38 protein-coding genes, 1 tRNA gene and 3 pseudogenes are annotated in these 52,944 nt (G+C 72.3%); 18 read left to right on the top strand and 24 right to left on the bottom strand.

Translation table 11 applies throughout. The features are described from left to right. Nucleotides 1–9 precede the first annotated feature (9 nt). The 6 genes and pseudogenes from STRAU_RS40255 to STRAU_RS16260 all read left to right on the top strand — a co-directional run. Nucleotides 10–1,434, top strand: a pseudogene (locus tag STRAU_RS40255) (type I polyketide synthase); the annotation flags it as partial. 247 nt (nt 1,435–1,681) lie between these two features. After that, nucleotides 1,682–5,542, top strand: a complete 3,861-nt coding sequence (locus STRAU_RS39595; protein WP_016641431.1) for an aminotransferase class I/II-fold pyridoxal phosphate-dependent enzyme — start codon at nt 1,682–1,684, stop codon at nt 5,540–5,542. A 46-nt stretch (nt 5,543–5,588) separates the two neighbouring features. Continuing rightward, nucleotides 5,589–6,434 carry a thioesterase II family protein gene (locus STRAU_RS16275; protein ID WP_016641430.1) on the top strand — a complete coding sequence of 282 codons (846 nt, stop codon included), beginning with the start codon at nt 5,589–5,591 and terminating at the stop codon, nt 6,432–6,434. Beyond that, nucleotides 6,422–7,567, top strand: a complete 1,146-nt coding sequence (locus STRAU_RS16270) for an SAM-dependent methyltransferase (RefSeq protein WP_016641428.1) — start codon at nt 6,422–6,424, stop codon at nt 7,565–7,567. The genes STRAU_RS16275 and STRAU_RS16270 overlap by 13 nt, the downstream gene beginning before the upstream one ends. Next, on the top strand, nt 7,564–10,353 hold the full coding sequence (gene redH, locus STRAU_RS16265; RefSeq protein ID WP_016641429.1) for an undecylprodigiosin ligase RedH: 2,790 nt from the start codon (nt 7,564–7,566) through the stop codon (nt 10,351–10,353). Before STRAU_RS16270 ends, redH begins: the two co-directional genes overlap by 4 nt. A gap of 37 nt (nt 10,354–10,390) precedes the next feature. Continuing rightward, a complete protein-coding gene (locus STRAU_RS16260) occupies nt 10,391–11,635 on the top strand; it encodes an aromatic ring-hydroxylating oxygenase subunit alpha (protein WP_016641427.1) in 1,245 nt (414 codons plus the stop codon). A gap of 55 nt (nt 11,636–11,690) precedes the next feature. On the opposite strand, the gene STRAU_RS16255 is transcribed toward STRAU_RS16260, so the two are convergent. Beyond that, a complete protein-coding gene (locus STRAU_RS16255) occupies nt 11,691–12,701 on the bottom strand; it encodes a Ppx/GppA family phosphatase (protein WP_037659812.1) in 1,011 nt (336 codons plus the stop codon). Between the two features lie 144 nt (nt 12,702–12,845). Here STRAU_RS16255 and STRAU_RS16250 point away from each other — a divergent pair, with 144 nt between their 5' ends. After that, nucleotides 12,846–14,423, top strand: a complete 1,578-nt coding sequence (locus tag STRAU_RS16250) for an amidohydrolase family protein (protein WP_078621258.1) — start codon at nt 12,846–12,848, stop codon at nt 14,421–14,423. A 23-nt stretch (nt 14,424–14,446) separates the two neighbouring features. Here the strand turns inward: STRAU_RS16250 and STRAU_RS16245 are convergent, their stop codons facing one another. After that, nucleotides 14,447–16,705 carry an MMPL family transporter gene (locus STRAU_RS16245; RefSeq protein ID WP_052029108.1) on the bottom strand — a complete coding sequence of 753 codons (2,259 nt, stop codon included), beginning with the start codon at nt 16,703–16,705 and terminating at the stop codon, nt 14,447–14,449. A 665-nt stretch (nt 16,706–17,370) separates the two neighbouring features. On the opposite strand from STRAU_RS16245, the pseudogene STRAU_RS16240 reads away from it, so the two are divergent. Further along, a pseudogene (locus STRAU_RS16240) lies at nt 17,371–17,622 on the top strand (hypothetical protein); the annotation flags it as partial. Between the two features lie 528 nt (nt 17,623–18,150). On the opposite strand, the gene STRAU_RS16235 reads toward STRAU_RS16240, so the two are convergent. The 3 genes from STRAU_RS16235 to argJ are packed head-to-tail and all read right to left on the bottom strand — an operon-like array spanning nt 18,151 to nt 21,500. After that, nucleotides 18,151–19,386, bottom strand: a complete 1,236-nt coding sequence (locus STRAU_RS16235; protein ID WP_016641420.1) for an acetylornithine transaminase — start codon at nt 19,384–19,386, stop codon at nt 18,151–18,153. A 51-nt stretch (nt 19,387–19,437) separates the two neighbouring features. Then, nucleotides 19,438–20,349: an acetylglutamate kinase gene (gene argB / locus STRAU_RS16230; RefSeq protein ID WP_016641419.1), complete on the bottom strand. Its 912-nt coding sequence runs from the start codon at nt 20,347–20,349 to the stop codon at nt 19,438–19,440. Beyond that, on the bottom strand, nt 20,346–21,500 hold the full coding sequence (gene argJ, locus STRAU_RS16225) for a bifunctional glutamate N-acetyltransferase/amino-acid acetyltransferase ArgJ (protein WP_016641418.1): 1,155 nt from the start codon (nt 21,498–21,500) through the stop codon (nt 20,346–20,348). The genes argB and argJ overlap by 4 nt, the downstream gene beginning before the upstream one ends. Before the next feature lie 411 nt (nt 21,501–21,911). On the opposite strand from argJ, the gene STRAU_RS16220 reads away from it, so the two are divergent. Then, nucleotides 21,912–22,136 (top strand): MbtH family protein, encoded by a 225-nt coding sequence (locus tag STRAU_RS16220; protein ID WP_016641417.1) that lies wholly within the window; start codon nt 21,912–21,914, stop codon nt 22,134–22,136. Between the two features lie 189 nt (nt 22,137–22,325). On the opposite strand, the gene STRAU_RS16215 is transcribed toward STRAU_RS16220, so the two are convergent. After that, entirely contained in the window at nt 22,326–23,636 is a 1,311-nt protein-coding gene (locus STRAU_RS16215) for a lysine N(6)-hydroxylase/L-ornithine N(5)-oxygenase family protein (protein ID WP_016641416.1), read from the bottom strand. Nucleotides 23,637–24,028: 392 nt separating this feature from the next. On the opposite strand from STRAU_RS16215, the gene STRAU_RS16210 reads away from it, so the two are divergent. Then, on the top strand, nt 24,029–24,673 hold the full coding sequence (locus STRAU_RS16210) for an FMN-binding negative transcriptional regulator (RefSeq protein ID WP_016641415.1): 645 nt from the start codon (nt 24,029–24,031) through the stop codon (nt 24,671–24,673). A 334-nt stretch (nt 24,674–25,007) separates the two neighbouring features. Here the strand turns inward: STRAU_RS16210 and STRAU_RS16205 are convergent, their stop codons facing one another. Next, on the bottom strand, nt 25,008–25,706 hold the full coding sequence (locus STRAU_RS16205) for an LmbU family transcriptional regulator (RefSeq protein WP_016641413.1): 699 nt from the start codon (nt 25,704–25,706) through the stop codon (nt 25,008–25,010). 1,371 nt (nt 25,707–27,077) lie between these two features. On the opposite strand from STRAU_RS16205, the gene STRAU_RS16200 reads away from it, so the two are divergent. Then, nucleotides 27,078–28,268 carry an IS701 family transposase gene (locus tag STRAU_RS16200; protein WP_016641412.1) on the top strand — a complete coding sequence of 397 codons (1,191 nt, stop codon included), beginning with the start codon at nt 27,078–27,080 and terminating at the stop codon, nt 28,266–28,268. A gap of 256 nt (nt 28,269–28,524) precedes the next feature. Here the strand turns inward: STRAU_RS16200 and STRAU_RS16195 are convergent, their stop codons facing one another. After that, nucleotides 28,525–29,079, bottom strand: coding sequence for a hypothetical protein (locus tag STRAU_RS16195; protein WP_016641411.1), 555 nt, complete (start codon nt 29,077–29,079; stop codon nt 28,525–28,527). Nucleotides 29,080–29,320: 241 nt separating this feature from the next. On the opposite strand from STRAU_RS16195, the gene STRAU_RS16190 reads away from it, so the two are divergent. The 3 genes from STRAU_RS16190 to STRAU_RS16180 all read left to right on the top strand — a co-directional run bounded on the left by STRAU_RS16190 (nt 29,321) and on the right by STRAU_RS16180 (nt 33,554). Then, a complete protein-coding gene (locus tag STRAU_RS16190) occupies nt 29,321–29,746 on the top strand; it encodes a nuclear transport factor 2 family protein (protein ID WP_016641410.1) in 426 nt (141 codons plus the stop codon). A 60-nt stretch (nt 29,747–29,806) separates the two neighbouring features. Next, entirely contained in the window at nt 29,807–30,130 is a 324-nt protein-coding gene (locus tag STRAU_RS16185; protein WP_016641409.1) for a hypothetical protein, read from the top strand. Nucleotides 30,131–30,263: 133 nt separating this feature from the next. After that, nucleotides 30,264–33,554: an AfsR/SARP family transcriptional regulator gene (locus tag STRAU_RS16180; protein ID WP_052029107.1), complete on the top strand. Its 3,291-nt coding sequence runs from the start codon at nt 30,264–30,266 to the stop codon at nt 33,552–33,554. On the opposite strand, the gene STRAU_RS16175 is transcribed toward STRAU_RS16180, so the two are convergent. The 7 genes from STRAU_RS16175 to STRAU_RS16145 all read right to left on the bottom strand — a co-directional run bounded on the left by STRAU_RS16175 (nt 33,526) and on the right by STRAU_RS16145 (nt 38,340). Further along, a complete protein-coding gene (locus STRAU_RS16175) occupies nt 33,526–33,843 on the bottom strand; it encodes an AzlD domain-containing protein (protein ID WP_016641407.1) in 318 nt (105 codons plus the stop codon). The two genes, STRAU_RS16180 and STRAU_RS16175, sit on opposite strands and share 29 nt — an antisense overlap. After that, the gene (locus tag STRAU_RS16170; protein ID WP_078621254.1) at nt 33,833–34,573 is read right to left on the bottom strand and encodes an AzlC family ABC transporter permease; all 741 of its coding nucleotides are present in this window, start codon (nt 34,571–34,573) and stop codon (nt 33,833–33,835) included. Before STRAU_RS16170 ends, STRAU_RS16175 begins: the two co-directional genes overlap by 11 nt. Then, nucleotides 34,570–35,511, bottom strand: a complete 942-nt coding sequence (locus tag STRAU_RS16165; protein ID WP_016641405.1) for a branched-chain amino acid transaminase — start codon at nt 35,509–35,511, stop codon at nt 34,570–34,572. Before STRAU_RS16165 ends, STRAU_RS16170 begins: the two co-directional genes overlap by 4 nt. Beyond that, complete coding sequence (locus STRAU_RS16160; RefSeq protein ID WP_016641404.1) at nt 35,508–35,942, bottom strand: nuclear transport factor 2 family protein; 435 nt, start codon at nt 35,940–35,942, stop codon at nt 35,508–35,510. Before STRAU_RS16160 ends, STRAU_RS16165 begins: the two co-directional genes overlap by 4 nt. A 35-nt stretch (nt 35,943–35,977) precedes the next feature. Continuing rightward, nucleotides 35,978–37,252 (bottom strand): DUF6421 family protein, encoded by a 1,275-nt coding sequence (locus STRAU_RS16155; RefSeq protein ID WP_016641403.1) that lies wholly within the window; start codon nt 37,250–37,252, stop codon nt 35,978–35,980. After that, nucleotides 37,249–37,881: a type 2 periplasmic-binding domain-containing protein gene (locus STRAU_RS16150; protein WP_259299919.1), complete on the bottom strand. Its 633-nt coding sequence runs from the start codon at nt 37,879–37,881 to the stop codon at nt 37,249–37,251. The genes STRAU_RS16155 and STRAU_RS16150 overlap by 4 nt, the downstream gene beginning before the upstream one ends. A 382-nt stretch (nt 37,882–38,263) precedes the next feature. Continuing rightward, nucleotides 38,264–38,340 (bottom strand) — tRNA-Pro (locus STRAU_RS16145). A gap of 126 nt (nt 38,341–38,466) precedes the next feature. Between STRAU_RS16145 and STRAU_RS16140 the strand changes: the two genes are divergently transcribed. Further along, nucleotides 38,467–39,168 carry a thiamine pyrophosphate-dependent enzyme gene (locus tag STRAU_RS16140; protein ID WP_016641401.1) on the top strand — a complete coding sequence of 234 codons (702 nt, stop codon included), beginning with the start codon at nt 38,467–38,469 and terminating at the stop codon, nt 39,166–39,168. A gap of 30 nt (nt 39,169–39,198) precedes the next feature. Beyond that, nucleotides 39,199–40,143, top strand: a complete 945-nt coding sequence (locus STRAU_RS43640) for a transketolase family protein (RefSeq protein WP_052029106.1) — start codon at nt 39,199–39,201, stop codon at nt 40,141–40,143. Between the two features lie 26 nt (nt 40,144–40,169). On the opposite strand, the pseudogene STRAU_RS40250 reads toward STRAU_RS43640, so the two are convergent. The 3 genes and pseudogenes from STRAU_RS40250 to STRAU_RS16120 form a co-directional block, all read right to left on the bottom strand. Further along, a pseudogene (locus STRAU_RS40250) lies at nt 40,170–41,396 on the bottom strand (MFS transporter); the annotation flags it as partial. 271 nt (nt 41,397–41,667) lie between these two features. Then, on the bottom strand, nt 41,668–42,024 hold the full coding sequence (locus STRAU_RS16125) for an MmcQ/YjbR family DNA-binding protein (RefSeq protein ID WP_016641399.1): 357 nt from the start codon (nt 42,022–42,024) through the stop codon (nt 41,668–41,670). A gap of 99 nt (nt 42,025–42,123) precedes the next feature. Continuing rightward, nucleotides 42,124–43,137, bottom strand: a complete 1,014-nt coding sequence (locus STRAU_RS16120; RefSeq protein WP_016641398.1) for an alpha/beta fold hydrolase — start codon at nt 43,135–43,137, stop codon at nt 42,124–42,126. Between the two features lie 293 nt (nt 43,138–43,430). On the opposite strand from STRAU_RS16120, the gene STRAU_RS16115 reads away from it, so the two are divergent. Both STRAU_RS16115 and STRAU_RS16110 read left to right on the top strand, forming a co-directional pair. Beyond that, nucleotides 43,431–46,892 carry a ThuA domain-containing protein gene (locus STRAU_RS16115; RefSeq protein WP_016641397.1) on the top strand — a complete coding sequence of 1,154 codons (3,462 nt, stop codon included), beginning with the start codon at nt 43,431–43,433 and terminating at the stop codon, nt 46,890–46,892. Nucleotide 46,893: 1 nt separating this feature from the next. Further along, the gene (locus STRAU_RS16110; RefSeq protein ID WP_016641396.1) at nt 46,894–47,766 is read left to right on the top strand and encodes a sugar phosphate isomerase/epimerase family protein; all 873 of its coding nucleotides are present in this window, start codon (nt 46,894–46,896) and stop codon (nt 47,764–47,766) included. Nucleotides 47,767–47,787: 21 nt separating this feature from the next. Here the strand turns inward: STRAU_RS16110 and STRAU_RS16105 are convergent, their stop codons facing one another. From STRAU_RS16105 to STRAU_RS16080, 6 genes are all read right to left on the bottom strand, one after another. Then, complete coding sequence (locus STRAU_RS16105) at nt 47,788–48,324, bottom strand: GNAT family N-acetyltransferase (RefSeq protein WP_016641395.1); 537 nt, start codon at nt 48,322–48,324, stop codon at nt 47,788–47,790. Next, nucleotides 48,321–48,956: a helix-turn-helix domain-containing protein gene (locus tag STRAU_RS16100; protein WP_016641394.1), complete on the bottom strand. Its 636-nt coding sequence runs from the start codon at nt 48,954–48,956 to the stop codon at nt 48,321–48,323. The genes STRAU_RS16105 and STRAU_RS16100 overlap by 4 nt, the downstream gene beginning before the upstream one ends. Before the next feature lie 56 nt (nt 48,957–49,012). Continuing rightward, nucleotides 49,013–49,891 (bottom strand): ABC transporter ATP-binding protein, encoded by an 879-nt coding sequence (locus STRAU_RS16095; protein WP_016641393.1) that lies wholly within the window; start codon nt 49,889–49,891, stop codon nt 49,013–49,015. A gap of 11 nt (nt 49,892–49,902) precedes the next feature. Further along, nucleotides 49,903–50,940, bottom strand: a complete 1,038-nt coding sequence (locus STRAU_RS16090) for an ABC transporter substrate-binding protein (RefSeq protein ID WP_016641392.1) — start codon at nt 50,938–50,940, stop codon at nt 49,903–49,905. Nucleotides 50,941–50,982: 42 nt separating this feature from the next. Further along, on the bottom strand, nt 50,983–51,849 hold the full coding sequence (locus STRAU_RS16085; protein ID WP_037659814.1) for an ABC transporter permease: 867 nt from the start codon (nt 51,847–51,849) through the stop codon (nt 50,983–50,985). Between the two features lie 150 nt (nt 51,850–51,999). After that, nucleotides 52,000–52,899: a LysR family transcriptional regulator gene (locus tag STRAU_RS16080; RefSeq protein WP_016641390.1), complete on the bottom strand. Its 900-nt coding sequence runs from the start codon at nt 52,897–52,899 to the stop codon at nt 52,000–52,002. Between the last annotated feature and the right edge of the window lie 45 nt (nt 52,900–52,944).

Raw genomic sequence — 52,944 nt, 5'->3', positions numbered from 1 at the left:
GTCGTCGGCATCGGCTGCCGCTTCCCGGGCGCGCCCGACCCGGACAGCTACTGGCGGCTGCTGCGCGACGGCCGTGACGCGATCACCGGGGTGCCGCGCGGCCGCTGGGACGCAGGGCGGGTCGCCGCGCCGGACTTCGGCGGATTCCTCGACGGCGTCGAGGAGTTCGACGCCCGCTTCTTCGGCCTGTCGGCGCGCGAGGCCGCCCGCATGGACCCGCAGCAGCGGCTGCTCCTGGAGACCGCCTGGCAGACCCTGGAGGACGCGGGCAGGGACCCGGCGTCGTTCGCGGGCAGCGCCACCGGCGTGTTCGTCGGCATCAGCAGCCACGACTACACCGAGCTGCAGATGGGCCGCCTGGACACGGTCGACGTGCACGGCGCGACCGGCAACGCGCACGCCATCGCCGCCAACCGGCTGTCCTACGCCCTCGACCTGCGCGGCCCCAGCCTGGCCCTGGACACGGCGTGCTCGTCGTCCCTGACGGCCGTGCACCTGGCCTGCGACAGCCTGCGGCGCGGCGAGTGCGCGACGGCGCTCGCGGGCGGCGTGAACCTGATGCTGACGCCCGGCCTGTCGGTGGCGTTCGCGGACGGCGGGATGCTGTCGGCGGACGGGCGCTGCCGTACGTTCGACGACGCGGCGGGCGGCTATGTACGCGGTGAGGGCGCGGGGTTGGTGTGCCTCAAGCCGCTGTCGGCCGCCCTCGCCGACGGCGACCGCGTGCACGCCGTGATCAGGGGCTCGGCCACGGGGCACGGCGGGCGCAGCAACGGCCTCACCGCGCCGAAGGGCTCCGCCCAGCGCGCCGTCGTCGAACAGGCCCTGGCCCGGGCGGAGTTGAGCGGCAAGGAAGTCGACTACGTCGAGGCGCACGGCACCGGGACGCCGCTCGGCGACCCCGTCGAGTGGGAGGGGCTCGCGGCGGCGTACGGCATGGGCCGCCCCGACGGCGCCCGCTGCCTGGTGGGCTCGGTCAAGACCAACATCGGGCACCTGGAGGCGGCCGCGGGCATCGCGGGCCTGATCAAGGCGGCGTTCGTCGTGCGCGACCGCGAGGTGCCGCCGACGCTCCACCTGACCACGCCCAACCGCCGGCTCGACTGGCACGGCTCGGGCCTCGACGTACCCACGCGGCTGACGGCCCTGCCGGACGAGGGCCCGGTGCGGGCCGCCGTCAGCTCCTTCGGGTTCGGCGGCGCGAACGCGCACGTGGTCCTGGAGTCCCCGCCGGAGCCCGCGCCGCCGGAAACGGCGTCGGAAGCGCCGTTCGCGCGGCCGGTGCACGCCCTGTGCCTGTCCGGCCACACCCCGACCGCCCTGACGACGCTGGCCCGGCGCTGGCGCACCCACTTGGCCGCCCACCCTGAGGCAGCCGTGGGCGACTTGTGCCGGGCCGCCCACACCGGCCGGGCCCGCCTCGCGCACCGCGCGGTCGTCGTCGGCGGGTCGGCCGGCGAGCTCGACGCCGGGCTCGACGCGCTGGCCCGCGGCGAGGCGTCGACGGCCGTCGCCCGCGGCACGGCGGGCCATGGGCCCGAGCCGAAGGTGGCGTTCCTGTTCAGCGGCCAGGGCACGCAGTACACCGGCATGGGCAAGGGGTTGTACGACACGCACGCCCCGTTCGCGCGGACCGTCGACCGGGCGGACGCCGTCGCGGACCGTCGACCGGGCGGACGCCGTGCTGCGCCCGCACCTCGAAGTCCCCCTGACCGAGCTCCTTTTCACGGACGGCGGGACCGAGCGGCTGCGGGCGACGCGGTACTGCCAGCCCGCCCTCGTGGCCCTCGAAGTCGCCCTCGCCGAGCTGTGGCTGTCGCTCGGCGTGCGGCCCGCCGCCGTGCTCGGGCACAGCGTGGGCGCGTACGCCGCCGCGTGCGTGGCCGGGGCGATGAGCTTCGAGGACGCCCTCACGCTTGCCGCGACGCGCGGGCGGCTCATGGACGAACAGCCCGGCGACGGGGCGATGATCGCCTGCCTGGGCGACGCGGAGACGGTGCGCGGCGTGGCATCGGGGTTCACCTCGCTGTCGGTCGCCGCCGTCAACTCGCCCACCCACCTGGTGCTTTCGGGCGAGCGGGCGGAGGTCGAGCAGGCACGCGCGGCGCTGGTGGAGCGGTCGGTCGTCGTCAAGCCGCTGGCCGTGTCCCACGCCTTCCACTCCGCGCTGATGGCGGGCGCCGCCGGGCCGTTGCGCGCTGCGGCCCGCTCGGTGCGCTTCGCCGAACCGGTCGTCCCGTGGGTGTCGGACGCCACCGGCGAGCCGGTCGGCCGCGTCGACGCCGACGCGCTGGTGGACCACCTCCTCGGCACGGTGCGCTTCGCCGACGGCTTCGCGACGCTGCGCCGGCTCGGCTGCACCGCGTTCGTGGAGGCGGGACCGCACCCGACGCTGCTCGGCCTCGGCCGCGCGACGACCCCGGCCGACGCGGGTCCCGCGCTGTGGCTGCCGTCGCTGCGGCGGGGCCGGGCCGGGGCTGTGCCGGGCGCGGCGGGCGACTGGGAGACACTGCTCCAGTCCCTGGGGCGACTGCACTGCGCGGGCGGCACGGTGGACTGGGCGGCGCTCGACGCAGGGCGGCGGGGGCCTCATGTGCCGGTGCCGCACGCGGTGTTCGAGCGGGAGGCGTACTGGTTCACGCCGCCGGAGGGGGCGGCCACCACGGGTGCGGGCGCGCTGCTGGAGGGCGCGGGCTCGGACGCGCTGCCGGAGGGTGCGGCCACGGGCTCGGCCAGGCGCCAGGACGCGGGCGCCCCACGGGACGTACCCCTCACGGAAGCGTCGTCGGAGGCGGGCCGTGCCATCACCCCGGCCCTCGCCCCGCCGACAGCGTCGGCCCAGGCCGTGCCTGCCCCGGCCGGCCGCCAAGAAGTGTTCGCGCAGGTGTCCCTCGTCTGCGGCCACCCCGTCGCGCACATCCCGCAGGACGCCCGGCTGGGCGCGGACCTCGGCTTCGACTCGCTGATGCGTACGGAGCTGGAGCGCGCCCTGACGCGGCGGTTCCCCGGGCAGCTGAACGGCAACCGCGAGCGGCTGCCGGAGGACCCCACGGTGGGGCAGCTCGCCGAACTGCTCGAAGGCGCCGCGCCCGTGGCCGACGGCACGCACTTCGCCGACGTCCTGCCGTCGGCGGCCCACGCCACGCCGTCACCCCCCGCGCCCGGTCCCGCCCCCGAAGACACCCCCGCCCCCGCCGTCCGGCAGGAGCGCGTCTTCGAGGAGTGGCCCGAGTACGCGGAGCTGCAGGGGCGGCTGGCGCAGGCCACCGCCGACGGTGACAACCCCTATGGGCGCACGCACGAGGGGTTCAACGGCGGCCGCTCCACCGTCGACGGCCGACCCGTGCTCAACTTCTCCGCCTTCAACTACCTTGCCCTGTCCCACCATCCCCGCGTCCGCGAGGCCGCGCGCGCCGCCGTCGACCGGTACGGCACGTCCTGCTCGGCGACTCCGCTGCTGTTCGGCGAGACGCCGCTGCACCATCAACTCGACGCGGAGATCGCCTCGTTCCTCGGTACCGAGGCCGCGATCGTCTTCGCGGGCGGGCACGCCACGAACGTCGCGACCATCGGGCACCTCTTCGGCCCCGAGGACCTGATCCTGCACGACGAGTGGATCCACGACAGCGCGGTGCGCGGCAGCGTCCTGTCGGGCGCGCGGCGCAGGTCCTTCCCGCACAACGACTGGCGCGCCCTCGACCGGATGCTCGGCTCCTCGCGGGCGCGGGCGCGCCGGGCCCTCGTCCTGATCGAGGGCGCGTACAGCCAGGATGGCGACCTGCCCGACCTGCCGAAGTTCATCGACGTGAAGAAGCGGCACGGCGCGATGCTCATGGTCGACGAGGCCCACTCGCTCGGCGTGCTGGGGCGCACCGGCCGCGGCATCGGCGAGTACTTCGGCGTCGACCGCGCCGACGTCGACCTGTGGATGGGCACGCTCAGCAAGGCCGTCGGGAGCCTCGGTGGCTATGTCGCGGCGCGCCAACCACTCGTGGAGTACCTGAAGTTCACTGCTCCGCTGCACATCTTCAGCACCGGCATATCGCCCGCCAACACCGCCGCCGCCCTGGAGGCGCTGCGGGTGCTGCGGGGTGAACCGGATCGGGTGGCGCGGCTGCGGCACCTCGCCGAGCACTTCCGCGACTCGGCGCGGGCCCGGGGGCTCGACATCGGCGTGTCGCGCGCCTCGGCGGTGGTCCCGGTCGTCATCGGCGGCTGGGAGGAGACCATGGCGCTCTCCAACGCCCTGCTCCGCCTCGGCGTCAACGTCATGCCGATCGGCTACCCCGCCGTCCCGCGCGACGAGTGCCGCCTGCGCTTCTTCATCAACGCCGACCACACTGAACGCGAACTCGACCGCGCACTGGACCTGTTGGGGCGAGCCATGGCTGAACGCACGACGAACGGAACTCCGCGCACGGGGCCGCCGCAGCCCGAGGCGGCGCGGGAGGCGCCCTCCCCCGCCACCACTCCCTCCCTCGCCGCGACAACCGTCGCCGCGACGGCGCCCGCCGCCCCCGGCTCCGGCCCGTCCGCGCCGGACGTCCTCGTCGCCGGCGCGGGCGGCTTCATCGGCGGGCACCTCACCCGCCGGCTCGCCGAACGCGGCCACCGCGTGCGCGTCCTGGTGCGCGACGGCAGCGACCGCTCCGCCTTCGCGGGCGTCGACGTCGACGTGGCCGTAGGGGACCTCACCGACCCGGACAGCCTGCGCCGCGCGGCCGCCGGGGTGCGGCACGTGTACAACTGCGCGGGCCTGTCCGCGGACTGGGGGCCGTGGGCCGACTTCGAGCGGGTCAACGTCGACGGCGGCCGGAGCCTCGTCGAGGCCGCGGCGCACGCGGGCACGGTCGAGCGGTTCCTGCACGTGAGCACCACCGACGTGTACGGATACCCGGTCCGCCCGTGCGACGAGGAGACACCGCCGCGCGACATCGGCCTGCCGTACAACCGCAGCAAGCTCCTCGGCGAGCGGGCCGTGCGCGCGGCGGCCGCCCGCGCGGGCCTGCCGCTCACCGTGGTGCGCCCGGTCAGTGTGTACGGGCCGCGCAGCAAGGACTTCGTCGTCGAGATCGCGACGCTGCTCCTGCGCCGGCAGATGGTCCACATCCGCGGCGGCGACGTCCCCGCCGGGCTGCTGTACGTGACCAACGCGACCGACGCCATGATCGCCGCCTGCGTGGCCGAGGCCGCCGCGGGAGGCACGTACAACCTGCGCGACCCCGACCGCACGACATGGCGCGAGTACGTCGGGGCGCTGGCCCGCGGCCTCGGCGTCAAGCCGCCCGCCCTGAGCCTGCCCGCGCCGGTGGCGCGCGGTGTCGCGACGGTGTCGGAGGGGCTTTACGGGGCGCTGCGGATCAAGGCGCGCCCGGTCCTCACCCGGCACGCGGTGCACCTCTTCGACCGCGACCAGTCGTACGCGATCGACCGGGCCCGCGACGACTTCGGGTTCAAGAGCGAGGTGGGCTTCGAGGAGGGGGTGCGGCGCACGCTCGCCTGGCTCGACTCGCCCGAGGGGCGCGCACGCGTGCCCCGCTGACGCGCCCGCCGCCCGCCGGACCGCCCGCACCCGAGAGGAACCCGAAGTGCCCATCACCGAGCGGCCACCAGCAGAGTCCCACGCCTGGTTCACGGGACCCGGCTTCGGGTCCGGCCCAGAGCTCACCGGGCCGGAGGCCACCCCCGCCGCCACCCGCCTGATCTGCTTCAGCTACGCGGGCGGCACCCCTTCCGTCTACCGCGACTGGCCGTCCCGGCTCGGCCCAGGCGTCACCGTCGTACCGGTGCTGCTCCCGGGGCGCGGGCTGCGGCTCGACGAGGTGCCGTACACCGACATGGCCCCGCTGGCCCGCGACGTGACCGACGCGCTGCTCGCGGCCGGGCACGTCGACGACTACGCCCTGTTCGGGCACAGCATGGGCGCGCTGCTCGCCTACGAGGTCGCCTGCGCGCTGCGCGACCGGGGGCGGCCCGGGCCCCGGCACCTGTTCGTGTCCGGCAGCAAGGCCCCGCACCTGTACGGCGGCCCGGAGGACCAGGGGCTCGGCGACGACGACCTGCGTCAACTGGTGGGCGACCTGGGTGCGTTGGCGCCCGACGACTGGGTGGGCCGCTCCTACCTGGAGCGCAGGCTGCCGGTGCTGCGCGCCGACCTCACGCTGTGCGCACGCTACCGCTGGCGGCCGCGCCGCCCGCTCGACTGCCCGATGACCGCGTTCTCCGCCGCCGGCGACCCGATCGCGCCGTCGGCCCACGTCGAGGCGTGGCGGGCGTACACCTCCGCCTCGATGCTGCACCGCCGGGTGCCCGGCGGCCACTTCTACCTGAACGGACCCGCACGGCTTCCGCTCCTTCGTGAGCTGCGCGCCGAACTCACCCGTACCGCACTCACCCGTACCGCCGAGGAGAGGAACCCCTCATGGACCTGCTGAGCCTGGCCAGGGCCGTCAAGAACCGGGCGCAGGAGCCGTTCACGGACCTGGCCGCGATCGCGCGGATCGTCGCGGACCCGCGGCTCCCGCTGCTGCTCGTACTGAACCGGACGCTGTTCACGCCGCTGTACCGGGCCTCGTTCCTCGCCGCCGCCGCGGGCTCCGGCGTGCTGCGCTGCATGGCGACGCGCCCGTGCGACCTGGAGAGCCTCGCCGAGCACCTGGGGACCCGGCCCGAGGACCGGCAGCGGCTGCGCGCCTGGCTGGACGTCGGGGTGCGCCTCGGCGAACTGGACCGGCGCGAGGGCTGCTACCTGCTGAAGAGCCGTACCGCCAAGGCCCTCGCGCAGGTGGGCAACGACGCCGTCGCCGCGGCCCTCGAAGAGCTGCTGCGCTTCCATGTGCCGGCGCTGCGCGACGCCCCGCGGATGCTCAAGGACGGCAGCCGCTTCGAACTGTCCGACCAGGACGGCCTGGTCATCGCCCGCTCCTCGCTGGTGGTGCGCGGCTTCGTCGAGGAGGCCATCGGCCGGACCCTGCCGCGCACCACGCCGGTGCGCCTCCTGGAGGTCGGCTGCGGCAGCGGCACGTACGTGCGGTACGCGGCCGGGCTCAACCCGCGCCTGACGGCCCTGGCCGTCGACCTCCAGGCCGAGGTCGCCGAGCAGGCGGCGAAGAACATGGCGCAGTGGGGGCTCGCCGACCGCGTCGAGACCCGCCAGGGCGATCTGCGCACGCTGGACCTGCAACCGCAGTTCGACGTGGTGACGCTGCACAACAACATCTACTACTTCCCGCAGGAGCAGCGCGCCGAAGTCCTCGCGCGCGCCCGCTCGTTCCTCGCCCCGGGCGGCACGCTGCTGCTCACCTCCTCGTGCCGGGGCAGCGGCACGCTCGGCCTGGAAGTGCTCAACCTGTGGTTCGAGTACGCCGGTTTCGGCGGTCCCCTGCCGCGCGAGGACGAGCTGCTCGGGCAGCTGCGCGAGGCGGGCTTCGACGACGCCCGGGCCACCCGGGTGCTGCCCGGCCAGGCGTTCCGCGCGTTCGTCGGCACCAACGCGGCGACGGGGCCCGTCGGTTCGCTCGCGGCCCGCGCCACCACCCCCACGACCGCCGAGGAGGCCGCGTCATGACGACGAAGGCAACCACCGACACGCCCACCGCCGACGACACCGCCACGGGCCCCGAGTCCGCACGGGCCGGTACTGACCACGCCGCCGGGCCGGCCGGCGCCCCGCACTCCGACCTGGTCGCCGTGCTCGGCCGCCCCCACACCGCCACAGCCGACGAACTCGGCGGCAAAGGGGCCCGGCTCGACGAGCTGACCGCGGCGGGCCTTCCGGTGCCGTCCGCGTTCTGCCTCACCACCGGCCTGTTCGACCTGTTCCTGCGCGAGAGCGGCCTCGCCGCCGAGATCCGCGCCGCCGAGGCCCGGGCCGAACCGGCCCTCACCGTGCGCGAGGCGATCCTCGCCCGGGACGTCCCCGAGCCGATCGCCCGCACGATCCTCGCGGCGTACGAGGACCTGGGCCGCCCCCGCGTCGCGGTGCGCTCCTCCGCGCCGCGCGAGGACTCCGCCGAGCGGTCCTTCGCGGGCCAGCACGACACGGTCCTCGACGTGTCGGGGGACGCGGCGCTGCTCGACGCGGTCAAGGTCTGCTGGGCCTCGCTGTGGTCGGACCGGGCGGCCGCCTACCGCTCGGGGCCGGGCCCCGCGGGCTCCATCGCCGTCGTGGTGCAGGAGATGGTGCCCGCCGACGTCAGCGGCGTCCTGTTCACGGTCGACCCGATCGGCGGCAGGCCCAACCGCCTGGTGGTGGAAGCCTGTTGCGGGCTCGGCGAGGGGCTGGTGTCGGGCCGGGTCTCCAGTGACTTCTTCGTCGTGGACGACCGTACGCTCGACGTCGTCGAGGAACGCGTCCGCTACAAGGTCACCAAGTGCGCCTCGCTCTCCCCCGGGCGCATCGGGATGACGAAGGTCGACGCCGCCGACCGGGACGCCCCCTGCCTGACCCGCGACCAGCTCGCGGCCCTCGCCCGGCTCGCCCTGGACGTGCGGGAGCGCTACGGCACCGAGCAGGACATCGAGTGGGCGATGCGCGACGGCACCCTGCACCTGCTGCAGGCCCGCCCGATCACCACCCGGCCCCGCCCCGAGACCTCCGACGACGCCCGCAGCCCCTACCTGCCCCAGCACCTGAGGGAGCTCCCGGACGCCACCCGGCACGGCACGCTGTGGTCCCGCATGGACATCGGCGAGATCTTCGTCGGCCTGATGTCACCGCTCGGCCTGAGCTTCGCCCGGCACTACCAGGACCATGTGCACGGCGACTGCGCGGCGGCCCTCGGCGTGCGCGACACCGGCGACGTCGGCCTGCACATGGGCTTCTTCCAGGGCCACGTCTACCTGAACATCTCCTACACCGCGTATCTGCTCGGCCAGGCCGTGCCCACCCGCGACCAGCGGCACTTCACCCGCCGCTTCGTCAGCGAGGAGGTGGACCTGGCGACGTACGAGAACCCCTTCGGCACCTTCCCCGGCGGCATGGCGGACCTGCTGTCCACGACGCACTGGCTGCGGGCCACCGGCAACGAGATGCTGGTGATGAAGGGCCGCGCCCGCGACATGGCCGAGGCCCGCCTGTACGAGTTCGACCGCGCCCGGCGCCTGGACCTGACCCGCATGGGCCGCCGCGAACTGGGCGCCGAACTCACCCGCTACCTCGACTACTTCCACGACGCGCACGTCGGCTACATGCCGTACTACATCAACGCGTTCGGGTTCTACGGCATCCTCACCGAGCTGTGCGCCAAGTGGCTCGGCTCCGCGGGCGACAACCTGCAGAACCGCATCAAGACCGACATGTCCAGCCTGCGTACGGTGGCGTCGGCGCAGGAGATCTGGAGCGTGGCGCAGGCCGCGAAGGCCAGGCCCCGGGTGATGGAGATCATCGAGGCGGCGCCGCTTGAGGAGGTCGCGGACAGGCTGCGCGCCGACCCGGACGGCGAGGCGTTCTGGCAGTCGCAGATGGAGCCGTTCCTGCGCGCCAACGGCACCCGGGGGCGCCAGGAGATGGAGCTCACCCATCAGCGCTGGATCGACGACCCGTCGTACATCTTCCAGATGATCCGCCGCTACGCCGCGGACGGCTTCACCGCCGACGACATCATGGGCCGCAGCCGCGCGCGCCAGGAGGGCGACACCCGCGCCGTCCTGAAGAAGCTGCCGCTGCCGCAGCGCAAGACCCTCGAGGGCCTCATCTCCATGTACGCCCTGTGCAGCGAGCTGCGCGAGACCACCCGGATGTCGATGATCACGTCGATCTGGCTGGTCAGGAACGTCGTGTACGAAGTGGGCCGGCAGCTGGTCGACGAGGGCGTGCTGCACTCCCTGGACGAGGTGGCCTTCCTGGACTTCGCCGACGTACGCGGCTACTTGGCCGGTGAGCTGCCCGCGCGCGAGGCGTTCTCGCGGCCCGTCATCGAGGAGCGGCGGCGCGTGCACGAGTACCACAACCGGCTGCCGGAGCCGCCGCTCACCTTCGTCGGCGAGCACGACAGCACCCGCGCGGCGCGGCCGGTGAAGGAAGGGACGCGCCTGGAGGGGCTCGGCTCGTCGCCCGGGCGGATCGTCGGCCGGGCCCGCATCGTCGAGGACCTGGTGTGGCAGGCCGACGAGTTCCAGGCCGGCGAGATCCTCGTCACCCGGCACACCGACGCGTCCTGGACGCCGCTGTTCGCCATCGCCGGCGGCGTCGTCACCGACATCGGGTCGATGCTCTCGCACAGCTCCATCGTGTCGCGGGAGTTCAACGTGCCCTCGGTGGTCAACACCAAGTACGCCACGCAAGTGATCAACACCGGCGACATGGTCATGGTCGACGGCGACACCGGTGTCGTCGAGGTCGTGGAGGGCTGAGAGCGCCGGACCACCCAAGGAAGGCAGGAAGTTCCTGATGATCCCGAATCAGTGGTATCCGATTCTGCGGACCGACGACATCAAACGCGACGCTCCGACCGGGGTGCGCCGCATGGGCGAGGAGCTGGTGCTCTGGCGCGATCTCGACGGCAACCTGGTGTGCCAGTCGGCGCGCTGCCCGCACAAGGGCGCGAACCTGGCCGACGGCCGCCTCGTGGGCAACTCGGTGGCCTGCCCGTACCACGGCTTCCGGTTCGGCACCGACGGGGCCTGCCGCCTGGTGCCGGCGCTCGGCTCGGAGGGCCGCGTGCCGGCGTCGTTGCGGGTCGACACCTACCAAGTGCGGGAGAAGTACGACCTGGTGTGGCTGTGGTGGGGCGACAAGCGCGCGAAGCTGCCGGAGATCGAGCTGCCGCACGAACTCGCGGAGCACCCGCGGCCGTACGAGACCATCACCTTCAGCCGCCCGGTCCACTACACGCGCTACATCGAGAGCCTGCTCGAGTTCTACCACGTGACGTTCGTGCACCGTGATCACTGGGCGAACATCATCGACTACACGTTCATGTACGGCAGTTGGCGCAAGCTCTGGATGGACGGGCGCGAGCGCTACATCGCCGCCAACAAGATCGTGAACCATCGCGTGGACGTCGAGGGCACGATCATCCGCAACACCTTCGACCAGTGCGAGGAGGGCAACCCCTCCAACTCCTGGCACTTCAACCTCATTTACCAGGCCCCGTGCATGACGCACGTGAAGCAGGGACTGCTGGAGGTCACGACCTGGCTCGTGCCCATCGACGAGCACCACACCCAGGCGATCATGCGGCTGTACGAGTACCCGCTGCTCAGGACGATGGTGCCGGTCAAGCCGCTGCGGCCGCTGATCCTGCGGCTTTCGCTGATGATGGAGCAGTACGTCCAGGACCAGCAGGACAACGACATCATGGCGCGCCAGGAGCCCAAGGTCAGCGAGCGCGGCGTGAACAAGTTCATCGCCGTCGACGAGATGAACGCCAAGTACCTCCAGATGCGCGACCGGTTGAAGGCGGAGGCACGCGCGGAGGCCGAGGCACGGGAGGCGGACCACTCGCCGGAGCCGGGAGCCGCCGACGGCGACGCCCCGGTGGCGGCCCCGGCGACGGGCGGCACCGGCACGAACGGCTCGGGCAACGGGGCCGCCAACGGCGGCGGCATCAGCGGCGGTAACGGCACCGGTGCCGGTGCCAAGCGGGCCAGGAAGGGCGCCCGCGCGGGCGGGCTCAGCAAGACCGCGCCCTGATCGCGGCGCGCGTTCCGGTGCCCACCGGCCGCCGGAACGTGCGCCCCTGGCGGGGTCAGGAGGAGGCGACCCGCAGCGACACCGTGCCCCCGGGGGCGCGCCCCGCGCCGTCCGTGAGGCCCGCGGTCAGGTCCGCCCACCACTGCTCGCCGTCCTCGATGCGGCGCAGCAGGATGCCCTCGCGCACCGCCCAGGGGCAGATGTCCGCCGACGCGATGCCCATGAGCTTCATGGCCGTGTGCCCGACGACCGCCCCGGCCAGGCTCTGCCCGGCCCGCGGCGCCGAGATCCCCGGCAGCCGCACGCGTTCGGCGGCCGGCAGCCGCGCGAGGCGGTCCTTCGCCCGGCGCAGCGCCGACCGGTCCAGGCGCCGGGGCACGAACGGCCCGTGCCGTCCGGGTGCCGCGCCCGTGAGACGCGCCAGCTGCTGGAACGTACGCGACGTGGCGACCGCCGTGTGCGGCCCCTCCCAGCGGATCCGCGCCGCCACGTCCCGCAGTTGGTGGCGCACCCTGCGGCGCAGCGCCTTGACGTCCTGCGGGGCGGGCGGGTCCTCGCCGTGCAGGTACTCGTGCGTGAGGCGGTTCGCGCCGAGCGGCAGCGACACCGCGAAGTCCGGCAGCCGCCCGCGCCCGAAGGCCACTTCGAGCGACCCGCCGCCGATGTCGAGCAGCACCAGCGATCCCGCCCGCCAGCCGAGCCACCGGCGGGCGCCGAGAAAGGTCAGCTCGGCCTCCAACTCGCCCGGCAGCGTGGTCAGTCCGACTCCGGTGCTCGCCCGCACGGCGTTCAGCACCTCCCTGCGGTTCGGCGCGTCCCGCACCACCGCGGTCGCGAAGGCCAGCGGGGGCTCGGCGCCCCAGCGCGCGGCCGTCACCGCGGCCGCGTCCACGGCACGCACGAGGTGCCGCACGGCCTCCTCGTCGAACGGCCCGCCGGGCTCGACCCGTTCGCAGAGCCGCAGCTTCCACTTCTCCGTGTGGACGGGCAGCGGTGCTCCGCCCGTGGCGTCCGCCACCACGAGGCGCACCGTGCGCGATCCCACATCCAGCACGCTCACTCGCATGAGCCCTCAGTACCCAGAGCACGTCGCGGCACGCACACGAATGAGACACCTCACGTTTTCCTGGGCGACTTGCCCACGCCATCTTGTCGCCATCTGGCAGTCGCGCAAGCCGTTTTCCGCCCCCTCTGCCCCTACCGTGGACACATGACCGCTTACGCCGCTCCACCCGACGATGTGCACGATCTGGTGCTGCGCGGAGGCCGGGTCCTGGACCCGGAGACCGGGCTCGACGCGCTCGCCGACGTGGCGGTGACGGGCGGCACGATCACGGCGGTCTCTCCCGCCTCCAGGGTCGCATCGGCCACGGTCCGCGCCACCCCGGGCACGGCCCCGGCGACGCCCGAGACCTGCACCGATTCCTCACGTACGCTCACCGGCCACCGGACGCTGGACGTGACGGGCCTGGTCGTGGCCCCGGGCTTCATCGACCTGCACAGCCACTCGCACACCGTGGCCGGCCACCGCCTCCAGGCCCTCGACGGCGTGACCACGGCCCTCGAACTGGAACTGGGCCTCTCCCCCGTCGGCGAGGCGTACCGGCAGGCCGCCGCCGAGGGCCGCCCCCTCAACTACGGCTTCTCCACGTCCTGGGCGCAGGCCCGCATGGCCGTCGTCGGCGCGCTGCCGCACGGCGGTGGCGCCACGGCCGCCCTGGAACACCTGGGCGACGCGGCCTGGCAGCGGGAGGCCACCCGGCCCCAGGAGGACGCGCTCCTCGAACTGCTGCGCCGCGACCTCGCCGACGGCGCGCTCGGCGTCGGCCTGATCGTCGGCTACGCCCCGCGGATCCGGCCCGAGGAGTACCTGGCCGTGGCCCGCCTCGCCGCCCTGGCCGGACTGCCGACGTTCACGCATGCCCGGAGCCTCGTCGACCAGGTCCCCGACATCCCCGTCGACGGCGCGGAGGAGATCGCGCGGGCGGCGGGCGAGACCGGTGTGCACGCCCACTACTGCCATGTCACGTCGACCTCGCGGCGCCACACCGACCGGGTCCTCGCCGTTCTCGACCGGGCCAGGGCCGAGGGCGGCCGCATCTCCACGGAGGCTTATCCCTACGGCGCCGGCATGACCGCCGTGGGCGCCGCGTTCCTGGCCCCGGAGATGCTGCCCGCGGCCGGACTCGACGTCGGTGACATCGTCCTCGCGGCCACCGGCGAGCGGATCCGGGACCTCACCCGGCTGCGCGAGCTGCGCGCCGCCGACCCGGGCGCGCTCGCCGTGCTGCACTTCCTCGACGAGACCGACGCCGCCGACCGGGCGTTCATCGACCGGGCCCTGCTGCACCCCTCCACCGTGGTGGGCTCCGACGCGATGCCGCTGACCTGGACGGGGCCGGCGCCGGACCCGCTGGCGTGGCCGCTGCCGCCGGGCGCCGCCGTCACGCACCCGCGCACGGCGGGCACGTTCTCCAGGATGCTGCGCCGGTACGTACGCGAACTCGGCGCCCTCGGCCTGCTCGACGCCGTCGGCCGGGCCACCCATCTGCCCGCGCGCGTACTGGAGTCCGGCGTGCCCGCGCTGCGCCGCAAGGGCCGTGTGCAGGCCGGCTGCGACGCCGACCTCGTCGTCTTCGACCCCGCCACGGTCGGCGACCGGGCGACGTACGCCGACAGCACCCGGCCGTCCGTCGGGTTCGCCCACGTCCTCGTCGGCGGGACACCGGTGGTGGCGCACGGGGAGTTGGTGCCGGACGCGCTGCCGGGGCGGGCGGTGCGGCGCTGAGCTCCCGCCGCCGGCTCTTGGCGTCAGTGCCGGTACTGCGGTTCGGGTTGACGCTGCTGCTGCGGCACCTGCTCCTTGCCGGCCAGGCGCCGGGACAGCTTCTCGCCCTCGACGTCCATGTTCGGGAGCAGCCAGTCGAGCCACTTCGGCAGCCACCACGCCGACCTGCCGAGCAGGGCGAACAGCGCGGGCACGATGGTCATGCGGACGATGAAGGCGTCGAAGAGGACGGCGATGGCGAGCCCGAAGCCGATCATCTTCACCAGGTCGTTCTCCTCCATGATGAATCCGGAGAAGACGCTGATCATGATGACGGCGGCCGCGCTGACCACCCGGCCGCTGTACCGGAATCCGGTGACGACCGACTCGCGCGGCTCGACGCCGTGCACGAACGCCTCGCGCATCCGCGTCACGAGGAACACCTCGTAGTCCATCGCGAGGCCGAACACCACACCGATCATGAAGATCGGCATCGTGCTCATGATCGGACTCGGCTGGTCGACGCCGAAGACGTCCGCGAGCCAGCCCCACTGGAAGACCGCGACGACCGCGCCGAGCGCGGCGGTCACCGACAGCAGGAAGCCGAGCGCGGCCTTCAGCGGCACCAGGACGGAGCGGAAGACCAGCATCAGGAGCAGGAAGGCCAGGCCCACGACCGTGCCCAGGTAGGGCAGGAGGGCGTCGTCGAGAGTCTTGGAGAAGTCGATGAACATGGCGGTCTGGCCGGTCAGCAGGATTTCGGGGCCGTTGTCGGCCCTGATGTCCTTCGCCATCCCCCGCAGGGACTTGACCAGGTCCTTGGTGTCGTCCTCGGCCGGGCCCGCCTTGGGTACGACGTTCACGATGGCGGTGTCGCCGGCCTTGTTGAGCGAGGCCGGTCCGACCGACTCGACGCCGGCCGTCTTCTCGAACCGCGCGCGGACGTCGTCGGCCTCGGCCTTGGCGTTCTTGTCCTCGATCGTCACCATCAGCGGGCCGTTGAAGCCCTTGCCGAAGGAGTCCGACATCATGTCGTACGCCTTGCGCTGAGTGGTGTCCGGCGCCATGGTGCCCTCGCTGGGCAGACCGAGCTTCATGCCGGCCGCGGGGACGGCGACCGCGCCGAGGCCGACGACCGCGAGGAGCAGCACGGCGACCGGGTGGCGCAGGACGAAGCGCGCCCAGCGGGCGCCGAGGTTCGGCCGCTGCTGCTGCAGGGCCCGCTTCTCGGCCTTGCGCCGCTGCTTCTCCGAGAGCGGCTTGCCCTTGTACTGGGCGCGGTCCTTGCGGGCCAGCACCTTGACGGGCGCGAAGCCGAGGAGTGCCGGGACCAGCGTGATGGCGATGAGCACCGCGATGCCGACGGTGCCCGCGGCCGCCATGCCCATCTTGGTGAGCATCGGGATGTTCACGACGACCAGGCCCGCCAGGGCGATGATGACGGTGAGTCCGGCGAAGACCACGGCGGTACCGGCGGTGCCCACGGCCCGTCCCGCGGCGTCCTGGCGGTCGCGGCCCTCGGCGATCTCCGACCGGTAGCGGGAGACGATGAACAGGGCGTAGTCGATGCCGACCGCGAGGCCGATCATCATGGCCAGTGTCGTGGTCGTGGACGAAAGCCCCAGGGTGGAGCCGAGCGCGGTGATGGCGGAGATGCCGACGCCGACACCGACGAGCGCGGTGAGCAGCGGCATACCGGCGGCGATCATGGAGCCGAAGGTGAGGATGAGGACGATCGCGGAGACGGCGACGCCGATCGCCTCGGAGGAACCGCCCATGGACTGCTCGATCTTGACGGCGTCACCGCCGGCCTCGGCCTTCAGCCCGCTCTTGCGGGCGTTCTCCAGCGTCTTGTCCAGGGCGTCGTGCGCCTTGTCGGTCACCTTGGTCGCGACGACCTTGTAGACGGCGGACACATAGACGGTGGACTTGTCCTTGCTGACGGCGGCGCCGCCCGCGGCGTAGGGGTCGCCGACGCCCGCCACCTGGGGCGCCTTGCGCAGCTCGGCGACGACCTTGTCGACCTTGGCCTTCTCGCCGGCCTGGGTGACGTTCCCGCCGCCCGGCACGCGCAGCACCACGCGGGCCGTGGCCCCGTCGGCGCTCGCGCCCGGGAACTTGTCCTCGAGCAGGTCGTACGCCTTCTGCGACTCGGTGCCCGGCATCGAGAACGTGTCGGCGGGGGGCGTCGGCGCGGACGAGGCGGCGAAGCCCACCCCGCCGAAGATCAGCACCCACAGCAGTGCCATCAAGCCGCGTCGCCGGAAGGCGAAGCGGCCCAGTTTGTACAGGATGGTAGCCACGGCGAAGGGGACTCCTGTCGGGTAGTCAGGACCAGGGGGACAGTGCGAAGACCGCCGCGGCGGCTTCGGCGCGCGTCACCGCGGGGCTCGGCGGCCGGGGCACGGCGACGGCTGCGGCAGACAGGGGACAGCACGGCCGGACCGGCCCGGGGAGGCCGAGTTCACGTACGGCGTGGGGTCCATAGCGCTACGATGGCACCATAGTGGCGCCATTGCAAGCCACTCATGGCGCACACCCGGCACCAGGGTGGTCTTCACCGCGTCATCACAGGTCCCGAGGCGGGGGCGGGGGCGGTCAGGGGCGCAGGCAGACACCCGTTCGAGCGCCCCGGCGCCGGGCGGTGGCACCGCGAGCCGAGGGCTCACCCTCGGCAGCAGCGCACCCCCGGACGAGGCCATTCCTCCGCACCGCCACCCACACATTTCCGTACGAGTGGGTTGCAGTCGCCAATGATGGTGCGAGACAGGGCCAGCATCCTGAGCAGAACCACACAGGAAGCAGTCCACTTGGTTCGCACCGGCGAAGCGCTTCCGGCTGAGGCCCGGCGCGCAGCCGCACGGCCGCGCACGCCGAAGATGCGGCCCGAGGCGCCAAGGTCCGGTCGACCAAGAGACCCGACTAAAGTGGCACTTGAATGGCGCCATCTTCATGCCATGATGGCGTCATGGACCTCACGCCATACGTCGACGATTTCCGGCACGAGCTCGCAGTCGCCGCGGACGCGGGCGGCGACGAAGCCCGCGCCCTGGCCCGACGACTCACCGCCCCCCTCGAGACCGCCGCCCGCCTCACCCTGCTCAACGCGCTGTCCGCCGCCATGGGCGAGGTCACCCGCGACCTCGCCCCGGGCTGCTCGGTGACCGTGCAACTGCGGGGCCTCGACCCCGAGTTCGTGGTGACGCCGGCGCCGGACGCGCAGCCGCACGGCGCGGCGGAACAGCACCGGGAAGCGCAGCGGCGCGGGACGGCGGAACAGCACCACGAAGCACCGCGACCCCTGCCCGCGTCCATGGCGCCGGTGATCCCGCTGACCGACCCCGGCCCGCCCAGCGGTTACATCCGCGTCCAGTTCGCCGACGCCGGCGCCCTCGAATCGGCCGCCCCGCTCTTCGACCGCGCCGTGCCCGACCACGAGACGCTCGCCCTGCGCTTGCCGAGCGACGGCAGCGTGCCCGCGCTGCGCGCCGTGCTCGACGCCCTCGACGACGCGGCCGTCGAGGCCACCGCGCTCACCGTGCACACCGCCGATCTCGACGACGTCTTCCACGCCCTGGTCGGCCTGCCGCAGCAGGCCGACCACCACGCCGCCCGCACACCGCCCGGACCGCGCCGGCCCCGCAAGTCCCCCAAGGGCGACGCCGGCTGAGCAGCGGGACGGGGCCGGACACCGATCGGGCCGCCCACCGGTGGGTGGACGGCCCGATCGGTCATCGTGCGGTCGGGGTCAGGCGCCGCCCTCCCGCCGCACCCGGTCGAGGACACCGGGCAGCGCGCGCAGGAACGCCGTCACCTCGTCCTCGCCGATGATCAGCGGCGGCGCGAGCCGGATCGTGTCCGGCAGGGCCGCGTTCACCAGCAGTCCGGCGTCCTGGGCGGCCTGCTGCACGCGCGGGGCACACGGCTCGGTGAGGACGATGCCGAGGAGCAGTCCGGCGCCGCGCACCCGGTCGACCAGCGGGTGCGCGAGGGCCTCGATGCCCTGCCGCAGCGCCTCGCCCTGCCGCTTCACCTGGTCCAGGAGCCCGTCGCCGTGGATCGTGTCGAGCACGGCGAGCGCGGCGGCGCAGGAGACCGGGTTGCCGCCGAAGGTGGTGCCGTGCGCGCCGGGCGCCATCAGCTCGGCGGCCGGGCCGAAGGCCAGGGTCGCGCCGATGGGCATGCCGCCGCCGAGGCCCTTGGCGAGCGTGAGGACGTCCGGCTCGACACCGTGCGCCAGGTGCTCGAACCAGTGACCGGTGCGGCCGATGCCGGTCTGCACCTCGTCGAGGACGAGCAGCGCGCCGGCGGCCCGGGTGATCTCGCGGGCCGCGGCGAGATAGCCGGGGGGCGGTACGACGACGCCGTTCTCGCCCTGGATCGGCTCGATGACGACGAGCGCGGTGTCGTGGTCGACGGCCGCGCGCAGCGCCGCCGCGTCGCCGAACGGGACATGCGTGATGTCACCGGGCAGCGGCTCGAACGCCGCGCGCTTGGCGGGCTGGCCGGTCAGCGCGAGGGCGCCCATGGTGCGGCCGTGGAAGCCGCCCTCGGTGGCGACCATGCGGCGGCGGCCGGTCAGCCGGCCGATCTTGAACGCCGCCTCGTTCGCCTCCGCGCCGGAGTTGGAGAAGAACACCCGCCCCTTGCGCCCGGTCAGCCGCAGCAGGCGTTCGGCCAGCCGCACCGGCGGCTCGGCGATGAACAGGTTCGACACATGGCCGAGCCGGCCGACCTGCTCGCTGACGGCGCGTACGACGGCGGGGTGCGCGGTGCCCAGGGAGTTCACGGCTATGCCCCCGAGGAAGTCGAGGTACTTCTTGCCGTCCGCGTCCCAGAAGGCGGCGCCCTCGCCGCGCACCAACGGCACCCTCGGCGTGCCGTAGTTGTCCATCAAGGACGACTGCCAGCGCTCGGTGAGCTTCGCGTTCCCGCGCTCCCCCACGGCGCCGGTGGCCGCTGTGGCGCCCGTGTCCTCGTTCATCGCATTCCCTCCCTGGCGGCCGCGCTCATCGCAACCCCTCTTCGGCCCCGCTCATCGCGGATCCTGCTCCGTGTCCGGCATCACCAGCGTGCCGATCTCCTCGCGCGTGAACATCTCGAGCAGCACCGAGTGCTGGACCCGTCCGTCGATGACGCGCGCGCTGCCCACGCCGTTGCGGACCGCGTGCAGGCAGCCTGCCATTTTAGGGACCATGCCGTCGGCCAGCTCCGGAAGGATCTTCTCCAGTTCGCTGGCGCTGAGCCTGCTGATGACCTCGTCGCTGTGCGGCCAGTCCGCGTACAGGCCCTCGACGTCGGTGAGGAAGACCAGCGTGTGGGCGTTCAGGGCGGCCGCTATGGCGGCGGCCGCGGTGTCGGCGTTCACGTTGTAGACGTGCTCGTCGTCCACGCTCCGGGCCACCGGCGAGATGACCGGAATGCGGCCGTCCGCGAGCAGCGCCTCGACGGCGCCGGGGTTCACCCCGACGATCTCGCCGACCCGGCCGATGTCGATCTTCTCGCCCTCCTCGCCCTCCGGCCAGTGCTTGGTCGCGGTGACGGTGTCCGCGTCCTCGCCGGTGAGGCCGACGGCGAGCGGGCCGTGCTGGTTGATGAGGCCGACGAGTTCGCGCTGCACCTGACCGGCGAGCACCATCCGGACCACGTTCATGGCCTCGGGCGAGGTGACCCTGAGGCCCGCCTTGAACTCGCTGTCGATGTTGTGCAGTCGCAGGGCGGAGCTGATCTGCGGGCCGCCGCCGTGTACGACGACGGGCTTGAGGCCGGCGTGCCGCAGAAAGACCACGTCGTGCGCGAAGGCGGCCTTCAGCTCGTCGTTGATCATGGCGTTGCCGCCGAACTTGATGACGCAGATCATGCCCTGGTGGCGGTTGAGCCACGGCAGCGCGTCCATCACGGACTGCGCCTTGACCAGTGCGGGGTGCTCCTGCGTGCTGATCCTCATGACGAGTACGCGCTGTTCTCGTGGACGTACTCGGCGGTGAGGTCGTTGGCCCACAGGGTGGCCGACTGCCCGCCGGCCGCCAGGTCCGTGGTGATGACGACCTCACGGCCGCGCATGTCGACGGCCTCCCGGTCCGCGCCGATCGCGCCGTCCTTGCAGACCCAGACGCCGTTGATGGCGACGTTCACGCGGTTCGGCTCGAAGGCGGCGGAGGTGGTGCCGATGGCGGACAGCACCCGGCCCCAGTTGGGGTCCTCACCGTGGATGGCGCACTTCAGGAGGTTGTTGCGGGCGATGGAACGCCCGGCCTCCACGGCGTCGTCCTCGGAAGCCGCGTTGATGACGTCGATGCGGATGTCTTTGGAGGCGCCCTCGGCGTCACCGATGAGCTGGCGCGCCAGGTCGTCGCACACCTGCCGGACGGCGTCGGCGAACGCGGCGTACTCCGGCGCCGTGCCGGAGGCGCCCGAGGAGAGCAGCAGCACCGTGTCGTTGGTGGACATGCAGCCGTCGGAGTCGACGCGGTCGAAGGTCACCCGGGTCGCCGCGCGCAGCGCCTTGTCCAGGGCGGCGCTGTCCAGGTCGGCGTCCGTGGTGAGCACGACCAGCATGGTGGCGAGGCCGGGGGCGAGCATGCCCGCGCCCTTGGCCATGCCGCCGACCGTCCAGCCGTCACCCTCGACGACGGCGGTCTTGTGTACGCTGTCGGTCGTCTTGATCGCGACGGCCGCCTTCTCGCCTCCGTCCGTGGAGAGTTCGGCCGCGGCGGCCTCGACTCCCGGCAGCAGCTTGTCCATGGGAAGACGCACACCGATCAGGCCGGTGGACGCCACGGCGACCTCGCCGGAGCGGTGCCCCGCAAGGCTCGCGGCCACCTTCTCGGCCGTGGCCCGGGTGTCCTGGAAGCCCTCCGGACCCGTGCAGGCGTTGGCGCCACCGGAGTTGAGGACGACGGCGCTCACCGTGCCCACCCGCAGGACCTGTTCGCTCCAGACGACGGGCGCCGCCTTCACCCGGTTCGAGGTGAAAACACCCGCCGCCGACCGGCGCGGGCCGTTGTTCACGATCAGTGCCACATCCGGATTTCCATTGCTTTTTATTCCGGCCGCGACGCCCGCGGCCGAAAACCCTTGTGCTGCCGTGACGCTCATGGCGCTACTAACTCCTAGAGTGGAAGTTCCCAGTCACCCGGGAAAGCCGAGGGGGACCACCGACAATGGCACGACCCGAGCCGCCCATTCCTCGATTCTGACGACAGAGTGCAGTGCGGTGACTCGACAGCCCGCAACAAACTACAGGCGGTTCGGGCTTTCGGCATCGGTTGTCCTGTCCACGGGACAGTGACGCCGGGCCAATTGCCTGAGCGCGGCCGGGTCTGGACGCCGGGGCCGAATCGGCCCGACAATGACGAGGCTGGCGCGTCTGTGCCATGCTCGACCGGGCCGCCGGCCGGATTCTCCGCGTAGACCGGCCTTATCCGTACGGCCTGGGTGTTTCAGTACCTGAGCGCGATTCGCTTCCGCCGGGAAGCCGTCGTGACCGGCTAGAAATGGAGTGGACCCATGAGCAGCAACCCGTTCGACGACGCGGATGGCCAGTTCTACGTCTTGGTGAACGACGAGGAGCAGCACTCCCTGTGGCCTTCGTTCTCCGAGGTCCCCGCCGGCTGGCGGGTGGTGTTCGGCGAGGCCGGCCGCCAGGAGTGCCTGGACTACGTGGAGCAGAACTGGACCGACCTGCGGCCCAAGAGCCTGCGCGACGCGATGGCCGCGGACCAGGCCGCGTGACGCGGGCGCGCTCCTGAGCGACGCGAAGGGTGGGCCCCGGTGCCGGGAAGGCACCGGGGCCCACCCTTGTTCGGAGCCCACCGCTGTTCTGCGTTCGGAGCTCACCCCTGTTCTGCACCGCGCGCCTACAGGCGAACGACCCGTCAGCGGTGGGGTGCTGACGGGCCGTCCGGTTCGGGGGGGTGCGGCTCAGACCCGCTGCCCGGCTCCGCGCCGCTCGACGATCGAGTCGGCTATCTCACCGCTGCGTACGGCGATGTTCGACAGCAGGGACGAGGTCAGGCCGTGGGTGTGCTCGGTGCCGCCCTGGAGGTAGATGCCGCAGGACAGCTCGCCGGAGGTGACGACCCGGTAGTCGCGCTCCACGCGGTGACGGCCCTCCTCGTCGCGCTCGCAGAACCGGTCCAGGTCGCCGAGCAGCCGGGTGGCGTCCATGGTGCTGTAGCCGGTCGCGAAGACGAGCGCGTCGACGTCCATCTCCTGCTCGCTCTCGCCGTCCAGGAGCGAGTGCAGTACGACACGCGTGTCGTTGCCGGACCGCTTCACCTCCTTGACCCGGGTGAGGTTCAGGAAGTGCAGCCGCTTCTCGCCCGCGACCTCCTCCTCGTAGGAGCGGCGGAACAGCTCCCTGATCACGTCGTCGTCGACGACGGAGTAGTTCGTGTTCTTGTGGTAGCGCCAGAACGCGTCCCGCGTGTTCTCCGTGCCGAAGTAGTAGTGGTCGACCGCGGTCGGGTCGAACACCTGGTTGGCGAAGGGCGTGTCGTCCGCGACGGAGTAGCCGTACGACGGCAGGATCGCGGAGACCTGGGCGTGCGGGAGCTTGTCGTGCAGGTACTTGGTGATCTCGGCGGCGCTCTGGCCGGCGCCGACGACCGCCACGTTCTTCAGGTCCTCGGGCCGCATCCGGCCGTACTTCGCGAGGAACTCCGAGCTGTGCCAGACCCGTTCGTCGCGGAGCATGCCGTCGGGCATGCGCGGCACCAGGCCCGTGGAGACGGTGACGTTGCGGGCCTGCACCACGCGGGTGCCGCCGCCGACGGTGTCGCGGACGACGATCTCCAGGAGCTGCTCGCCGCCGGAGCCCTCGTCGGACACGCGGATCTCGGTGACCTCGGAGTTGTACGTGACGCGGTCCCGGAAGCCCGACTCCGCCCACTCCAGGTACTGGTGGAACTCCTGGCGCGTGGGGAAGAAGTCCTGGTTGTTCACGAACTGGACCAGGCGGTCCGACGCGTGCAGGTACGAGACGAAGCTGTACCGCGACAGCGGGTTGCGGAAGGTGGCGAGATCCTTCAGGAACGAGATCTGCATCGTCGCCTGCGGCAGGAGCATGTTGCGGTGCCACCCGAACGACGGCTGCCGTTCGAAGAACGCGGCCCGGACGGGCTGCTGCGAGGAATTGGCCTGGTGCTCCTCCAGGGCTATGGCGAGGGACAGGTTGGACGGGCCGAACCCGATGCCGACGATGTCGTATATCTCGTGTTCACGCGTACCCATGGACACTCTCCCGCTGATGTAGCTTCGACAGGGATTCCGCACCCTCGACGAGGTAATTTGTGTTGCCTCAGAGGATCTTGGTCGGAAATGCTGCGGTCGGAAATGCTGGCAACTCTCGTCTGACGTACGGCTGATGGTCTCGAACATCTCGACCGGTGGTCCGGGAGACACGCATGAGTATTGCGCTGGAGAACACCGCCACGCCAACTTAGAGGGGCCGGACGGACCTTTCAAGAGGTCCCGGCCGCATCACCTGCCAGGCATGGCTGTCCCGTCGACAGGACAGCCATGTCGTGCGCCCGCATTTCTTGGTTGCGCCTCGCAAAGCGCTGGTAGCGTCGGCGACTTGACACCACACCGTGAGTGAGATTGACGAAAGGGGTGAGCCCCAGATGTTCGTTCCGAGCCAGTACCGCCAGCCGGACAGTTCGTGGATGCTTGACCTGATCCACGGCAATCCGTTGGCACTTTTTGTGAGCAACGGCAGTCCCGAAGCGGGGCCGTTCGCCACACATCTGCCGGTGATTCAGGATCCGGAGTGGACCGGTGAATGGTCGGACGACCTCTCCGGCGGCCGGCTGCTCGGCCATATGAACCGGGCGAACCCGCATTGGAAGGCCCTCGAGTCGGGCACCGTGAATCTGCTGACGTTCACGGGGCCGCACGGCTATGTGTCACCGACCGTGTACCGGACGACGCCCGCCGCGCCCACGTGGAACTTCACCTCCGTGCATGTGCACGGCGTCGTGGAGAAGATCGACGGCATAGAGAACACGCTGGAGGTCGTGAAGGCCACCGTGCGTGCCTATGAGGGCGCCTTCGGCGCGGGCTGGGACATGACGGAGTCGCTCGACTACTTCCGGAAGATCGTGCCCGCCGTCGGCGCCTTCCAGTTCCGGGTGACCGGCGCCGAGGGCATGTTCAAGCTCAGCCAGGAGCAGCCGGACGACGTCCAGGAGCGCGTGCGGGAGTCCTTCGGCGGCCGCGAGTGCACGCGCCATCAGGCCGCGGCCCAGCTCATGGACAAGCTGCGCTGACCCTGCCGCGCGGGCGACGCGCCCGCCCCGGCCTCGTCCGCGACGCGCACGTCCACATCGGCACCGCCGGACCGCTGCCGCCGACCGTCTGCCGGGCCCTCCGCGTTCTTCTCGCTCACGGGATTTCGAGGGTCCGACGGCCGGTCGGCGGCAGCGGCTCGGTGTGCGCGCAGGCACGAGCCCACGTGCCGACGCGCAGGGCCCGCACTCCTTGTCGGAGCGGGGGCCCTGCGCGTCGTATGGCCACCCGCCGAGGTCAACTGCCCTGACCTCGGCGGGTGCTGTGCGTAGCGCGATCCGCCCGGGACTTCGTCCCGTCGGCGGGACGCCGCGATCAGGCGCTGATGCCCGCCTGTTCGCGTTCTTCTTCCTCGTCCTCGAGCGCCCGCTCGGCGGCGTTGTCGAGGGTCGCGAGCACCCACTGCTCGAAGTCGATGCCGGACTGCTCCGCGGCCTTGTGCCACCACTGGAGCCGGCTGCCGGGAACGGCCAGCCGCCGCATCGTCTCGGGTGTCTGCGTCACATCGCGCGCCTCGTCCTCGCGGGCGACCCGGATGGCGCTGCGCAGCTGCTTGGTCGTCCACTGCATCTGCTCGGCCCGGTCGAGCCAGAGCTCCTGCTCGTCGATCGGCAGCGACGCCAGCTCCGCGTGGTGCTGGAAGCTCAGCGCCGCACGTCGTCGGCTGAAGTCGAAGCGCCGGGAGACCCACGCGTAGTTGCGCAGGGTCTGGTACTGCAACCCGGCCGCGCGAATGCCGCGCTGGTAGCGGTCGGTGTAGTGGTCCTTGCCGTATACCAGCCAGTCCCCGAGCCACCAGGAAGAGGAGTTGACAATTCCGGAGAGCTGGCGTCCAGCCCGCTCCCAGTCCTCGAAGGTGAGGCCGACCGGCATCTGCAGGCCCACCTTCGTCGTCAGCACCTGGCCACGACGCTCGTCCACTCCGGCCCTGCGCTGCCGCGGAACCGCGCTCGCGTTTCTACGGAAGAGCACAACCTTCGAGCCCTCGAGGTCGCTGACCTGGTTCGTCATCATGCCTCCATGTGAATGAACATCGAACGAAAACGGACACAGGGGCCCGCATCCGAACAAGAAGATGCCTTGCGGGTAGGTAGGGCAGCCGTGTCCTGATCCAGCACGGATCGGGGCCTTCGCGCGTCGCGAGGCAGGGGCTGGCCCATCAATCACAGCCGATCGGCCGGATGAGGGCTCTGTCGAGCCACTCGCCGAATCGGGTCGTCAGAGTTCCGTCAACTCACGGCTGGATCCGTCGGCGCCGCCACATGCGGGTACGCCGACGGGCCGCCCTCACCGCTCGAGGGGGCCGCCGGCACAGAGCACAGGCAGGTCCGGCCGTTCGGCGCGGCCCTCAGGACCGCGCGGAAGGCATTCAGTCGGCATGTGTGCAGATTCGTACATCAACTACTCGCCCCGTTCAACTACTCGCCCCGTTCGCCTCGACCAGGGACCCCTGCGTCATCGGGGCGGCCGACGTGTCCCCCGTCGGTACCGTGACCCGGCTTCGCAGTGGTCTCTTCCAAAGGCCCAACCGAGTAGAACCCGACGCCTGTTGGAGATTCAAGGAAGAGGCTGTCGCTCGTCGCGACTTTTCGAAGTTCGAACAAGATAGCTCAGCTTCGCTATCCCTGTCCTGGTGTGACACAGCTCGCTCCAGGACTCGTTCTGCGGGGGCTTCAGATCAACTTCCGCCATCAGAGGCATGAATTTGAGCCAACCACATCGTGAAGCGAAACAGTTGCAGAAGAGAAGGGGACGTACAGGAGGCGGGGGGACTTCGTTCACTTTGCGGGGCAGGGGTCCCGGGCGATTGGTGATGGTCTGTCACCAACGGTGCTCGATAGCGGAATCCGCGGACCGTTAGGGAACGCTAGCACTTTCCATACGGACTTTTAACACCCGTACGAGCCACCATTCTCACGAGGTGCCCGAAGGACCCCCTCCGACAAGCCGCCGGACGGCTATACGGAGTTCGGGCCGGACCGAGGAACGGGAGGTACGGGCAGGGGTGAGGGGGTGGACCGGAGGGCCGCGGGGGCGCCCGTGCGCCCGGGAGGCAGCCGTTCCGCCCGGAAGGGCGGGCGACTCCGGAACGACCCGTTCCGCGGGCGTCGATCCGGAATCTGGAATTCCTGATCCTCCTCGCGGAACCCTTCCGGAAGTTCACCCAGGGCCCGGAGGCGCGGGCTCCGGGGCCCGCGCGCGGATGCCGTGCGCGATCCCGATTTGCTGCCACGGTTGCCACATCAACCACCGCCGCAGCAAGATGGTGCGACGCGCTCTCGGATCCTAGACTCGACGCTCGGCAACCGCCGCTCAGGGACGTCCGGGAGGGATTGCAGCATGGTTCTGCCCTGCGCATTGCCAGCATCGACTCCGGTCAGCGAGGTGCCCGAAACCCATCTCGCGTCGCCTTTCAGTGACTTCACCGACCAGGTCTTCCAGAATCTGCGCCGGGCCGATCAGCGCAGATGGGCGGGGGCCTATTTGGCGGGGCTGCTCATCACTCCCGGCAAGAAGTCCGTACGCCGCCTCGCCGGCGCGGTCTCAGCCTCTCCCACCGCCGTGCAGTCCCTGCGCCAGTTCGTGAGCCTGAGCCCCTGGGACTGGGAGCCCGTGATGGACGAGCTCACCCGCTGGGCGCGGGGTCACGGCCCGGTCTCCACATGGGCGATCGGCCGCGCGGTGCTGCCCAAGCGCGGCGACCGGTCCGTGGGCGTGCACCGCTACTTCGACCCCGCCTCCGGCCGCACGCTGAACTGTCAGCTCGGCCTCGGCGCCTTCCTGGGCATCGGCGCCCTCCAGGTCCCGGTCGACTGGCGGCTGCTGCTTCCGGCGCCCTGGACCGAGGACGCCCAGCTCCGCCGCCGCGCGCGGATACCCGACGAGATCGACCACCGCCCGCTGTGGGCCCAGGCCCTCGACCTGGTGGACACGCTGGAGGCCCGCACCTCGCCCACCGCCGCGCCCGTCGTCGCCGACATGAGCGACGACCCGGACGTGGCCCTCTTTCTGCGCGGACTCAGCCAGCGGGCCCGGGACTTCGTGGTCGCCGTCCCCCAGCATCTGAAGGTGCTGCCCGTCGGCGAGCGCACGCCGGGCGCCCCCGAACCGGTCAGCGCGCGGGCCCACATCTCCTCGGGCAACGCCGACTCCGTCCTCGTCACCGCGCCGGACGGACGGCGGCAGCACACCCAACTGCGATCCGTCCTGGTGCGCTTGCCCGGAGCCCGGCCGGGAGCGACGCCGGAATATCCCTACCGCATTTTCACCGAGATCCTGCCGGAAAGCCGCCCGGGGTCCATGTGGATCACCAGCCTCACTCATCAACGTCTCGACAACGTTGCCTCACTGGCCACACACCGCACCGGAACCACCACCGCGGTCGCGGGCATGGAACGCCACTTCGGTCTCCTCGACTTCGAGGGCCGTTCCTTTCCCGGGTGGTATCACCACATGACGCTCGTTTCCGCGGCATACACCTATCAGCGGCTGACACACCGACCCGTTCCCCGGCATATGCCATGCTGCCCGGCGCCCCTCCCCCGCAATAGTCAGGAGCGCCTGCACTTGGTCTGAACCTGGCCCGTCGGCATTTCTTTGGTGACTACTGCGATCGCACATTCCTGGGTACGAAGCGCACAGCGCCACTATTGACTTGAGGTCAATTGCGGGGGAAATCAGCGGCATTAGCGGCAAGGGTGCGGCCCTGGAGACCGCCGGGGGAGGTCGGTCTCCAGGGCCGCGGGATCGGTACCGGTGTGCGGCAGCACACCGGACCGAAGCTCTGGCCGCCGGGCGCGTCGGACGCGTCCGGCGGGTGGGTCCGGTTCACTCAGCCCGGACGGTGCCGGGAGCCCTCCTGCACGCCGCTCGGTGCGCGCCGCTCGGCGCGACGGCCACGGTCGTCGAACTCGAGCATCGCGGACACCGCCCGGACCAGCCAGGCGTTGACCGACAACCGCTCATGGCCGGCGGCCTCCTCGATCCGGGTCTTCAGGTGTTCCGGCGGTCGGAAGTTGATGCGTGAGGTCGCGCCGTCCTCCCCGTTCACCGTGGCTGGCACCAGTGGTGCCAGCGATGGCGCCACTCCACTGCGCGCCCGGTCGAAGCCGCCGTCGCCCGCGTCGCCGAACGGCTGCTCCTGCGCGGGCAGCCGCACGACGAACGTCGGCTCCAGGCCGCGCAGTCGTATCTCGACCGACCCGGGGGCCAGGTCGCGGGTGATCTCGTCCGCGGCGGCCGACAGGGCGTCGAGGAGGGTGAGCCGGACGGCCGAAACAAGCGGTGCGACGAGGCGTTCGGCGAGCTCGCGCGTCTCCTCGTCCCCCGACTCCACTGCGACCGACAGCTCCTGGCGCAGGTTGTCGACGTACCGCGTCAGCTCCATGGCGCCATAGTCGCACCACTATGGCGCCACGCGCAAGCTTTCGAGTTCGCCCTCTCTCGACGGGAGGCGCGAGGTGCGACGCCAGAGACACGTCGAATGTTTCCGGCCACCGCCGGTTTCCGAGCACAGACGAGCCCCAACTCGTGGCGGGAATGGGTCGACTCGCTTACGCTCGCCGCAACAGGCGCACCACACTGGAACTCCACGACCAAGGGTCGAGACTCGACGAGGAGTTGGTGAGATGTCCACGCAGTCCCCCACGGGATCCGCCGAGGCCACCAGGGGTGCGATCGACGCCTATCTGGCCCGGCTCGCCGAGCGGGATCTGGACGGGGCGGTGCGGCTGTTCTCGGAGGACGCGGAGTGGATCGCTCCCGGCTCCCCGGCCGTGCCCTGGTCGGGAAACCGGACCGGGCAGGCGGGGGTCAAGGAGTTCTTCACGCTGCTCCACCAGTACCTGCAGCCCGAGGAGTTCACCGTCACGCACATCGTGGTCGACGGCGAGCAGGGGGTGATCATCGGGCACCTCCGGGACACCGTCAAGGCCAACGGCAAACCGCTGACGACGCCCTTCGCCGCGCACCTCACGGTCGTCGGCGGCCAGGTCACCCGCTACCACCTCTTCGAGGACACCTTCGCCCTCCATCAGGCCGCGACCGGCGACTGACCCCTCCTTCCGGGCCGCCGCCACCCCCCACCATCCGGAGCACCAGGAGAGGCACGAACGATGACCCCCCGTGACGACATGCCGACCCACCCGGCCGTACGCGCCTTCGTCGACGCGGTCAACGCCCAGGATTCCGGAGCCCTTTGGGCCGTTCTCGCCAAGGACGCCACCGTGATCGACGTGGGCACCGAGCGCGACCTCGACGCGTGGGTGGAGCGGGAGCTCCTCACCTCGAACGCGCGCATGGAGGTGGTGCGGGAGTCGCCCGACGGCCTGTCCGTCGAGGCCCGCTTCCACAACGACATCTGGGGCGACATCGACACCGCGTGGGAGTTCTCGGTGTCCGACGGCGTCATCCGGCGCTTTGTCACCGGCCCCGGCTGAGCGTCATAGAGCGCACGAAGGAAGACGAAAGGAACACGAAAGGAAGAGGAGGACGACGGCGACGCGAAGAGACGGCCCCAGGGACGCACGGAACCCGCAGACACCCCGGAGACAGGGAAGCAGAGGGAATGGTGTGAGCCGCACGCCGGGGCCCGAGGTGGAGCAGGCGCCGAAGGAGTCGGTGCGGATCCGCCTGCTCGGCCCGGTGAGCGTGGAGGTCCGGGGCGCACACGTCGGCCTCGGGCCGCAGCAGCGCGCGCTCCTCGCCGCCCTGGCGCTCGCCCGCGGCCACCCGGTCAGCACCTCCCGGCTCGCCGAACTCCTGTGGGAGGGCGACGCGCCGGACGGCGCGATCAGCGCGCTGCGTACGCACGTCCTGCATCTGCGCCGCATCCTGGAACCCGGCAGACGGGCCACGTCCGGCTTCGAGGTCCTGCTCAGCGCGGGCGCCCGCAGCAACACCAGCTACACCCTGGACGTCACCGACGAACAGATCGACGCCCTGCGCTTCGTCCACCTCACCGACCAGGCCCGCAAGGCCGCCGCCGACGGCGACGCGGCCGCCGTGGTCGCGCTGCTCGACGAGGCCCTGGCGCTGTGGACCGGACCCGCCCTCGAAGGGGTCAGCGACCGCAGCTTCGCCCTGGCCGAGGCCGAGCGCCTCGAAGAGCTGCGCCTGGTCGCCAGGGAGGACCGCCTCGACGCGCTCATCGACCTGGGCCGCTACGAGGAGTCGGTGGCCGAACTGACCACGCTGGTCAGCGAGTTCCCGCTGCGTGAGCGGCTGCGTGGCCAGCTCATGCTGGGGCTGCACCGCTCGGGCCGCCCCGCGGAGGCCCTCGCCGCGTACCGCGATTTCTACCAGCTCCTCGACGACCAGGTGGGCATCGAACCCGGCCGCCGGCTCAAGGAGCTCCACCAGCGCCTCCTCGCCGGCGACCCCGGTCTCGCCCCCGGCCCCGCCCGGGCGCCCGCTCCGCCGCCCCCGGCCCGGCCGGTGCCCCGCCAACTCCCGCCCGACGTCGCCAGTTTCACGGGCCGAACGGACTATCTGCGCCAGCTCGACACCCTGCTGGCGCAGGCCGAGGCGGGCCCCGGGCAGACGCTGGTGATCTCTTCCGTGTCCGGCATGGCGGGCGCCGGCAAGACCGCGCTCGCCGTGCACTGGATGCACCGGGTCGCCGACCGCTTCCCCGACGGCCAGGTGTACGCCAATCTGCGCGGCCACGACTCCGCGCCCCCGACCACGGCCGACGAGGCCCTCGGACAGCTGCTGCGGGCCCTCGGCGTCGGCACCGGGCATCTGCCGGAGAGCACGGACGAGAAGGCCGCCCTCTACCGCTCGCTCCTCGCGGGCAAGCGCATGCTGATCCTGCTCGACGACGCGGCCGGGCTCGAACAGGTACGTCCGCTGCTCCCCGGCTCGCCGACCTGCTTCGTCGTCGTCACCAGCCGCAACGACCTGCGCGGCCTGACCGCGTTCCACGACGCCCACCGGGTGAGCCTGACCGTGTTCGCCGAGGAGGAGGCGCTGGCGCTGCTCGCCCGCGTCATCGGCGCGGACCGGGTGCGGCACGAGCCGGAGGCCGCCGCCGAGGCCGTGCGGCTGTGCGGTCTGCTGCCGCTGGCCGTGCGGATCGTCGCGGCCCACCTCGTCGGCGACCGGCATCCGCCGATCGCGGAGGTCGTGCGCCGGCTGCGCGAGGGCGACCGCCTGCACGAGCTGGCCCTGGACCAGGAGGAGCACACCGGCGTACGGAGCGTGCTCGACCTGTCCTACCGGTCCCTGCCCGCCCCCGAGCGGGAGCTGCTGCGGCTGCTCGCGCTGGCCCCCGGCCCCGAACTGTCCGCCCCGGCCGTCGCCGCCCTGGCCGGGTCCGACCTGCCCTCGACGGCCCGGCTCCTGGACCAGCTGGTCGCCCGCAGCCTCCTTGAGACTCCTCGGCCCGGCCGGTTCCATCTGCATGCCCTCGTCCGCCTGTTCGCGCGCGAGCGGGCCGAGGCGGAGGAGGACGCCGACGCCCGCGAGCGCGCCGTCGGCCGCCTGCTCACCTGGTACCTGGCGACCGCCGAGCAGGCCGCCCACCTGCTGTACGGCACCTTCTACTCCTGGTACGCGGCCCGCCCGCCGGAGCCGGACGGCTCCCCGACCTCGCCGCTGGTGTTCGGCGGCGCCGTCGACGCGCTGGCCTGGCTGGACGACGAGCGGCCCGCGCTCCTGGACTGCGCGCGGCACGCCGTGCGGCACGGGCCCCGCCCCTTCGCCTGGAAGTGCGCGCTCGCGCTGCACGGCCACCTGATGGAACACGGCCGGCGCGCCGACTGGCTGCGGTCCGCGCAGGACGGACTGCGGGCCGCCGAGGCCGAACAGGACGACCACGCGCGGGCGGTGATGCACTGGAGCATGTGCTACGTGCTGTGGGAGCTGGCCCGGCACGACGAGGCGCTGGAGCACAGCGCGCGCGCCGAGGCGCTGTTCGCGCGGACCGGCGTGGGCGTGGAGACGGCCGGGGCGGTGCTCGGGCTCGCCGCCTCGCACCGCGAGCAGGGTGCCCTCGACCAGGCCGCCCGCGCCGCCGAACGGGCCCTGGGGCTCTACGTGGAGGGCGGGCAGCCCGCCGGGGAGGCGTGGGCGCTGTTCCTGCTCGGCTTCGTCCGGCTCGACCAGGGCCGCATCGACAGCGCGCAAGGGCACTTCGCCGACGCCCGTGCCCGCGCCGAGGCGTCGGGCGACCAGCACACGGTCATGCTGTCGCTGTGGGGTCTCGGCGCCGTCCAGCACGCGCTCGGCACGCCGGAGGAGGCGCAGCGGCTGTTGTCGCGGGCCCTCGCGGCGGACGGCAGGCTGCTGTTCACGTACGCGGCGGAGGGCGCCCTCAACGCCCTGGCTCAGGCGTGCCGGGACGGCGGCGACCCGCGGCTCGCGCTCAAGTACGGCGTGGACGCCCTCGGTGTCACCCATCGCACCCGGCGTCGTCTCGTGGAGCCGGACGTCCTCAACACGATCGGCACGGTGCTGCTGCGCCTCGACGACGTGCCCGGCGCCCTGGACCACCACGAGCGTGCCCTGGTGGCGGCGCGCGCGGCGGGCTGCCGGCGGGCCGAGGCCGAGGCGTGCGTGGGGCTGGCCGCCGTGCACCGGCACCTGGGCGAGTACCGCGAGGCCCTTTCGTGCACCCGGCGGGCGCTGGCCGCGGCAGGGCAGTCCGGGCTCCGGCTCGTCGAGGGCGCGGCGCGGACCGAGCTGGCCCTGGTGCATCTGGCGCTCGGTCAGCACGGCAAGGCGGAACGGGCCGTCGAGCGGTCGGTGCGGCTGCATCGGGCCTGCGGCCACCGGCCCGGGCTCGCGCGCGCCCTGGCGGCCGCCGAGGCCGTGCGGGACGCGGGCGCCGGCGTCAGCTCAGCGCCCGTACCCCCGCCGTGACCGCCGCGGCCACCAGGATCACCAGTGGCACGGGGGCCTTGAGCCGCCAGGCCACGAGGGCCCCGGCGAAGCCGGCCAGCCGGGCGTCGAACGTCATCCCGTGCGCGCCGGCCGAGCCCACGAGCTGGGTGACCACGAGGACGGCGAGCAGCGCGGGCGTCAGGTACTCCACGAACCGGGGGAACCAGGCGGGCAGTTCGCGGTCGCCCATCACGAGGGAACCGGCGCCCTTGATGAGGAAGGTGGTCACCACCAGGGCGCCGACGACGATCCACGGGTCACGGCTCAACGGGCCCTCCGCGTCCGGTGGTGGGCGAGCGGGACCGCCATGTCCAGACGACCGCGATGACGCAGGCGACGGCGATGGCCGCGTCGGGCACCGCGACGGCGGTGAGGAGCGCGGCGCAGGCCGCCGCGGTGGCCGCGGCCGTCCTCTTGGGGGCGGTGCCCAGGTGGGGCGCGAGCAGCAGGAAGAACAGCACCGGTGAGACGGCGTCCAGGCCGTAGGTGAGGATGTCCACGGCCTTGAAGGGGCCGATCGCGCCCAGCAGGGTGCCGAGGACCCAGCCGAGCCAGAGCACCACTCCGGAGGACAGCAGCCGTACGCGGTCGAAGCGGCCGTCGGCGTCGCTCGCGATGGCCCAGGACTCCTCGATGACCAGTTGCGACTCGACGGCGCGGCGGGCCCGGCCGCCGCGCAGGGCGGGCAGGATGGCGAAGCCCATCACCAGGTAGCGCAGGTTCAGCAGGGTCCCGGCGACGGCCGCGGCCGCCCAGCCGCCGCCGTTGACGATCACCGAGACCGCGGCGAACTGCGACGAGCCCACGAAGACCAGGCCGGACATCGAGGTGGCGGCGAGCGCGCCGAAGCCCGCGCCCTTGGCGAGCACGCCGAAGGAGATGCCGAAGGCGAAGATGGCGACGGTGAACGGAACGGCGGCCCTGGCCCCGACGACCCAGGCGTCGCGCGGCCCGCCGGACGGCGCCGGGCACACGGGCCCGGATCCGCGATCGGTCATCCGCGCTCGCCCGGGGTCGCGGCGGAGGCGAAGCCGGGGCCCGGCAGGGCCTCCTCGCCCCGGACGGCTCGTGCGTACGCCGCGGCGAGCGCCGCGCCCACCTCGCCCAGCGGGTAGTGCCGGTCGTCGACGGCGGTGACCGGCTGGACCTCGTACGCCGTGCCGGTGAGGAACACCTCGGTGGCGCGGTCGAGTTCGGCGGGGGCGAGGTGGCGTTCGACGACGGTGAGGCCCAGGGCGTGGGCGAGGGCAATGACGGTGCGGCGGGTGATGCCGTCGAGGACGCACTCCGGGGGCGGGGTGTGGAGGGCGCCGTCGAGGACCAGGAACAGGTTGGCGCCGGTGGCCTCGGCGAGGCGGCCTCGGTGGTCGAGGAGCAGCGCGTCGTCGCAGCCCGCTTCCTCGGCCTCCTGTCCGGCGAGGGAGCCGAGGGCGTACGCGGCCGCGGTCTTGGCGGTGACCGGCGCGGTGTCGGGGGCGGGGCGCCGCCAGCGCGAGGTGCGCAGGCGGATGCCGCGGGGCCCGTCGGTGAAGATCCGCGGCCAGGGCCAGGCCGCGACGGCCACGTGCACGGAGGTGTCCGGGGCGACCAGGCGCAGGGTGTCGCTGCCGCGCCAGGCGACGGGGCGGACATAGCCGTCGGTGAGGCCCGCGACGGCGACCGTCTCGCGCGTGGCGGCGTCCAACTCGGCGGCGGACCAGGGCAGTTCGAATCCCATGAGGCGGGCCGACGCGACGAGCCGGGCGCTGTGCTCGGACAGCTTGAAGACCTGGCCGCCGTAGGCCCGTTCGCCCTCGAAGACGCTGCCGCCGTAGTGCAGTCCGTGGCTGAGGACGTGCAGCCGGGCGGTGCGCCAGGGCACGAACTCCCCGTCGAGCCAGATGACGCCGTCCCGGTCGTCGAGGGCGGCGGCGGGTGGCGGGGCCGCACGGGTCATGTGGCGAACCCCCGCTCGGCGTAGGGGTAGCCCTCCAGTTCGTTGGCGTCGACGGTGTCGTCGCGGCGGGACGCGTAGTAGATGCGGACCTCGTCGATCAGGCCGGTGTCGTCGAAGCGGTAGACCTCCGCGCCGCGAAGCACCTTGCCGAGGCGCGGTTTGAAGGCGGTCCACTCGCAGACGGCGGTGCGGGTGTGCTCGTCGGCGTAGACGGCGTCCACGGCCCAGTGCGACTGGTTGGCCCGCACGTCGGCGCCCCAGCGTTCCACGATCGGGTCGATGCCGTGCACGGGCCCGGACATGCCGTGGGCGAGGTAGTGCACGACCTGTTCGGACAGGCACCGGGCGAACAGGTCGCGGTCGACTTTGTTGCACGCCTCGAAGTACTGCCGCACCGCGGCCTCCATCGTGGCCCGGTCCAGGCTTCCCATGGCTGCGCGTCCTCTCGTCTCTCGGTCGCTTCCGGTCACATCTCCGCCGGCGCGAACCGCAGGGGCGGCAAGGAGGCGAGCCGCTCCCGCGCCGTGACCAGCGTCCGCTGGTCGTCGGTGAAGGCGTAGCGGTCGCCCTCCGCGCCTTCGGGCAGCTGGGTGCGTACCAGTTCCTTGGCCGCCGCGCGGTACTCCGCGGACGTGCCGACGGCCGCTTCCATACCCTCGATCGTGTCGACCAACTCCCGCAGCCCGTCGATGACCCGCTCGTGGTCCAGGCGCAGCCCGCCGCCGCGCCCGTCGGCGATCGCCCGGCGCGCGCGCAGCCAGGAGTACAGAAAGACACCGGTGCCCGCGTCGAAGTTGCGTACGGCGTGGGCGTCGAGGGGGTACCGGAACATGCGCTCCAGCAGGATCATCGCGATCTGCTCGTCGGCGTAGGGCACGAGGGCGTCGTCGTGGCAGGCGAGCACCGTCTTGGCGTCGACCTTCAGCTCTTCCAGGAGGCCGATGAACCAGTTCATCTTGAGTTTGACGTGCCGGTCGAGGGGCCACTGCCCCTGGTGGTGGAAGTAGTCGTGGAGATAGCCCCAGACGGAGCGCGCCTGGTAGCACACCTCGGGGTCGAGTCCCGCGGATCCGGGGGGCACGGTTTCGGCGGTGAGGACGGCGCGTGCGGACGGCAGCGCGAAGGTCTCGTGGATCCGGCGGAACTTGCTGAAGAAGAAGATCGCGTAGTCCTGTTCGGCCACCTTGTCGTGGGCCGCGACGTTCTCCGGGAAGAAGACGATGCAGTTGCCGCGCGTCAGGCCCGCGCTGCCGGCGAGCAGCACGGTGGCCTGGCAGTTGTTCTTGGGGTGCGGGTAGTGGACGGCCAGTTCGGGCAGCGCGTCGGGTTCCTTGCGGCGTACGAGGAAGAACTCCAGGCGGCGGCCGACCGGCGGGACGCTGTTGGTGGTCTGCACGGGGGCGAGGAACGCGGCCCAGTCGCCGTCGGCGGGCGCGGTGAGGGCGTCGCGGCAGCGCGCGAAGTGCGGTGGGGTGTCGAGTCCGGCGGCGAGCCAGTCGTCGATGTCGGCGGTGAGCGCGTCGGCCTGGGACGTCCTGCCGTGTCCGGCGAACCACCGGGCCGCTTCGTCCTTGATGGCGAGCAGGGCGCGGCGGTCGTCGGCGTCGGGTGCGGGGACCGTGCCGTCGTCGCGCTGGCGGGTGCGGAAGGCGTCGATCCGGGGCAGCAGGCCGCGGCCGAGCCGCGCGGCCTCGTCGAGCAGATCGTCCTTGAGGCGGTACGGGGCGTGCGTGCCGCTCATCGAGGGGTCTCCCGTACCTGGTGGACGGTGAAGACCATCGGTACCTCGCCGAAGCTGGTGACGACCCGCAGGCCGTGGGCGCGCGCGGCGACGACGGTGGTGACGCACGCGTCGGCGCGGCCGTCGGCGCAGTCGATGGCGGCCTGCGCGTTGCTGGTCACCAGCTGCCGGGTGCTCGCGGGCGGTACGAGTCCGGCGGGGGCGGGGTGGGTGGCCACGGTGCGCGGTTCGGCGCGGGCGCCGGGCGGGGCGGCGAGCACCATCTCGTGGGTGGGCCACAGGAAGCAGTCCACCATGCGGCAGGTGTGCAGGTTGCCGAAGACGAGGGTGTGCAGTTCGGGGTAGACGGCGCAGGCGAGGAGCGCGTGTTCGCCGGTCCTGGGCACGCTGTCCATGGCGCTCTCCAGGGAGGTGTGCAGGACGACCTGCCCGTCGGCGCGTCCTCGCCGCCGGAGCCACAGGTGGGCCGCGGACTCCAGGTTGGTCCCGGTCGGGCCCAGGGTGTGCAGATACCGGATCTCACCGACCGTCGCGGGCGGCTCCGCGCCCGGCTGAGCGGGCGGCATCACCCCCGGCTCGGGCTCCGCGGACGGTAAATGGACGACGCTCACTTGTTCCCCCGTCATCATTTCCACTCCCCCTTGAATTTCCCCCGAAATTCTCCGGTCGTGAGGGGGCGACGCGCGGGCCGTGCGCCGCCGGTGCAGGTTCGCGTCGGCGATCCTAGGCGGCCGTGCCCGGCCGTGGCCAGGGCGTTGTGGCCCATCGGCCCGATTCCCGCACTCTGGCCAATTCGGCCCGTCCGGTGTTCTGAAATTCCGGCGACAAACCCGACCGGGCCGGGTGAAAATTACGCCGCTTTCATCGACGCGCCCGTGAAGTCACCGCGCGCATCACGTCACGCCGACCGCAATGCGACGGTGCGGCGCCGTGGCGGGGGGGGCACCCCCGGACAGCACTGAAGGCCACTCTCGCATCTCTGCGAAAGCGGCCTTCGACCTGCTGTGAAGCTGGTCGGGACGACAGGATTTGAACCTGCGACCCCTTGACCCCCAGTCAAGTGCGCTACCAAGCTGCGCCACGTCCCGTTGCCCGCTGACCTGGGGTTTCCCCTGGCCGAACGCGCACCGAAACAATACCGCACTCCGGGCCGTGATCGCTCACGCCTTCCCTCGCTTGACCTCAAGTTTGCTTGAGGTTGCACGCTCGTCGGCATGACGACGACAACGGAGCACACCTTCACGTACACGGACCTGCCCCGCCTCATGGGCCGGATGACGGGCGACGAGAAGCACGGCCCCGCGGCGACGTCCACGCTCGACGCGCTGTGGGTGCTCTACGACCGCGTGCTCAGGGTCACACCCGCCCGCGCGGACGATCCGGGGCGCGACCGGTTCCTGCTGTCCAAGGGGCACGGGCCGATGGCGTACTACGCCGTCCTCGCGGCCAAGGGCTTCCTGCCGGTCGACTGGCTGGAGGGTTTCGGGGGGTACGACTCCCCGCTCGGGCACCACCCGGACCGCGTCCTGGTGCCGGGCGCCGAGATCGGCAGCGGCTCCCTCGGGCACGGCCTGCCGCTGGCGGTCGGCACGGCCCTCGGCCTGCGCGCCCGCGGCCTCACCGACCCGCGGGTGTGGGTGCTCGTCGGGGACGCCGAGCTGGACGAGGGCAGCAATCACGAGGCGATCGCCTTCGCCGGACCGGCCGGCCTGGAACGGCTGCACACCCTGGTGATCGACAACGCGTCGGCCAGCTACGCCCGGCCCGGCGGCATCGCCGCCCGGTTCGAGGCGGCGGGCTGGTCCGCGCTCACCGTCGATGGCCGCGATCACGAGGCGCTGTACGAGGCGTTCACGGCGCCGCACCCCGGGCGGCCGCACGTGGTCGTCGCCCGCGTGGAATCCAAGTCCGCCTGAGCCCGATCCTCCCGAAAGGACAACCTCCCCATGGACACCATGCGTGACCGTTTCGCCCCCGTCATGGCGCGGATGCTCGACGAGGATCCGCGCGTCGCCGTCGTGCTCGCCGAGATCGGCAAGGACGCCTTCAAGGAGGTGATGCGGACCCATCCCGACCGGGTCATCAATGTCGGCATCAGGGAGCAGCTGCTCGTCGGCGCCGGTGCCGGGCTCGCGCTCGCGGGGCTGCGGCCCGTCGTGCACACCTTCGCCAGCTTCCTGGTGGAGCGGCCCTTCGAGCAGATCAAGCTGGACTTCGGGCATCAGGACCTGGGCGGCGTCCTGGTCAGCGCGGCGGCGTCGTTCGACTGGCCGGAGGGCGGTTTCACGCACATGGCGCCGGGCGACGTCGCGCTCCTCGACACGCTGGACGGCTGGAGCGTGCATGTGCCGGGCCACCCGGACGAGGCCGAGACGCTGCTGCGGCACGCGGTCGCCGCGGGCGACGACAAGGTGTACGTACGCCTGTCCGCGCAGGCCAACGCGGCGCCGATGCCGGTGGACGGTGCGCGGTTCCTGACCGTGCGCGAGGGGCGGCGCGGGGTCGTGGTCGCCGTGGGACCGCTGCTCGACCAGGTGCTCGCGGCGACGGAGGGGCTGGACGTGACGGTGCTGTACGCCACGACGGTGCGGCCGTTCGACGCGGCGTCGCTGCGCGGGGCCGTGGCGGGTGGGGCGGCTGACGTCGTGCTCGTCGAGCCGTACCTCGCCGGTACGTCGGCGGCCGCCGCGAACGACGCCCTCGTGGATGTTCCGCACCGGGTGCTCGGGCTCGGCGTGGGCCGCCGCGAGCTGCGGCGCTACGGCCGCGTGGAGGAGCATGTGCGGGCGCACGGCCTGGACGCGAAGTCGCTGCGCGAGCGGATCAGTGGCTTTCTGCCCGCCGGACGGGCGGAGAATGTGCCGCTGAGTTCTAGCCCCTCCGGCGTTTGAGGAGCGGGGTCTGGGGGAGCCCCAGTTTCGGGAAGGGGCGGGATTGGGGAGCCCGCCGCAGGCCCCGCCCCCACCCGCACCAGCCCCCGTATCTCAGCCACGGACAACAACGCCCCACACACCACCAGCACCATCACACCCCCCATGAGCAACACCCGCTCCGCGCCGAACGCAGCAGCCGCAGGCCCCGCCAACGCCTGCCCCACGGGCAGCATCGCCAGCGACCCCGCCACGTCGTAGGCGTGAATGCGGTTGAGGACATCCACCGGCACCTGCGTCTGCACGCTGGTAGCCCACATCACCGCCCAGAACGACGTCCCCGCCCCCGCGACCACCGCCCCCACCACCATCAGCCCCACACCGAGCTGCGCCCCGACGGACGCCGGAAACGCGGCGAAGCCGATGAGGGCGAGCGCCCCGGCACGCAGCATCCGCCGGGGCCGCAGCCGCAGGGCGATCACACCCCCGACGACGGTGCCCGCACCGAGCGCCGAGTTGACCAGGCCGTACGCGCCCGAGCCGTGCTGTTCGACGACGGTGACGGCCACCAGGGGCGTGGTCGGGCCGGTGACCGTGATCATCAGGACGCACCAGATGGCGATGACGCCCCATAGCCAGGTGCGGGCGCGGAACTCCCGCCAGCCGACGGCGAGATCGCGCTTGAAGCCGAGGCTGGGCGCGCGACTGCCGGGCGCGGCGGGCGGCAGCCGGAGCAGCAGCAGGCACAGGGCGCTCAGCGCGTACGTGCCGGCGTGCGCGGCGAAGACGGCGCCGGGTGAGGCGAGGCCGACGAGCACGCCCGCGACGGCGGGGCCCGCGAGCTGGGCGCCGGATTCGGCGACCCGGATGGCGCCGTTGGCCTTCTGCACGTCCGCGGCGAGCCGGGGCACGGTGCTGGCGACGCCCGGCTGGAACACCGCGGCCGCGGCGCCGTTGACCGCGCCGATCACGCAGATCTGCCACAGCACCACATGGCCGGTGAAGAAGAGGCCGGCGGCGAGGGCCTGCGTGCCGAGCCGGGCGACGTCGGCGCCGATCATCAGCAGCCGGGTGCTGAACCGGTCGGCGAAGACACCGCCGAAGACGACGAGCGACGCGAAGCAGGCGGCGGTCGCGGCCATCGCGAGCCCGACGGCCCCCGCGCCGTACCCGTGCCGCAGCAGTCCGGCGGCCAGCGCGACGGGCAGCATCGTGTCGCCGAGCTTGGCGACGGCCCGCGCCACGAAGAAGAGCCCGAAGTCCCGCGACCACAAGCCCGCTGCGGCACGCCCCGATTCCCCCGGCCCCGCAAAGCCTTTCCCCGGACCCGCGATGCCCTCGCCCGCACCCGCCGAGTCCCCCGAACCCCCTGATCCCCCGGACGACGCCCCTGACATACCCGCCCCTCCGCTGACCGCCGACGGCGCTGCGCCGACGGCACGACCGCGCAGGATCATGCCACGCGATCCGGCCGGGCTCAGCCGGATTTACGCGCCGCCCGGAGCCGGGGACGCGCCCCCGCCCCCGCTCCCCCGCCGCGTCCGGTCACCCCGCGTTCGGCACCCCCAACTCCGGGTGGCTGTCCAGGAGTCGGGTGGGCGCGGCCTGGCGCCAGGAGTCGGCGAGGATGTCGGCCAGCTCGTCCTGGTCGACGGCCTTGAGCCGCACCCGCACCCAGGCGAAGCTCGCCTCGTGGTCGGCGATCCAGAACTTGTCCGGCTCGGCGAGCACCAGCTCGTCCCGCTCCAGCTTCGGGCAGCGCACGGCGATGGACGTCTCCTCCTCGGGCAGCGTGGCGAACATCTTTCCCGCGACCCGGAAGGTCGGCATGCTCCAGGCGATCTTCTCCGTGGTGTCCGGCAGGGCGAGGGCGGTGCGGCGTACGTCGTCGGCGTTGACCATGGCCAGAACCGTAGCCAAGCCGACTGACAATCGCCCGCCGGGCCGCCCCGCCAATCGTCCGCCGGGCCGCCCCGCGACGAACGGGCCGCCCCGGCCGCCTCACGGAATCCGCGCGTCCAGCCACTCCGTCAGGTCCCGCTGCACCTCGTCGCGGTTCGTCTCGTTGAGGATCTCGTGCCGCGCGCCCTCATAGCCCTTCCAGCTCAGGTCCTCCACGCCCGCGTACCGGAGGTCCTCCAGGAGTTCGTACACGAGCGTCATCCCCTGGTTGCAGGGGTCCTGGGTGCCGACGGCCACGTGCACGGGCAGATCGCCGGGGATCCGGGCCAGGTTCCGGGGATCGTTGATCTTGCGGACGGCGCGCACCCAGTCCCGCGAGAGGCCCGCCGAGAACGGGAACCCGCAGCGCTCGTCGGCGACGTACGCGTCCACTTCCGCCTCGTCGCGCGACAGCCACTCGAAGCCGGTGCGGTGCGTATAGGGGTCGTTGAAGGCGGCGAAGAGTTCCGCGACGAAGGACGACCGCGCCGCGCGGCCGCCTTTGGCGATCTCCTCGCCGAGCCGGGCGAGCGCCCCGTCCGTCTCGGCCCCGGGCAGCGAGCGGAACGTACCGGACAGGATCAGGCCCGCGAGGGAGTCCGGGTACTCCTGGGCGTAGTCGCGGGCGAGCATCGAGCCGAGGCTGTGGCCGAGCAGGACGACCGGGACGTCGGGGTGCAGCGCGCGGACCTGGTCGCCGATGGCCTTCAGGTCGTCGACGATCGCCCGCCAGGCGTCGGCACCGCTGACGGCGTCCGTCGTATCGGCGGCATCGGCGGTGTCCGCGCCGCCTGCGGTGTCCGCCACGCCGTACCCGCCCGTGGACTGCGCGGTGGCGCCGTGGCCGCGGTGGTCGGAGGCGACCACTCCGTATCCGTGCGCGGTCAAGTGCCGCGCGAAGCGGTCGTAGCGCAGGCCGTGTTCGGCGGCGCCGTGCGCGATCTGCACGAAGGCCCGGGGCCTGCCGCCGGTGGGCAGCCACGTGTATGTCGCGACGGGCACGCCGTCCGGCGCGGTCAGCAGTCCCGCGGTGTACGTGACCGGCGCCTCGCCGGCGTGGTCGTGTTCCGGCATCGGAGTGCTCCTCTGCGTGGGCGACGGGGGCTCGACTCTCCCGGCACACCCTCCCCCGCACACGGAACGTCAATCCCGCCCCGCTCGGGGCACTTCCGACCCATTGACCCTCCCCCGAAGCAGAACCTACGCTGAACAGCCTTGCGGAGTAAGCGCTTTCCATCCTGCGGCCCCGCCGCACGGCTCACTCCGCCGCACCCCGAAGCACCGCATCGCGCACCGTGCACCGCATCGCGCACCAGCGACTCACCGCACACCCGGCGACCGGCAGCCGTCCAAGCCCAGGGAGCGCCATGAGTTCCACGCGAAGACTTCTCTCGCCGTGCATCGCCGTCACGGCCCTGCTCGCCCTCCTCGTCGGCCTCGGCCTCACCGCACCACCGCGCGCCGAGGCCGCCCCGGCCTTCCGGGTTCTGGTCTTCTCCAAGGTCACCAACTACCCGCACGAGTCCATCCCCGCGGGCATCGAGGCGATCAAGAAGCTGGGCGCCGAGAACGGCTTCGAGGTGGAGGCCACCGACGACGCGGCGGCCTTCACGGACGCCAACCTCGGCCGTTTCCAGGCCATCGTCTTCAACAACACCAACTCGACCCCGGAGAAGGGCGATCTGCTCGACGCCGCGCAGCGCGCGGCGCTGCAGAAGTACGTCCGCGGGGGCGGCGGCTGGGTGGGCCTGCACGCGGCGTCGGCGAGCGAGCGCGACTGGGGCTGGTACGAGGGGCTGGTCGGCGCGATCTTCGACAAGCACCCCGAGGTGCAGACCGGCCGGGTCAAGGTCCTGGACCAGGCGCATCCGTCCACGAAGGGGCTGCCCGAGCTGTGGGAGCGTACGGAGGAGTGGTACAACTGGCGGGCCAATCCGACCGGGAAGGTGCACACGCTCGCGCAGATCAAGGTGCGGGACGGTGTCACCGGCCTTGACGAGGGCGTCGACCACCCGTGGTCGTGGTGCCAGAACTACGACGGCGGCCGCTCCTGGTACACGGCGGGCGGGCACGCGGTGTCGGCCTTCGCGGAGCAGGGGTTCCTGAAGCATCTGCTCGGCGGCATCCAGTGGGCGGCGGGCGCGAAGGCGGGCGACTGCACGGCCACGAAGACGGGTGCCTTCCAGCGGACGCCGCTGGTCACGAGCGATCTCGCCGACCCGTTCGAGCTGGCGGTCGCGCCGGACCGGCGGGTGTTCTTCATCCAGCGCACCGGCAAGCTGAAGGTGATCGACCAGGAGACGCTGAAGGTCACGACGGCGCTCGACTTCGCGTACACGCCGGACATGACGAGCCAGTCCGACGGCCTGCTCGGACTCGCGCTCGACCCGGGCTTCGCCGCCAACCACCGGCTGTATCTGCTGCATTCGGACAAGACCGAGAAACGCATCAACCTGTCGCGGTTCACCGAGGCGGGCGGCAAGGTCGACCCGGCCTCCGAGAAACGGCTCCTGACGATTCCGACGCTGCGCGGCGAGGGGCGGGCCAACTCGCACATGGCAGGCTCGATCGCCTTCGACAAGAAGGGTGATCTGTACGTCGCGACGGGCGACAACACCGACCCGTTCGCGTCGGACGGCTTCACGCCCATCGACGAGCGGGAGGGCCGCCGCGCCTGGGACGCACAGGGCACCTCCGGCAACACCAATGACCTGCGCGGCAAGGTCCTGCGGATCACGCCGAAGGACGACGGGACGTACGCGGTCCCCGAGGGGAACCTCTTCGCGCCCGGCACGGACAAGACGCGTCCCGAGGTGTACGCGATGGGTCTGCGCAACCCGTTCCGGATCACGACGGACCCGGTGAGCGGCGCGCTCCTCGTCGCCGACTACGGCCCGGACGCGCGGCAGGCCGTGCCCGACCGGGGCCCGGAAGGAACCGTCGAGTTCAACCGGATCACCAAGGCCGGGAACTACGGCTGGCCGTACTGCGTCGGCGCCAACACCCCCTTCAACGACTACGACTTCGCGGCACAGAAGCCCGGCGCGAAGTTCGACTGCGGCAAGCTCGTCAACGACTCGCCGAACAACACGGGACTGCGGGACCTGCCACCCGCGAAGGCCGCCGACGTCTGGTACGCCTACTCCGCCTCCGAGAAGTTCCCCGAGCTCGGCACCGGCGGGGGCGGCCCGATGAGCGGACCGGTCTACGACTACGACGCCGGCAACCCGTACCGCACCAAGTTCCCCGAGTACTTCGAGGGCAAGTGGTTCACGTACGAGCTGACGCGGCAGTGGTTCAAGGTCTTCTCGACGCAACAGAAGGACCAGGAGTTCACGGATCCGCGGTTCCCGCCCGCGAAGGCGGGCGACCTGCACTCCATCAACGGCATCTTCCCCGACATGAAGTGGAACCAGCCCTTCGACGCCGACTTCGGGCCCGACGGGGCGATGTACGTGATCGACTTCGGGCTCGGCAGCGGCACCGGGCGCGGCGGCAGCAACGAGGGCGCGGGCATCTACCGCATCGACTATGTGGCGGACAAGCGGCTGCCGGACGCGCGGGTGAGCGCCACGCCCGACAACAACGGCGGCGCGCCGCTCACCGTGTCGTTCTCCAGCGAGGGCTCGGGCCTTCCGGACGGCAAGCCGGTCACGTACGCGTGGGACTTCGACGGCGACGGCAGCACCGACTCGACCGCGGCGAACCCCAGGCACACCTACACGAAGAAGGGCCGGTTCACCGCGCGCCTGAAGGTCACAGGGCCCGGCGAGCTGACCGGGCTCGCCGTGCAGGAGATCACCGTCGGCAACACCCGGCCGACCGTGACGCTCCAACAGCCGCCGGACGGCGGGGTGTTCAGCTTCGGCGACACCATTCCGTTCACGGTGAAGGTCACCGACCCCGAGGACCGGCGGATCGACTGCTCCAAGGTCGTCGTCCAGTCCCAGCTGGGCCACGACTCGCATCTGCATCCGCTGGACAACTACACCGGCTGCACGGGCGAGATCGTCACGGACTCCGGCGACAGCCACGGTCCCGGCCAGAACCTGTACTACGGCATCACCGCCCAGTACACGGACAAGGGCGCCCCGGGCGTGCCGGCACTCACCGGCTCCGACGCGCTGACGCTGCGGACGTCGCTGCGCGAGGCGGAGCACCGCACGGCCACCGGCGGCGCCCATGAGGGCGCGGTCACGGGCAGCCGCCCGGACGCCTCCGGCGGCAAGCGGCTCATCGAGATCGAGCACGGCGACTGGGTCGCCTTCGACCCGGTGCACCTGAAGGGCGTGGACTCGGTGACGGTCGGCGCGGCGTCGGGCGGGCTCGGCGGCAACGTCGAGTTCCGGGCGGGCTCCCCGACGGGCAAGCTGCTCGGGAAGGTGACGGTGCCGAACACCGGCGGCTGGGGCAACTTCATCTCACCCACGGCCCAACTGGCGCGGCACGACGGCACGTTCAAGCTGTACGCCGTCTTCACCAACCCGCAGTGGGCCGAGGACAAGCCCGACCTGCTCACCGTCGACTGGCTGCACTTCAACGGGCCGGGCGTCCAAAAGCCGCCGCACGCGCGCGTGACGGTCGGGGCCGCCCCGGACAGCGGGGCGCCGCCGCTCACCGTCCGCCTCACCGGCACGCCCCAGCTGCCCACCGGACGCGAAGTCGCCTCGTACCACTGGGACTTCGGCGACAACTCCAAGCCCGGCTCGCCGGAAGGGCCGACCGCGGAACACACCTACCCGCGCGCGGGCGCGTACACGGCACGGCTGACCGTCACGGACGACAAGGGCGACACGACGACCGGTTCGGTCCGCATCACAGTGAAGTGAGGTGAGCACGGTGAGCCACGGAACCAGACGGGCCTTTCTCGGTGCGTCGCTGGGCGTCGCGGCGGCCGTCGGCGCGGGGCTGCCCGCGCGGGCGACGGAGGGGCGCGGGCGCCCCTGCCGGCGCATCCCGCGCGGCGGCATCGGCATGCACCTCTACACGATGCGCACCGCCCTCGCGCGGGACTTCGCAGGCACCTTGGCGGAGCTGGCCGCGATGGGGTACGCCACCGTGGGCGTCAGCGGGCGGCACGGTCACACGGCCGACGGCATCCGGCGAATCCTTGACGGCGTCCGGCTCAAGGCGGTCCTGGAGCACATCTCGTACGACACTCTGCGCGGGCCCGGCCTCGGTCGGGCCCTGGAGGACCTGCACGCGCTGGGCGCGGCCTGGCCCGTCGTGCCGAGCCTGCCCGGCGCGCTGCACTCGCCGGCCGGATTCCGCGAGGCCGCCCGGGAGTTCAACCGGATCGGGCGCGCCTCGCGCGAGGCGGGGCTCGGACGGCTGCTGTTCCACAACCACGGCTCGGACCACGCCGTGGTCGACGGCGTGAACCTGTACGACGTCCTCGTCACGGAGACCGACCCGGAGCTGGTCGGCTTCGAGCTGGACGTGTACTGGGCGGTCAAGGGCGCCGCTGATCCCGGGAGTTACTTCGCGCGGCACCCGGGGCGGTTCCCGGCGCTGCATGTGAAGGACATGGCCGCGGACGGGAGCTTCGCCGACGTGGGGTCGGGGACGCTGGACTTCGCGGCGATGTTCGACCACGCACGCGCGGGCGGGGTACGGCAGTGGCTGGTCGAGCACGACAGCCCCGCGGACCCGTTCGCGACGGCGCGGAACAGCTACCGGTACCTGGCGGCTCTGCGGTATTGAGAAGGCCGCGGGGATCCAACCTCAGGCCCCAATCGCCTTGTAGAAGAGTGTCGTTGGGCGGAGGGCCCCGGCCGGGTCCGCCGCGTGGTCCGGGACGACGCCGAGCCGGGTCCAGCCCGCCGAGGCGTACAGGGACTCGGCGGGGCTGTCCGTCCGGGTGTCGAGGAGCAGCAGCGTCACGCCCGCCCGTGCCGCCTCACGCTCGGCGAGGGCCAGCAGGGAGCGGCCGAGGCCCCGCCCGCGCGCCTCGCGGTGCACCAGGAGCTTCACCAGCTCCGCGCGGTGGCGGGCGTTGGGCTTGTCCGCGTACGCGAGGCTGACCGTGCCGGTGACGCGCCCGCCCTCGCGGACGGCCCACGTCGCCACGCGCCCCGCGTCGACGTCCGCAGCCCGGCCGCGCCACCACCGGGCGGCCGCTCCCCGGTCGAGCCCCGCGAGGAAGCCCACGGACGCGCCGCCCTCCACCGCGTCCACCAGCAGCTCGCCCAACTCGTCGGCGAGGGCGCCCAGTTGGACGCCGGTGAGCCGTTCGGCGCCGAGTGCCGAAACCGTCGTCATGGCGCCACCACCACCAGCGCGTAGCGCACCGCCCGCTCGCCCCCGCAGCGGAAGCGGGTCGCGCCCCAGACCCGGAACCGCAGGCAGTCACCGGCGGCGAGCGCGTGCGTCTCGCCGCGCACCGTCACCTCCAACTCGCCCTCCAGGACCCAGATGTGCTGTTCGAGCCCCGGCACGGGCGGCCGGTCGTAGGAGAGGTCGGCGCCGGGCGCCAGCGTGCCCTCGACGACTTCGCCGCGCAGGCCCGGGTGCGGCGGCGAGACGGACCGGCGCCGGAACCCGGACGCGCCGTCCGTCCACACGGCCTGCTCGGCGGCGCGCACGACCCGCGCGGGCTCGGCCTCCACCTCGCTCAGGAGCTGGGACATGGTGCGTCCGTAGACGGCGCACAGCCGGTTCAGGAGGGACGCGGTCGGGCTGATCTCGCCGCGCTCGGCCCGCGAGAGCGTCGACCGGCTGATGCCGCTGCGGTCCGCCAACTCGCCCAGGGACCAGCCGTGTTCGGCCCGCAGCCCGGACAGCCGGGCGGCGAGACGCGCGTCCACGTCAGCCCCGTCGGGCACGACGGGTGCGACAGGGGCGACAGGGGCTTCGGGGGCGGTGCCCGCACCCTCACCATCATCACGTGTCATATTCGGGATGCTATCCCATATACGAGAATGAGCCGAGCGGGGCGCCCGGCCCGCCCTCAGTCGTGCGCCCCCGCCGCCCCCAGCAGCTCCCTGATCCGCCCCGTCGCCGAGCGGAACTCGGCCGACGCGAGCGTGGCCGCGTACTCCCGCTCGCGGGGCAGGCCGACCTCGATGATCTCGGTGACCGTGCCCGGGCGCGGGCTCATCACGACGACGCGGTCGGCGAGATAGACGGCCTCCGGGATGGAGTGGGTGACCAGCAGGACCGTCGTGTCGGTCTCGCGCCAGATGCGGTGCAGTTCCACGTTCATCTGCTCGCGCGTGAGCGCGTCCAGGGCGCCGAACGGCTCGTCCAGGGCGCCGAACGGCTCGTCCATGAGCAGGACGGGCGGCTCGTGCAGGAGCGCGCGGCACAGCGCGACCCGCTGCTGCATGCCGCCCGACAGCTCGTGCGGATAGGCGTCCTCGAAGCCGTCGAGGCCGGTCATCCGGATCAGCTCGTCGGCCCGGGCGCGGGCCCCGGCCGCCGGGAGCCCGCGCATCTCCGCCTGGAGCAGGATGTTGCGGCGGGCCGAGCGCCAGTCGAGCAGGGCGGCGCGCTGGAAGACGAAGCCGATGTCGCGCCGCGGCCCGCGCACGTGCTCACCGCCGAGCGCCACCCCGCCCGCCGACGGCGCGAGCAGCCCCGCGACGAGCTTCAGCAGCGTGGACTTCCCACATCCGGACGGCCCGACGATCGCGACGAACTCGCCACGCGCCACGTCGAGCGAGACCTCCTCAAGGGCGGTCACGTCCTTCTTCTTCGTGCGGAAGCGGACGGCGACGTCGGCGAGCCGGACGGCGGGCGCGATGGTGGCGGTGCGGTCGGACGGCGCGCCCGGCTGCTCCGGTGCCGCGTCGGACTTGTTCAGTGCTGTGTCGTTCACGGTCCCCATCCCTGCCCCCGTTATCCCTTGACCCCGTTGGCCACGTCCCAGTAGTCGGCGACCGGCTTGGGGCTCTTGACCAGGCCGGCCTCGGCGAAGACGTCGATGGTCTGCTTCCAGTCGGCCTCGGTGTTGGCGCCGGGCGCCTTGCCGCGGGTGGCGTCCGTGTGCAGCAGTGTGAGCGTGGTCTTGAACTGCTCCGACAGCACGTTCTGCGGCGGCAGTTGCTCGGAGGCGCCTTCCATGGCGGCGACCGCGGGCTTCGGGTTCTTCTCGGCGGCGGCCCAGGACTCGCTCACCGCGGCCGTCATGCGCTTGGCCAGATCGCCGCGCGCGAGGGTCTTGTTGCCCGCGATCAGACCGTTGGCGTAGAAGTTCAGGCCGTGCTCGGAGAAGCGCAGGTACGAGACGTCCTTCTTGGCCTTGTTCCGCATGATCGGGCCCTGGTCGCTGGCGTAGCCGAGGAGGGCGTCCGTGCGGCCGGAGATCACCGCGGCGATCTTGCCCGCCGGGTCGGTGTTCTGGACCTGGACGTCGGACACCACCATGCCGTTCTTCTGCAGGAAGATCGGGAAGGTCTTGGTGAGCGCGTCGCCCGCGGTGCCCGCGACGGTCTTGCCCTTGAGGTCGCCGGGGGCGGCGATGTCCTCGCTGCCGAAGAACTGCACGGACGCGGGCGTCGTCTGGAGGTAGACGCCGAGGCTCTTGACCTTGACTCCCTTGTCGACGCCGGCGAGCACGGCCGGGGTGTCGGCCCAGCCGAAGTCGGTCTGCCCGGCGCCGGTCGCCTGCACGGTCTTCTGCGAGCCCTGTCCGGCGCGTATCTCCAGGTCGATGCCGTGCTTCTCGAAGATCTTCTGCTTCTCGCCGTAGTAGAACGGCGCGTGTTCGCCGTACGGATACCAGTTGAGGGTGAGCGTCACCTTGTCCAGCTTCTTGCCGGAGTCGCTGACGGTCGTCTTGTCGTCGTCGCCGCAGGCCGTCGCCGTGGCGGAGACCAGGAGCAGCGGGAGGAGACCGGGGAGGAGGCGACTGCGAGGTGTGCGCGGCGCTTGCATGGGGGCGGCCCTTCTCGCGTGCGTGGCGGGGCTTGCGCGGTGTCAGAGCGTGGTCGTGGCGGCGGCGTCGCGGCGGGACGCGTGCCACGGGAGCAGCAGCTTCTCGGCGATCTCCACCAGGACGAAGAGGACGACGCCGATGAGCGACATGACAAGGAGTCCGGCGAACAGCATCGGGGTGTCGAGGTTGCCGTTGGCCTGGAGGATGACGTAGCCGAGCCCTTCGTTCGCACCGACGAACTCGCCCACGACGGCACCGGTGACGGCCAGCGTGACGGCGACCTTCAGGCCGGAGAACAGGTGCGGGAGCGAGGCCGGGAAGCGGATCTTCAGGAAGGTCTGCCAGGGCCGCGCGCCCATGGTGGCCGACAGCTGGAGCATCTCCGGATCCACGGCCTTGAGCCCCGTCACCATCGAGATCACCACTGGGAAGAAGGCGATGAGGACGGCGATGAGGACCTTCGGGCCGATGCCGAAGCCGAGCCAGACGACGAACAGCGGCGCGATGGCGATCTTCGGTACGACCTGGGCGAAGAGCAGGATCGGGTAGAGGGTCTTCTCGACGGTGGACGAGTAGACCATCAGCACGGCGCTGAGGATGCCGACACCGACGGCGATGAGGAAACCGAGCAGCGTCTCGTACGTGGTGACCCAGCCGTGCTCCCACAGATAGCCGGGCTGTTCGAGGAGCACGTCGAGCGTGGCGCCGGGCGTGGGCAGCAGATACGACTCGACCCAGCCGGCCGCGGCGATCACCCACCAGGCGCCGAAGCAGGCGGCAAGGAGGGCGAGCGGCCGCCAGCTCTTCTCGGCCGCCTCGACGGCACGGCGGCGCGGACTCGGCCGCGTACGCTCGGCGACTCCCGCCGGCTTCCTCGGGGCAGTGGGGGACAGGACGCGCTGGCTCACGGTGAACTCCCCGGAACGTCGGCGGACATCGTTCACGTCATCCAGAAAGCGCTTTCTCACGGGCGGTGCCCGCCACGCTAATGACTCGCCGACGGCAGGGTCAATACGTAGGCGCGAACCCGACGCGGGCGCGAACCCGCGAACGCGTCCCTACCCGGCCGCGTCCCCCAGGGCGCCCAGCACCGGCGAGATGAGCGGATGCGTCTCCGCGCCGGTCCGCACCGCGGCGAACACCCGCCGGGTGGGGGCGTTCCCGTCCACGGGCCGGACCACGGCACCGGCGACATCCATGCCCCGCAGCGCGGACCGCGGCACGAGGGCCACGCCTGCTCCCGCCGAGGCGAGCGCGACGACGGCACGGAAGTCGTCGGACGTGTGCTCCAGGACCGGCTGGAACCCGGCCTGCTCGCAGGCGAGCACGACCACGTCGTGGCAGGGGTTGCCGGGGAAGGGCCCGATCCACGGGTCCTTGGCCAGCTCACCGAGCGGCACCCGCTCGCTGCCCGCGGCCCGGTGCCCGGCGGGCAGCACCGCGTCGAACGGCTCGGCGTACAGCGGCACGCGGGTGAGCCGGGAGTCGTCCGCCCCGGGGGCGCCGCGGTACTCGACGGCCACCGCCACGTCCACCTGCCGGTCGAGGACCATCGGCAGGCTCGCGTCGCCCTCCGCGTCCTGGACGCGCACCCGGATCCCGGGCGCGGTCTCGGCGAGCCGGGTCAGCGCGGGCGCGACGACGAGCCCGATGCCCGTCGCGAACGAGGCGAGCGTCACCGTGCCCGCCTCGCCCGAGCTGTACGCGGCCAGCTCGGCCTCGGCGCGCTCCAGTTGGGCGAGGACGGCGTTGGTGTGGGCGAGCAGGATCTCGCCCGCGGCGGTCAGCCGGACGCCGCGCGCCGAGCGCTCGACGAGGCGGTGCCCCGTCTCCTGTTCCAACGCGGTGAGCTGCTGGGAGACGGCGGACGGGGTGAGGTAGAGCGCGGCGGCCGCGGCGGTGACCGTGCGGTGGTCGGCCACCGCGCGGAGGATGTGCAGCCGCCGTGCTTCGATCATGCGGCAAGTCTATGGGGCTGCGCCCCTCTCCCCCTTTTCGGCCCT

Source organism: Streptomyces aurantiacus JA 4570 (genome assembly GCF_000414115.1).
Taxonomy (GTDB): domain Bacteria; phylum Actinomycetota; class Actinomycetes; order Streptomycetales; family Streptomycetaceae; genus Streptomyces; species Streptomyces aurantiacus_A.
This window is presented reverse-complemented; position numbering and strand designations above follow the sequence as displayed.

What these genes read in the sequence shown, in the direction of transcription:
- STRAU_RS16270 (WP_016641428.1), top strand. Translation starts at nt 6,422, where the DNA reads ATGGACCTGCTGAGCCTGGCCAGGGCCGTCAAGAACCGGGCGCAGGAG.
- redH (WP_016641429.1), top strand. Translation starts at nt 7,564, where the DNA reads ATGACGACGAAGGCAACCACCGACACGCCCACCGCCGACGACACCGCC.
- STRAU_RS16260 (WP_016641427.1), top strand. Translation starts at nt 10,391, where the DNA reads ATGATCCCGAATCAGTGGTATCCGATTCTGCGGACCGACGACATCAAA.
- STRAU_RS16255 (WP_037659812.1), bottom strand. Translation starts at nt 12,701, where the DNA reads ATGCGAGTGAGCGTGCTGGATGTGGGATCGCGCACGGTGCGCCTCGTG.
- STRAU_RS16250 (WP_078621258.1), top strand. Translation starts at nt 12,846, where the DNA reads ATGACCGCTTACGCCGCTCCACCCGACGATGTGCACGATCTGGTGCTG.
- STRAU_RS16235 (WP_016641420.1), bottom strand. Translation starts at nt 19,386, where the DNA reads ATGAACGAGGACACGGGCGCCACAGCGGCCACCGGCGCCGTGGGGGAG.
- argB (WP_016641419.1), bottom strand. Translation starts at nt 20,349, where the DNA reads ATGAGGATCAGCACGCAGGAGCACCCCGCACTGGTCAAGGCGCAGTCC.
- argJ (WP_016641418.1), bottom strand. Translation starts at nt 21,500, where the DNA reads ATGAGCGTCACGGCAGCACAAGGGTTTTCGGCCGCGGGCGTCGCGGCC.
- STRAU_RS16220 (WP_016641417.1), top strand. Translation starts at nt 21,912, where the DNA reads ATGAGCAGCAACCCGTTCGACGACGCGGATGGCCAGTTCTACGTCTTG.
- STRAU_RS16215 (WP_016641416.1), bottom strand. Translation starts at nt 23,636, where the DNA reads ATGGGTACGCGTGAACACGAGATATACGACATCGTCGGCATCGGGTTC.
- STRAU_RS16210 (WP_016641415.1), top strand. Translation starts at nt 24,029, where the DNA reads ATGTTCGTTCCGAGCCAGTACCGCCAGCCGGACAGTTCGTGGATGCTT.
- STRAU_RS16205 (WP_016641413.1), bottom strand. Translation starts at nt 25,706, where the DNA reads ATGATGACGAACCAGGTCAGCGACCTCGAGGGCTCGAAGGTTGTGCTC.
- STRAU_RS16195 (WP_016641411.1), bottom strand. Translation starts at nt 29,079, where the DNA reads ATGGAGCTGACGCGGTACGTCGACAACCTGCGCCAGGAGCTGTCGGTC.
- STRAU_RS16190 (WP_016641410.1), top strand. Translation starts at nt 29,321, where the DNA reads ATGTCCACGCAGTCCCCCACGGGATCCGCCGAGGCCACCAGGGGTGCG.
- STRAU_RS16185 (WP_016641409.1), top strand. Translation starts at nt 29,807, where the DNA reads ATGACCCCCCGTGACGACATGCCGACCCACCCGGCCGTACGCGCCTTC.
- STRAU_RS16170 (WP_078621254.1), bottom strand. Translation starts at nt 34,573, where the DNA reads ATGACCGATCGCGGATCCGGGCCCGTGTGCCCGGCGCCGTCCGGCGGG.
- STRAU_RS16165 (WP_016641405.1), bottom strand. Translation starts at nt 35,511, where the DNA reads ATGACCCGTGCGGCCCCGCCACCCGCCGCCGCCCTCGACGACCGGGAC.
- STRAU_RS16160 (WP_016641404.1), bottom strand. Translation starts at nt 35,942, where the DNA reads ATGGGAAGCCTGGACCGGGCCACGATGGAGGCCGCGGTGCGGCAGTAC.
- STRAU_RS16155 (WP_016641403.1), bottom strand. Translation starts at nt 37,252, where the DNA reads ATGAGCGGCACGCACGCCCCGTACCGCCTCAAGGACGATCTGCTCGAC.
- STRAU_RS16150 (WP_259299919.1), bottom strand. Translation starts at nt 37,881, where the DNA reads ATGATGACGGGGGAACAAGTGAGCGTCGTCCATTTACCGTCCGCGGAG.
- STRAU_RS16140 (WP_016641401.1), top strand. Translation starts at nt 38,467, where the DNA reads ATGACGACGACAACGGAGCACACCTTCACGTACACGGACCTGCCCCGC.
- STRAU_RS43640 (WP_052029106.1), top strand. Translation starts at nt 39,199, where the DNA reads ATGGACACCATGCGTGACCGTTTCGCCCCCGTCATGGCGCGGATGCTC.
- STRAU_RS16125 (WP_016641399.1), bottom strand. Translation starts at nt 42,024, where the DNA reads ATGGTCAACGCCGACGACGTACGCCGCACCGCCCTCGCCCTGCCGGAC.
- STRAU_RS16120 (WP_016641398.1), bottom strand. Translation starts at nt 43,137, where the DNA reads ATGCCGGAACACGACCACGCCGGCGAGGCGCCGGTCACGTACACCGCG.
- STRAU_RS16115 (WP_016641397.1), top strand. Translation starts at nt 43,431, where the DNA reads ATGAGTTCCACGCGAAGACTTCTCTCGCCGTGCATCGCCGTCACGGCC.
- STRAU_RS16105 (WP_016641395.1), bottom strand. Translation starts at nt 48,324, where the DNA reads ATGACGACGGTTTCGGCACTCGGCGCCGAACGGCTCACCGGCGTCCAA.
- STRAU_RS16100 (WP_016641394.1), bottom strand. Translation starts at nt 48,956, where the DNA reads ATGACACGTGATGATGGTGAGGGTGCGGGCACCGCCCCCGAAGCCCCT.
- STRAU_RS16095 (WP_016641393.1), bottom strand. Translation starts at nt 49,891, where the DNA reads ATGGGGACCGTGAACGACACAGCACTGAACAAGTCCGACGCGGCACCG.
- STRAU_RS16090 (WP_016641392.1), bottom strand. Translation starts at nt 50,940, where the DNA reads ATGCAAGCGCCGCGCACACCTCGCAGTCGCCTCCTCCCCGGTCTCCTC.
- STRAU_RS16080 (WP_016641390.1), bottom strand. Translation starts at nt 52,899, where the DNA reads ATGATCGAAGCACGGCGGCTGCACATCCTCCGCGCGGTGGCCGACCAC.